Source organism: Bradyrhizobium sp. LLZ17 (genome assembly GCF_041200145.1).
Lineage (GTDB): Bacteria > Pseudomonadota > Alphaproteobacteria > Rhizobiales > Xanthobacteraceae > Bradyrhizobium.
In genome coordinates, this window is the sequence record NZ_CP165734.1 from 7,047,231 (window position 1) to 7,102,994 (window position 55,764).

Sequence of the window (55,764 nt, forward strand, 5' to 3'; positions counted from 1 at the left end):
CGAGCCGCGGGGCGTCCGGATCGACCTCGAGTTCAATTATCCGATGCTTCCCGATCAGACCGCGCTGATCGCAAAAAGCCTGAATGGCCTGGACAAAGTTGCGGCGCTCGATGCCGCATTGAGGCAGGGGACCAGCATCGGAACAACGGCGGTCCGAAGCGTCGCGGCTGAATATCTGTCGCAGGGTGCCTGGTCGCCCACCGCTGAACAACTCGTGTTCACCGGGAACGGGCGGCAGAGCATTGCCGCCGCACTTGCCGCAATCGTGCCTACCGGCGGCCGCTGCGGCGTGGAGGCCCTGACCTATCCCTTCATCAAGGGCATCGCGGCCCGGCTGGGTGTTTTGCTGGTGCCTCTAGCGATGGACGAAGGCGGCGTACGGCCTGACTCGGTGCAAAAGGCGCACCGTGAGGCCCATCTCTCGGCCATCTACATTCAGCCGGCGATCCACAATCCGTTGGGTATGACAATGACCTCGGCACGCCGGGCCGATCTCCTGCGCGTCGTCGAGAAGCTCAACCTTCCGATCATTGAGGACAACGTCTACGGCTTCCTGGACAATGAGCCGCCACTTGCCGCGCTGGCGCCGGAGGCCTGCATTGTCATCGACAGTCTCTCGAAGAGGGTCGCGCCGGGCCTGACCCTGGGCTTCATCGTGCCGCCGCCGCGGCTACGTGAAACCATGGCGGTCTCGGTGCGTTCGGGCGGGTGGACCGCATCGGGATTTGCGTTTGCGGCTGCGCAGCGAATGATGGGTGATGGCACCATTGCCGAGCTTACGAGATTGAAGCGCCTCGATGCGCGCGCGCGTCAGAAGCTTGCGGTTGATTGCCTTTCGGGCTTCGAAATCCAGACCAACGGAAAATGCTATCATCTGTGGTTGACTCTGCCGGCACACTGGCGCTCGCAGACCTTAGTCGCTGCCGCAGCCAGGCGCGACATTGCACTGACTCCGTCGACGACCTTTGCCGCCACGCCTGGCCATGCACCCAACGCCGTGAGGCTGGCTTTGGCGGCTCCGACCATGGACCAACTCGATACTGGCCTGCGTACATTGGCAGCGATGCTGAACGCGAAGGAGGAGGATTTCGATGCGACCGAATGAGCGTCGCTGTCGCAATGCTCGCTCCGTTCTAGAGCTGCGGGGCGCCGTTGACTGAGCGATGTAAGGTCCTGGTTTCTGGCGGACCTTCTCGCGAAAATACCCGCACTAAGAGCGCTTGTTCGAGCGGATTTTCAGCCTCGGCTGGGCTTTCCACAATTTGGAAGGGCTCCTTCCGCTATGCGCGCCTGTTGGCGCATCGTCCTCGCCCCATCTCCTGGACCAGACGCCGCCAGAGCGCGGCCCAACACACCAGGAGGCGGTTATGGGAGAAGTTGTCCGATTTGTGTCAAAGGCCGAGCGCGAGCGACTCCGCCTGATTCGAGAAGCCCGCGCCATTTACGACAGCGTTTTTCCGCCGTCTCAATCGATCAACGAGCAGCGAGACGAGCCGCCACTGATGCATGGTGCCAACGGAGCCAATGCTCAGCACCCCCACAACATTCTGTCGTGATCACCAAGATCGCTATGCTCTGCGACCACTGAACCCTTGTCGCAAACAACAGGAGAGCGCCATGTCAATCCAAAACATGCTTGCCGCAACCGTATTTGCTTTTACCTCTCTGACGACCGCTCATGCTGATCGCCTCCGTCCGATTGAAGCGACGAGCATCCACCTTGGCGATATCTCGGGCGTGGCCTACTACACCGCCGAGCCTGATGGGTTTCACGTCGTCACAACCATCGCGCAAGGCGAGGCAGGAACGCCGATCCGCGTCGTGTCTGTTCTTGCGCCGGGCCAGCGTGTGGTTCTTTCGACAGCGGATCGGGCGAGCAGGCTGGAAATCAGCCGGCAAGGCGACAGCGTCCTCGTCCGCAAGGCTAACGCAGCCGTGGACTGAGTCTTGGCCTCACATAATGTAGCTACGGAATAAGGAAGCCAAGCATGTCGACGATCCGACTCCATCGAACGACCACTTTGACACCCGAACAGTATATCGCCGGGCTCACCGACTTCGGGCCCGGCCGCGCGAAGCTCTTCGGCAATAGCGCCGACGAGTACCTCAAGGTGCATCACAAGGGACGTTCGCACGCCGACGTCACAGAAGGCTCATCCGGCATCTGGGAACGCCTGACCTACGACTGGTCCGATCCCCACCGCGTTGTACTCACGACCACCGATTCCAACGTATGGGGAGGCGCGTCAGGGCACACATACAGTTTCACGCGCCGTCCAGACGGCACGACCGACATTGACGCCGCTGTCGTACGCGAGGGCAAGGATTTCAAGGGATGGATCCTCGGTCTGGTGCTCAAGACCATCGGCAAGCGCGTTTTGAAAAGAGCGTTTGAAAAGTCCGTCGACGCCATTGAGATCGGAACGCCTCTTTGAAGAATCGCGAGGTTGTTGTCGGGCTGCGGCCAACCAAAGCTCCCTAGCGACCCCGCCGTTAACTGGCGAGCACTCGTTTCAACCGCGGCGCCGCGAAATCCAGGAAAGCGCGTATTTTGATCGGCAGGAATCGGTTGGCGGCGTATACAAGAGACACCGGCAGCGGTACCGGCTGGAAATCATCGAGCACGGTCGTCAAAGGTCCACCCTCGTTTAGGGGTTCCTGAAGCTGGTAGGAAAGAGCGGCCGCAATTCCGATCCGGGCACGAGCTGCGGCGAAGGCGGCCTCAGCATTTCCGACGACGAGCCGCGTCTGTACCGGGACTGCAGTCGTCGCCTTGTCTTTGACGAAGGTCCAGACATCGCCTGACGCAAAGCCGGCATAGGTTATGCAATCATGCCCTGCCAATTCTTCCGGCGTACGCGGCGTTCCGCGAACCGAAAGATAGGCGGGACTGGCGCAGGCCAGGCGACGCACTTCGCCGACCCGTATCGCCATCAGGCCGCTATCCGGCAGCGCGCCAATGCGCACCCCAACATCGATTTGCTCCTGAACCAGACTCAGCACGCGATCTGTGGGGATCATTCTGACCTTGATATCCGGATACGCCTTGAGGAAATCGGCCATGATCGGAATGAGGATGGTTCGCCCAAGACCGAGCGGCGTTGTCACAGATAGCTCGCCTGTCGGCGCGATATATTCACCCGACGCCGAACGCTCCGCTTCGATCACGTCCGCAAGAATGCGCTTGCATGCGGCCAGGTAGGAGCTGCCCGCATCGGTGAGCACCAGTTGGCGGCTCGACCGACTGAACAGCTTGGTCCGCAAATGTGACTCAAGCTCGGAGACCTTACGGCTGACCGTTGCGAGCGGCGTCTTCAATCGACGCGCCGCAGCCGACAGGCTGCCGGCCTCGACCACGGCGAGGAAGGTCGACATCGCTTCCAACCGATCCATTCGAATCCTCTTCCAAAATCCGGAAGGACAGCTCTCGACTTTGCCACGCCGCCGCAAATTTCGGAAGATACAGGGTGCTAGATACCTCGTTGAATTGGTCTGCCAAGGGCGCGGACGGCCGTTACGGGCGACGGGAGGCCGAAAGGCGACCTCTTTGATCCCGCGGATTTCGCTTGCCACACCGCCAGCCGTCGCGGTCACCTCAAGACGGTTTCTGTGGCTCTTGCGTTCACCCTCAAATCGCGCCACCGGAATCCGCTTCGCTGCGGGACGTGGCAATGACCGGCGTCGTCAGCACGATTGCGCGGCTCGGGCGACTGAAGAGCTTCATCTGTAGCGGTGCTTCCAGTTGGACATATTTCGGCTCGCAATTGCGAGTGTGTCTGCGCGGTGGCGGCAGGCTGCCATACGGTTCCTGTCTGCTTCCGTTTTTTGGAAGGATGCATCTCGGCTTTGTCTAATACCGAATAACTGAGCAGAGTTTATCTCCAGTCTCGACAACGTAGTCGCTTGGTGCGCACGGGAGACGGACATGAACACGACTGAAACAAAGGGCATTGCGCTCATTACCGGCGCATCGAGCGGTATCGGAGCGGTCTACGCTGACCGGCTGGCAAAGCGCGGCCACGATCTCATTCTGGTTGCTCGCAACGTGGATCGGCTTGCATCGTTGGCGCGTCGTCTCACGAGCGACACCGGCCGGAACGTGGAGACGGTCCAAGCCGATCTCACCTCTCCGGCAGACCTGCGACGCGTCGAGGACATCTTGCGGACCAACACCGGAATTTCCCTGCTGGTCAATAACGCCGGCTTTGGCGCCACCAAGCCGCTTCTTGCCTCCGATGTCGACCAAATGGAGGAGATGATCCGACTTAATGTTAACGCACCGACCCGCCTGACCTATGCCGTGGTCCCTGGATTCGTCAGCCGCGGCCGCGGCACGATCATCAACATTTCGTCGATCGTTGCGATCGCGCCGGAGCGATTGAACGGCGTCTACGGCGGCACCAAGGCATTCGTGTTGGCGCTCAATCATTCTCTCGTCCACGAACTCGCTGACAAGGGCATCCGCGCTCAAGCGGTCCTTCCCGGCGCCACAGCGACCGAATTTTGGGACATTGCCGGCAAGCCGGTTCACCAACTGCCCGCGGAGATCGTGATGTCGGCTGACGACATGGTCGACGCCGCATTGGCAGGCCTCGATCTCGGCGAGACCGTGACAATTCCTTCGCTGCCCGACCAGGCGGAATGGGATCGCTATGAGATGGCTCGCCGCACCATGAACGGCAAGCTTTCGAGTGCAATCCCGGCGCCTCGGTACGACGTGCGCCAACACAGCGGCCTGAGCATGTAACGGCACTTGCCGCGTAGTCGTACCAAATGCTGCAATTGAAATCAGGGAGAGCGTCATGAAGACCAACATCATTACCGAGGTTATCGATCAAGATCGACGCAAATTTCTGGGTGCGGCTGCCATGGGTATCGCGGTAGCCGGTGCCGCAAGCCTGCTTCCGTCGCCTTTGGCGGCTGCGCCCGCCAACGCTATCCGTCCCTTCCACGTCAATGTGCCGGAAGAGCAACTCTCCGATCTCCGCCGACGCGTCCTGGCGACGCGATGGCCGGATCGGGAGACGGTTGGTGATGCATCGCAAGGCGTTCAGCTTGTAACGACAGAAAAGCTCGCGCGCTATTGGTCCACGGAATACGACTGGCGCAAGGTGGAGGCGCGGCTCAACGCCCTGCCGCAATTCATCACCGAGATCGACGGCCTTGATATCCATTTCATACATGTTCGATCCAAGCATGAAGACGCGCTGCCGCTCATCGTCACGCATGGTTGGCCCGGCTCGATGATCGAGCAGTTGAAGATCATCGAACCACTGATCAATCCCACCGCTCACGGCGGTAGCGCCGCCGACGCCTTCCACGTCGTGATTCCGTCCTTGCCCGGCCATGGCTTCTCGGGCAAGCCGAAGGCGCCCGGCTGGACTCCCGTCACCATTGCCCGCGCTTGGGCGACGCTGATGCAGCGCCTCGGTTACGCGAAGTATGTCGCACAGGGCGGCGACTGGGGGAACGCTGTTTCGGAGGTGATGGCCCTGCAGCGGCCAGCAGGACTGCTTGGCATCCACACCAACATGGCAGCGACGGTTCCGCCTAACATCTCAAAGGCGCTTGCGTTCCACGAGACGCCGCCCGCCGATCTCACCACGGAGGAACGCAAGGCGTGGGACCAACTGGCCGATTTCTACGGAAAGGGGCTTGCATACGCCCTGGAGATGTCAAACCGCCCGCAAACCCTGTACGGCATCGCGGATTCGCCGGTTGGGCTCGCCGCGTGGATGATCGATCACGACATCCGCAGCTACAAGCTTATCGCGCGGGTTTTCGACGGAGCAACTGAGGGCCTGACGCGTGATGACATCCTCGACAACGTCACGCTTTACTGGCTGACGAACACTGCGGTCTCTTCTGCACGCCTCTATTGGGACACCACGCAGATCTCGACCGGGGGAGGCTTCTTTGATGTTCGGGGCGTCAGGATTCCGGTTGCGGTAAGCGCTTTTCCCGATGAGATTTACCAAGCTCCGCGGAGCTGGGCAGAGCGGGCTTACCCTAACCTGATCCACTACAACAAGCTTGAAAAGGGTGGCCACTTTGCGGCTTGGGAGCAACCGCAAATCTTCTCGGCTGAGCTGCGGACTGCATTCAGGTCCCTGCGGGAAACCCAATAAATAGGCCGTCCTAACCGAACAGCATAGGAGTTGCACATGAGCGTGAGTCAGGAGCAGAGCGGATCTGCGATCAAGCCTCCCCGAGCAGCTAAAATCCATTTGAAGCTCGAGGCTGTCGTTCTCCCGGTCTCGGACGTCGATCGCGCAAAATCCTTCTATGGCAAGCTGGGCTGGCGGCTGGACGCAGACTTTGTCGCTGGCGAGTCGTTCCGCGTGGTACAGTTCACGCCTCCAGGCTCACCGGCCTCAATCCATTTCGGCAAGGGATTGACGTCGGCCGCTCCCGGAGCAGCCCAGAACCTTTATCTGGTCGTCTCGGACATCGAGGCTGCACGCGCCGAACTGGTCGAACGCGGTGCCAAGGTAGGCGACGTGTTCCACCGCGCCGGTCCAGGACAGCCACCCATCAATGGACGAGATCCCGCGGGGCGCAGTTACGTCTCGTTCGCCTCATTCAGTGATCCAGACGGAAACACCTGGCTGCTCCAGGAGATCACCACGCGATTGGCTGGACGCGTTGACGCGGAAGAAACAGTGTTCTCCTCGCCGGCCGAACTTGCGGGTGCGCTTCGTCGCGCTGCGGCCGCGCACGGTGAGCACGAGAAAAGGATCGGTGCTCCGGATGCAAACTGGCCGGACTGGTACGCCGACTACATGGCGGCCGAATTGTCTGGCCGTGAGCTGCCGACATAGGCTGCGTCGCAGTCTTCCTGACCTGGGCGGCACTCGCCCGGCCTAGGGAATCTTGTTTTATTCAGGAAACCGAGGAAACGCGGGCGTGCGGCAGTGCCCTGCCTTGCTGTTGCAGGCAGCGAAGCAACGTACGACGTGCCTGCGAGCCGTTCCCGGCCACGTTTGGCTTGACCGGCCGTTTCACGATCGACTGATCGTTATCAGCCGGGTTGGTCCGGGAGCGGCCAGGCCGCGCCCGGAATGCATGTGTTAGAACGCGAACTGGGTGCGCATCGCGACTGCATTAAATTTCGAGCCGACGTCCGCCGTCGAGACCGGCGATGCCTGCTTCGATACGTTGCCATGTAGGTAGTCGAGCATGAAGCGGACATTGCCGTTGACATACCAGTTCAGGGCGAGCGTGTAGACCGTCTGCCGACCGCCTGCGATACCGTTGGCGCTCGCGAGCTGATCGTTGAGGTCGATGGTCGAGAAGCGCCCCGCGACCTCCCACGCGCCCAAGCCGCCGCCCTCAAGCGAGAACGGATGGGCCGGCTTGACGCCGCCATAGGAGGCCGACGCCGGATTGTAGGCATGGCTCTCGCCGGTCAGAACGTAACCCGCTTGCGCATACCCGCCCTGGAACTTCAAGCTCGGCGCACCGAAGGGCGGCAAACCTGTGTTAGCGGTGCGATCGACGTTGTACCAGAAATACTCGCCCTGAAGGATCAGCGGTCCATACGTCGCGGCGGCTTCAATGCTGTAGACCTGTGCGCCCGAAACGTTGGCAATCGCGCCTGTCGAAACCAGCGTCGTCGGGTCGAGACGCAACTCCGGTCGATCGCTGAGCGTAACGGTCTGCGTGTTGGCAATGAGATTGCGCGGGGGTTGAATCAGCCATTGCGCATCGGCACCGAGATGGACCGAATAGTCCTTGCCGTTAATGGGATTGCCCGCAATGCGCGCCACGGCGCCGTATTGCTCGGTCGTGCCCGCCGGTGCAACGCTCGAGGCGGAATGGATCGCGCCGGTCGCCGGTCCTGTGACGTAGCCGCCAACCCAGAGCTGGTCATTGTACCAGCGTGTTCCGACCGCGGAGCGGAAGTCGCCGGCGGCAATGTTGGTGGCGATGACGCCGGACGAGGCGCGCTCCATGAACAGGATATCGTTCGAGCTGGTGGCCTCGTCCAAGGTGTAGGGCAGGTCCATGATGCCGGCCTCGATCGCCATCCGACCGCCGAACGGCTTCAGCCCGGTGTAGCTGAGGAACGCGTTTTCCACGCCGGATACGCCGCCGCCTGGCAGGGATCCTGGCGCGGCGCCGCCGAATCCGTCGGAGGTGCCGCCGAAGTCGTAGACCAGGGCGAAATTCCAGTCGTTGAAGAACTTGCCGGCAAGGCCAATGCGTGCGCGCCGGAGATTTTCGCCGCTATCGAGTCTCTGCGGCAAGGTCGCCGCCGTGTTGGGCCTATAGTCGTAGCCGCCGACATCCCAATGCACGCGCCCGGTGATGGCGACGCAGTTCGCCTCGTCGGCGGTGCAGATCGTCGGCCGGTTGTTCGGCATCGTCACCACGACCGCCGCTGCCGCCGCCGGACCTTTGACCGGGATGGCGGCACTGGCGTTTGCGACCGCGGCCTTTGCCTCGGACCGTGCCTCGAGCTTCGCCTCCGCCTTCGCGCTTGCCGCAGCCACTGTGTTTGCCGCGGTCTGCTTCTGGAGCTTGTCGAGCTTCTGCTCCAGGAGCCTCAATTGCTGCTTTAACAGCGCAATTTCCTGATCACTGCTTGCCGACTGTGCATGAGCTTGCGATGCCGCGAGCGCACCGGCGAGGCCCAGCGCTGCGGTTGCGAATGTTTTCCTGAGCACGTCACATCCCCCTGTTTTGATGAAGTTTCCCTATGGCCCTGGAAGCCTTGCAAGGGCGATTGAGTTTGGCATTGCTGCTGCAGGTTCCAGTTGATGCATTTGTGCAACGTTCATTCGGTCTTAAGGCTCGTCCGAGAGCGTAGCCATGCGGCCGGCGCGAGACAGACTCGCCGCGGGGCCGACGGGAACACGATCGATCACCACCAACGTAAACGACCGGCTCCTCCCAGGAGTCGGCCTCGCGAACAATCCGTTTCGCCCGATGGACAGCAGTCACTCTTCAGATAATGCGCGGCTTGACTCAGCGGATCTAGAGGCCAAAGCTGTCGCATCCCGTCGATGGTCCGCGGTCGTGACGTTTCGTCCGACTTCACCGACTTGTTCGCGTTAATGAGCCGGAAACGGCGCGTATCGATCGGCTGGAATACAACAACATCGATCGCGCCGAATTTTACGCCAAAATGCTGGAATCTGTCCCGATCGGGAATCCGGCCTCGCAGTGGGGCAGCAGACTTGTCACGCAGCAGGCATAGGACTCATCAACCCGCGAAGGAGCCATTTATCATGCATGCAATCCGAAAACTTCGTGAGTCAGGCCACGCCACCACAGCTGACTACGAAACAATGCTCGCTGAGAATGTTGTTTTTCACAGTCCAGTGTTGATACGGACCATCGAAGGTCGTGCGGCGGTTGCACAGATCTTTGCGGCCTCGACCACTCTACGAGAAGGGGCCTATACAGGTGAGTGGAAGCTAGACGACCGCAGAACCTTACTCAGATGGAAGGGGAAGATTCAGGGTCACGAGCTAGAAAGTTTCGACCTTATCGAGGAAAACGATGAGGGACTCATCGTCGATCGGACAGTTGCGTTTCGTCCAATGCCCGCAGCGAAACTTTTTCGGGACGCCATGCGGGCTGCTCTCGGAAGCTCTGTTCCAGACGATTTCTGGGAATATTCAAATTAGATTTCAGCTGCTCGCGCTCATGGCGCGTGGCTTTCATGGCCCCGGCGGCTCGCAAGTAGATCGCCACCGGGTCGCCATCGTGAAGACATGAGGTATCCATGGACACGTTGCTCGCTCAGATCCTCGAAGCGCACGGCGGTCTAGACCGTTGGCGGCAACACAGCAAAGTTGAGGCCACCATCGTCACCGGTGGCGGCCTCTTTCCGCTGAAAGGCCTGATACAGGACCGCAACCCGCGGCGGATGACTGTGTGGCTGCACGAGGAGCGCTCTTCCATCACACCTTTCGGGGCTCCCGATCAACGCACGATGTTCACACCGGACCGGATCGCAATCGAGAAGCTCGACGGTACGCTGGTCGGCGAGCGGACGGTAAACCGGCAGTCACACGCAATTGGTGCGTAAGCGAAATTTGTGGATGCTCCGAGTGCGCGAACGCGTCGGCGCCGCCGCCGGGCATGGTTGCGGGTATAAGTCGCCGTGCGTGTGCTTGAAGGTGGCCCCGGTGAGGGCGCTGATTTTGCCGGCCGGTGCACCCGGCCGGAACTCAACGGCGTGGTGGCCCGCGCAAAGCGCGTCCCGCATTTGAGCGCAAAGGATGCCAGCACTCAGCGATGCCAACAATGCTACTAGCATCGTCCAGAACGAAGTGGTCTGATGAAAAGTCAGACGTACGAGTGACAATCCGGCCACGTACGGCATCAGGGGTGGCTTGCCCGTGGCTATCTTTCGGCCTGCTGGCGCAGAGCCGGTCCGAGCACTTCGACAGTCGCCGTGGCACCGGCGACGAGTTCGTTGCGCTCGGCGGGCCGGTCGAGCGCGATCCGGACCGGCACACGCTGAGCCAATCGCACCCAATTGAACGTCGGATTGACATTGGCGAGAAGGCTGGCGCCCGCGCTCCGATCCCGGTCTTCGATGCCGGCCGCGACGCTTTCGACCCGTCCACGCAGCGCATGGTCGCTGCCCATCAGCCGCACATTCACGGAATCGTCGATATGGATGCGCGGCAGCTTGGTCTCCTCGAAATAGCCCTGGACGTGCAGCGTGTCGGAGTCGAGCAGCGCCATCACACCCTTGCCGGGCGTGAGATAGGTGCCCGGACGCAACTCCATGTTGGTGACTACACCATTGACCGAGGCTCGCACCTCGCTGCGCTCCAGGTTGAGCCTAGCGAGAGAAAGGTCCGCGGCGGCTTGGTCATGGGCAGCCTGGGCCGAACCCTGGGTGGCGATGACCTGATCCATCTTCTGCTTGGAGACGACGACGCCGGGCGTCAGTGCGCTGTAGCGCGTCAGGTCGGCGTTGGCCTGCTCGAGCGTGGCGCCTCTGCCCAGCAACACCGCCTCGGCTTGCTTCAACGCTATCTCATACCGCGCGCGATCGATCCGGAACAACACGTCGCCGCGCTTCACCTGTTGGTTGTCCTTGACGAGGACTTCAGTGACGAAGCCGGAGACATCGGGAGCAATCGGAACCACATCGGCGCGAACGTGACCATCACGGGTCCAAGGCGCTTCAAAATAGTAGTCCCACAGCTTGTAGCTGGCCAAGACTGCGGCGAGCACCATGACGCCGGTCAGCGAGAAGCGGCTTAGGGAATTCAGAAGGGATTTCACGACACCAACTCCTTGGAGACGAGGTTCGGTAGAGGAGCGACACCATCGCGGATCTCTCGATCCCGGCGGCGCTTAGCAGCTTCGAAGTCGTGCATGCCGGTTTGCCATTGCAGGCCAACAATTGTCCCCTTCACAGGCTGCAGCAAGAAGAATGCCGCAACCCCGGTAACTGGTAGCCAGATCAGCAATTGAAGCCAAACGGGAGGCGAATAGGTTATCTCGACGGCAAGAAGCGCCGGCACGACAAGGTGGCCAACGATAGCGATCACAAGATAAGCCGGAAGGTCGTCTGCGCGCTGCGGCGTGTAATCCTCGCCGCAGATCTCGCACTTGTCGACTACCTTCAGAAAGTGATTGAACAGATGGCCCTGACCGCAGTTCGGGCACTTCATCGTGAACCCGCGCCACAAGGCTTTCGAGAACGAAACAGGGACTTTCATGACAAGAACTCCTTGGAAGCAAAGGCGAGGCTGGTGACGATGCAGACATAAAGCGCGAAATCGAACAGCGCGGGATGCCAGACATGGCGATAGAGGCCGTTTCTCCCCATCACCTTGCTCACTGCCCGGGCGAGGACATAGGCAAGCACGCTCCAGAACAGGAGGCTCGGAACGATGACGCCAAATAGATCAAGTTCGTATTTCATGCGGCAATTGTCCTGTGTTCGATTTCTCGTGGTTGATAGGCGGGCGATCCCGGGAAGAGGCCTGAGCGAACGCCGACGAGGCCCATGAGCACCTGATCGCGAGCTTCGCCGGAGGGCTCCTGCAATGTAGATGCGATCGTGTCGTCGAGTTGTCCCACCAAGTCTTCGGGAAGTGGGCCGGCCGTGTGGTTCCTACATATCGGGGCAAGACGGGCGAAGAATGCTTCGATTGCCGCCCTCATGCGTCGGGGCAGGCCAGCGCCGGCCTGCCTGACGTCGAGAATGTTTAGCGCCGTTCGAAGCTGGCGAAGGTTGGCGGCGTCGCTCCTTGCCTCGGCAGGAACGATCGTGATCCGCGCCGCAAGCAGCGCCAAGCGATGCTGCATGAGACTTGCAAGCGCAAAACGATCCTGATCCGACCTACGTTCGGCGACCGCAGCGAGCGTTGTCCAGTTGCTTTGGAGCAGTCGGCTTGCGATCCAGTCAGCCCCGAGGAGGCGAACGATGCCGCAGATGACGCCGGTAAGCGCGACCCCAAACATCAGTGCTACGCTGGAATTGGCATAAGACGAGAAATCGGCGGAGTAAGTCTCAGTCAACGCCAATTGCACCGAGAAATAGATAGCAAGCATTGAACCGACGCGCGCGGTCGCGGGTCGCGCGGCCATCCAGCCAAACAGCACGAAGACCGGCATCAGCGCGGCAATCAACATCTCAAAGGCCGTGATACGTGGCAGCACGCCAAACAGGTAGATTCCGTGCACCGCGATGACGATGAGGAATAGTCCGTAGAAATTGCGGAATGTCGGGAGGGGTCATCCACGCCGGCGAGCAGGCTGCCGACGACCGCGGCGAACAGCGGAGCGGCCACGCCGTCAGACCACCCGGCCGCGATCGCGAAGCCCCAGCAGCCCAGCACCGCAAGGGCGACGGACGCAGCCGCCAGGAGCGCGGATCCGTGGTCCCGATGCGGAACGAATATGATCGACGTGTCAGGTCTGAAGACGAGCGGAAGCTGCTCAGGATCGCGGCCATCGGCGATCGCCTCACGCAGAAGCCGGCAATCGTGCATGACGTCGACAAGATTGCGCAGCCGAATGACGAGGCCGGCGACCGTGATCTCGGTCCAACCGGCATACATGTTCAGCGCCGGCTGGACTTCATCAAGCGCTACGCGCAATGCACGGACTTCCTGTCCATCGCGACCGCCCTCTTCGAGCCACCGCGCTATCCGTACGCAAATTGCGCCAAGGCGTGCTGACGCTTCTCCGTCCGGGTTGAGTGCGAGCTTGCGGTCCTCTATCGATCCGAGCAGGGGAAGTAGCGACAGCATGTGTTGACGCAGACGCTGCAATCCTTGCGCGATATTCGTGGAAGCGGCCACCTCATAGCCGAGATGCCGTCCAAGCTGGTCGATTTCGGAAGCCGCGGCCGCAAGTCGAATGCGTTCGTTGTCACTATCCTGATCGCTACCATCGCCGGTGAGGACATCCACGCCAAGCCGGCGTGCGGCGGCGAGCCAGGCATCCGCTTGCGCAGTTACCGCAGAGGCGACGCTCCGTGGCAGGACGGCCTTAGCAACGACGCTGGCGCAGACAATTCCCAGCGTGATTTCCTCCAGGCGGGCGACCACGATGTCGAAGGCCGACTGAGGCACCGAGACGATCGGAAACCCGAGCAGCGCCACGGTGTAACCGGCCAACATGAAGACGTAGCTGCGCGGTGTTCCGTCGATCAGCGAGAGGTAGAGGCAAATGCCGACCCACAGCGCGATTGCGACGCCGAGCAATTCCGGCGCATTGACGAGGTTCGGGACCAGGACGATCGTCGCCGCCGCACCGATCACCGTACCCAGAATGCGATAGACGGCTTTCGAGTAGGTTGCCCCAGAGAGCAGGTTTGCGGTGATATAAACTGAAGCCATCGCCCAGTAAGGACGGGGCATATCCAGCAGAAGCGCAGTCGAAAATGCCAGCATGGCCGCGGCAAACGTCTTCAGCGAAAAGACGAGGGCAGCGTGTCGATTCCAGAATGAGGAAGAATGGGTCATGACGATTGTGGCATCCCCGGAATGTTTTTCACCAATGGGCTACTCTCGGACGTGCAATGCATGACTTGGCGCCGGCTTGCGGCGCTGCAAAGACGTTCACGTCGCATTCCTGCATTCCCGAACGCTCCATCCTGCGGTCGGCGGATATTGTTGACGTCCAGGCGGCGCCGATGCTGCCCTCGGGCTTAAGGATGGTCACAAACACCATGAGACACAGCACCTTGCCAACGAAGGCGGCGACGCAAAGAATATCTTTCATGTCAGCTCCTGATCAGTCGGGATGGACTGCGCTGGTCATACGAGGTCCGAGTGCACGCGGCTTTGCCCGGATTCCCGGTGCTTTGTCATTTGTTGCTGTCGACGTGGCTTGAGCCGTTTCCATCGCTGCGAACGCGTCGAGTCGAGTACAATGTAGTGGGCTTCGAGCAAATGTCCTCGAAGTTGGAGAGTCGAGATTGGCTGACACGATCTTGGCCGAAAGATCGACGGGCGATGCAGCGCGGCTGGCCTGCACTTACTGGCCCGCTGGATCCGGAATCATCCACATAGAGATCGTTTGCCACACGCCGTCGCCTGAATTGCGCTGATAGGTGACGAAGTCGGCGTCATCGCCATGCTGAATTTCGTAGCGATAGGGCTCGATATGTCTTGTCATTCAACTCTCCTTGTCAGTGTTTGAGGACAGGCCTCATGCCTTCCTTCCAAGGAGATCAATCGGGCGTCCGGCTTTAGAAAGGGGGCGTATGCGGAAAGGGTGCTTCCGAGCAGCGGAAGGCCGCGCCACACGGCGACCCCCCTGCGCGCAGACGATGCCGTCTTCCGAAATCTGAGGCGATATGGCAAAATCGAAAGATATTCTTCCGAACTGTGGAAAGGGGGATAGGATGGATCGGCTCGAAGCGATGTCAACCTTTCTGGCCGTGGTCGAGCAGGGGAGCTTATCCGCAGCGGCGCGACGATTGAAAACGCCGCTCACAACGATCAGCCGCAACGTATCCGAGCTTGAGTCTCACCTGCGGACGAAGCTCTTCAACCGATCGAGCCGGCAGCTGGTGCTAACGGATGCAGGAGCTTCCTACGTTGCGGCCTGCAGGCGCATTCTCACAGATGTGACCGAAGCGGAGCGTACGGCATCCGGTGAGTATATCACCCCGACTGGCGAGCTGGCTGTGACGACCCCGTTGGGTCTTGGGCGTGTCATCCTCATGCCGATCATCGCGGACTTCCTCAAGACCTATCCGGATATCAAGGTTAGAATGATCCCAACCGATCAAAAGCTGAGTCTGGCTCAGGAGCAAATCGATGTCGCGGTGCGGATCGGCGAATTACCGGATTCGAGCCTGGTCGCGCTACGGGTCGGCAGGACGCGCCGAGTCGTTTGCGCCAGTCCCGCCTATCTGGCGGCTCGCGGAACGCCACGCACGCCGGAAGATCTGGTCGGGCATGATTGCATCAGTTATCCCGGCTTCTCGCCACCCGATGCTTGGACATTCGTCAGAGACAAGGCGACCGTAGCGGCGCCGGTACATACGCGGCTCACGGTCGGCAGCGCTGAAGCAGCGTGTGCCGCAGCCCGTGCCGGCATGGGAATTTCAATCGCCTTTGCTTATCAAATCGAGGCTGGTCCGGAGGAAGGAGCATTGACAACCGTGCTGGATGAATTCCAGCCGCCGTCACTGCCGGTCAATCTGGTGTACACCGCCAACCGGTTTCTGCCGATCAAAGTACGCGCTTTCCTGGACTTTGCCGCGCCGCGGTTGAAGCGAGTCTTCGCGGAGTAGGCGGGCATCGGCGCGACGCTGAGAGCCCCGCCCGAAAGATGGGGGCGCCTTTGGGCTCCAAAGGCGGACCACGTCTGCACACGACCTCTGCCCCGGTTTGCTCGTGCGCACCTTCAGCCTGACTGAGATGGTCAGCACTCGGCCCTGACTTTCCAGAATTTGGAAGGATCTCTTCCGGTTTCTCCGGCTGTTGACCCGGGCTCTTCGCACCATCTGCCAACCAGGACCTGCCGGCACACGGCGTTACAGATGGAGGCGAGTATGGGTGAGATTGTCCAATTTATCTCGAAAGCCGAGCGTGAACGACTCCGCCTGATACGACAAGCCCGCGCGAACTACGACAGCGTTTTCCCGCCGGCGGATTCCGTCAACAAGCAGCCCGACAATGCACCAATGGTCCATCCGATCAGCGGAACCTGGATTCATCAGGGCGGCGACTTCTTGTCGTGATCAACGACCAAGCCGTGCCCGATCGTCGACCAACAGGGGAAATCGCCATGTCAATTCGCAGCATGCTTTTCGCCGCCGTATTCGGTATCGCCTCGCTGGCGGCCGCCCGTGCAGATGGTCTGCGCCCGATGGAGGGCCACAGCATCGATCTCGGCGGGATATCGGGGGTCGCCTATTACACCGTCGAACGTGATGAGTTTCACGTCGTGGCCACCCTCGCTCAGGGGCAGGCAGGAAAGCCGATCCGTATCGTATCTGTTCTTGCACCTGGCCAGCGCGTGGTTCCGTCAACACCGCAGCAAGCCGGCGCGATCGAGATCAGCCGGACGGGTGACAGCGTTCTCGTTCGCAGGGCGAACGCTGCCACGAACTGAACTTCGACCCAGCCCAGAGCAGACGTTTGGCGGAACTACAAGGAAACCGCACATGTCCACCATCCACCTTCATCGCACAACCACCGCGACGCCCGAGCAGTACGTCGCCGGACTTACCGATTTTGGGCCGGGCCGCTCGACGCTCTTTGGCAACAGTGCCGATGCATACCTCAAGGTGCACCACCACGGCGGCTGGCAGGCCGATGTCACGGAAGGCTCGGGTGGGATCTGGGAGCGCCTGCACTACAACTGGTCCGATCCCAACCGCCTCGTCCTCACGACGACCGACTCCAATGTGTGGGGCGGCGCGTCGGGCCACACCTACACCTTCACCCGTCAGCCAAACGGCACGACCGACATTGATGTGGTTGTCACACGCGACGGCAAAAATCTTTCGGGGGGGCTGCTCGGCTTCGTGCTCGGGACCATCGGCAGGCGGGTTTTGGAAAGGGCGTTTGAAAACTCAGTCAAGGCTATCGAGGCCCGGAACAAGACTGAGCGACTGGTCGCAGGAAATTCCAGCATCGCCGCCTGAGCAGTCGGGTAGCGCGCGAAGCCAGCCCGAAATGACCGTCACCAACGTCAGACCTGAGGAGACAGACATGAGCATGGTTCAAGTAAACAGCGAGGCTGCAACTACAGCCCGGTCGGGCCAATTGTATCTTAACGATCTTCATGTCGGTCAACGCTTTACCAGCGGATCGCATAGGCTTGACGAAGCGCAGATCAAGGCATTCGCGATTCAATTCGATCCGCAGCCCTTTCACACGGACAGAAAAAGCCGCCGAGCAAACGTATTTCAAGGGCTTGGCGGCGAGCGGTTGGCACACCGCCGCAATTACGATGCGTCTAAATGTCGAGACTGGTCCGCCGCTCGCCGGCGGCTTCGTCGGCGCCGGGGGAGAGCTGAGTTGGCCGGCGCCGACCCGTCCCGGAGACATCCTCCATGTGGAGAGCGAAGTCGTTGAAGTTACGCCATCGCGCTCTCGACCTGATCGCGGCACGATAGTTCTGCTAAGCCGGACAATAAACCAGCGCGGCGACGTTGTTATGATTCAAAAGGCCAAGCTTGTTCTTCTGCGCAAAATCGTTGCGTGAGCAACATTTGGTTTGCAAAACCGTTGAGGCCAATTCTGTAGGGGCGTGTCGTGGAAATCCATGATCAACCGACCACCGTGAGCCGATATGGCTTGGAGCAATATGGTTTCGAGGCGATACTGTCATCTTCGGCCGATCGCTTGGTCTGGCCTGTCGGCTCAGCTGTGTACCAGCGTTCGCAAAGCGGTGATCCCATGGAGGACCCCACCATCCGAAATCAGGATTTGCTTCGATATCCATGGCAATGAATCGCTGGTTACGCGGCGCGCCCCAGGCGTCGAAAGCCGGATACTCACAAGGCGAGGTACAGTTTGGCTCTCTCCTCCTGGTTTGCAGGAAGGTTCGGTTGATATCGCCGAAGACCTGACGAAGATTTTGCATATTTATCTTCCTGTCCGCCACTTCTCGCGGAGCAATGTCGAAGTCAACGTCGACCCATCCGCAATCACTGCGCTGAGCTACGAAAGGGCATTCGAAGATCTGCTTCTGGCCGAGATCGGATTTGCGATTGCATCGGAGCTACAGAGTGAAACCTCCGCCGGCGGTTTGCTCATTGGAGCCCTCGCATCCACTCTGGCGGCGAGGCTGGTTCAAAAGTATGTCACCGTATTTCCCGCTCAATCCTTTCCTCGCCACACACTTCGGGGGCTCGATCGGCGCAGACTTGTGCGTGTGCTGGACTACATAGAAGCGAACCTGGAAGGCGATCTCAGCATAGACCGCATGGCAGCGATTGCGTGCCTGAGCCGATACCATTTTTCACGGTCCTTCCGGCTGGCAGTGGGACAATCTCCTCATCGCTACGTCAGTGCCAAGCGCCTCGAGCGCGCGAAGGCCTTGTTGATGCACGGCGATCGGCCATTGGTGGATATCGCGCTGGCGCTTAGTTTTTCCAGCCAAGCCAATTTCACAACGGCATTCAGGCAAGCAACGGGTCAGGCGCCCGGTCAGTTTCGTCAGCGACTTGGATCGCGACTGCCGGAACCGGCACGGACAGATGGAAGGCGAGCTCTTTCTGTTTTGGTCTAAATCTGCAGATCGCAATCGCGTCGGCCTTCAAGACTGGTGGCTTCGTACGGCTGCTCTCAACAGCAACAAGTGGCAGAGCCTCGCTCCCGCAAGTCGGAGTGCGAAAGTCTTGCTTGCTCAGTCAAGCCGTCCTTTTAGGCGACATCTCGCTCGCCGCATAACCACCAGACCTTCTCCTTTGGGGCACCACGGGTGGTCCATGCACTAAGCCATCGCACGTATCCTTCCATCGTTTGGAAGGACAGCTCCCGACTTGTTCGTATTGCGGCAAAGCCGTCTAGCGTCGATATCGGACAGCAAGACGACTGAGGAGTTCAGTGATGAGAACCGTAGATGGAAGTACGTTGTCAGGTTTTGCTCGCAAGACGGCTGAGTCAGCATCGGACTTCGCCAGCCTCCTCCACAACCTGATCCTCGACGTGCGCGACAGCTACCGACCCGACCTGCATTACATGCGCGGCCCCGTCCCGAAATTGCGGACCAAACATCAAGCCTGGCAAAACTTCGGTTCTGAGACCGTACAGCGGGCAGGGCACCACCAGCTATCGCCGGTGTATGCGCGCCGTCGCGATGCGGCTAAGCCAACCCGATAGCCGGTCGAGGTTACGTCATCATGTTCGTGATACCAGTGTTCCTGCTTGCCGTTTCGCTCTCGATCGGTTTGGCGACAGTGTTGAGGACCAAATCCTCGGAGCGGGCCCGCATCTCCGATCGAGCTTCTAGTCGCGCTCGGTGGGCGGAAATCCGAGGTTGGATGCTGCTCGTTGGTGCCGGCCTCTACATCGCGTTGGTGGCTATGCTGAGCGGTCCAGTGCATGCCGGCGTCACCCTCGAAGCACGCAAACTGCCGATGAAATTCACCTGGATCGATTGCCAGCCGAATTGCCGGGGCTGGGTCAGCGCGGCCGGCATCGTGACTGCCGATAGTCCAACGGATTTCGATGAGTTTGCCCGCGGACGGCGGCTCGGCGGCGCGACCATCGTGCTGGACTCCAGCGGCGGTTCGGTCAACGCCTCGATCGCGCTTGGACGGCGATTCCGCCAGCTCGGGGCACTGACCACCGTCGGCACCAGCGTCCAGACCGGTACTACCCAGAGCGCGCCTGCCAACATGGCGCCGGTGGCGTATTGTGAGTCGATGTGCGTGTTCCTTCTCCTGTCGGGCACGACACGTTACGTGCCCGACACGGCCCATGTCCGGGTGCATCAGATCTGGCTCGGCGACCGCGCCAATGACGCCAAGGCCGCGACCTACAGCGCAGATGATCTAACGATCGTGGAACGCGATATCGGGCGTCTCGCCAAATACACCTTCGACATGGGCGGCGCGGGTGATTTGTTGGCCCTGGCTCTGAACGTACCGCCGTGGGAAGATCTGCACGAACTATCTCGGGAAGAATTGCGACTGACCAATCTCGTCACCACCGATATGGTTGTGCAAGCGGGCAGTCCCGATGCAGCGGTGGTCGCGCTGGCGCCCAAACCGGTGCAGGGTCGCTTCGTAAGCAGCGCGGGTGCGACCTCTCCGGGGCCGGCGAAACTTGTCAAGTCGGCTGAAGCCATGAGCCGCTCGGGCGACGCAAGGGCGGTGATGAACCCGCCTGGGCAACAGTAGCAGGTAACCCTATCTGAAGAACTACACAAAGCTTCGCATTCCGTTGCCATACGCGCATCGCCAGTGGCTTTGTCACCCGCTCCTGTCAAAATTACGCCGCGCACGTCCGGATCGTTCTGCCCCGCGATATCGCTGTCAGAGAGGTCATTTGGTTGCGGTCGGCTGACGCAACGCATTGCGCTCGTTCACGGTTGCGCTAACGGCTATTTGCCATGCCGCGCGCTTTCGAGGAGAGTCATGCAAGCATCGAGACAGGCTGCAGCGATCGTGCGGCCGAGCGGACTCGGCTTCTTGTTCAATAGCCGATGCATGACCACGCCATGCAGCATCATCATGACTGGATAGGCAACGTGCGCGGCCCTGCTTTCATCGACGCCAGCGCGCACCAGATCATTGGCCTTCTTACCTCGCGATGCATCTTTGTTAGGTCGGCACTCCGCTGCGGCCGCGATCAGAACGTAGGCAGATTAGTGAAACCGATCGACTAAAATCGCTGTTCAAACACTAAATCTGAATTCATAGTCCGGTCGGTGCGAATGCCATTGGCAGAGTGTAGCGGCCTTCTATGCTTCGGCTCCTGAGCTCATGTCACCTGCTCAAGATGCGGCGCATCGCCCGTTCGACGCGGCAAGCAGGGGCGGCGCTTTGCAACAGCCGCACCCCGCACGATGCCTTGCCTAGGTGTCGGGCGAGCGTTAGCGATGCCGAGGCCGCACATAAATGTTGCCTCCGGCGAACACGGGAGCCGCACCGCCGGCTCGCTCCAGGCCCATTCTGCCTGCAGATGTCAAGGCCCCGCCATTCAGCACATCCCGGTTGGGATACATCGATGCGAAGGCCGCAGGCTCTTGATCCGCGAAGGACCATGCTGCATAGGCAGATGGAATTGTCGCCATCGAGATCAGGGCCGCAGCGGTCAGAATCTTGAAAACAGTCATACTCGTCTCCGTTGTCTCACTCGTGCGGAGAGATCGCGGCTTGCGATGACGGCTGCTCTGTCAGTGCGTTTCCTTGGAAGTTTCTACGCGATTGATGTAGGCATTCCTCGCAAGAACCCGGCGTTGTTGCGGATCACTCTTCCGAGAAGATGAAATCAAGTCGGGGCTGCTACGCCATTTGTCGACTTATGTTTGCTGTGCGCAGATGCGGGAATCTGCATTTGTAGTCGTGATCCATTCACGCGGTCGTGCCCTGCCGCAGCGCATTTGGCGCCTAGATTCAAGAGCAGATCACCTCAGCACGTGGAGCACAAATCATGAGGCCGCTTCCGTTCTTTGCATCACAGCTCGTCTTCTCTGGAGCCTCGGCATTTGTCTGCGCGGCATGGGATCGCACATCTCGACTGCTAGCGCCCTCGATACGAGCGCCGGTTCGGCAGGAGCGAATTCCTTCACGGCACTCCCGGCATCCGGGACCGGTGGTCATGCCATGAAAGGTCCGCTGCTCGGCGGGAACAGCGATCGATGAGAACGCGCCCTAAGAAATGCTGCAAGGATTGATCGGTCGCCGGCTGATTAAAGATACGCACGCGCCGTTGAAGAGCGCGCAGCAGTTGCAGGAAGTTCGATGCGTTACGGCGTAGCTTTGGGTGTGCCGATGAGCCTGTTCAGTTCTCCGATCGCGTCGCAACATTGCGAAGGTCCAGCTGTCAGCGAACCTTTATCCGACGCGCCGGGCAATATGTCTTGTCTCGATCTGACGTAGTCATTCGCCCCACCATGGTCAGGCCTAAGAGCGCCGGCTGATAGATTCGACGGTCGCATGATGAGGGCCCAGCCTGAAACGCGCCGAGCTTTCCCGGTCGGTAGTCACGTTTCGGTCGGAGGCACTGTTAGAGGAGCAAGCGCCCGCAGCCGCGCGCAAAGCAGGAGCGCCTGCAGGCTCTGTGGATCATGCGAGCTACGACGTAGGCTGCCTGCGTCAATACGAGAAGGAGAATGGTCGTAAGCGGGGCTTGATGTAGTGGCGTGGCCGGTTTGCCGCCTGCGCAGGCGCCCTTCCGGCGACCGCCGTGGACTGCCAGGATGTCCGTCGCGACAACATGTTACGCTTCCGAACAAAAATCGGCTGGATTGCCCTGAATTGTCAACACCGATTGTTTGTCGTCTAGCACCGGGACGTCAAAGCCGTTTAAGGTGACCGAAACTAGGCAGTACAGGCCCACGAGGTAGATGAGTTCTGCGGCACCCTCCTCGCCGAAAACCCCACGGCTCGCCGGTGAACGATCTCTGCAAGAACGCCACCAGAGACGAGGGCGGAAGCAACTTCATATGCGACGGCCTCCTCATCCGTGAGATTTCCTGGGCGCTGCCCGGCCGCGATTGCCGCGATCTAGTCTTCTGATAGCCCGGCCGCTTCCGCGATAGAGCCATGGGCGTAAAGCTCGTACGCCGAACGAAAATGCGCGCCGGTGACAAGGATTGCCACTTCGCGCACCAAACCTGGCAGCGTCGGCGAGAAGGACAGAACTTTGACAAGCTCCCAAATTGGTCCGCCGAACTTTCAGTAACGCAGCCACTGATTCCACGGGCCGATCAATATGCCCTGACGATTGATGGCTTCAAATCCCTTGAATTTTGTTTCGATTCCGCTGCGCATGTCGCGATAGAGCGTTTTCTGTTCAGGAGTGAACTCTGAGGTTGAGAGAAGGGCTAGGCGCATGCGAATTTCCTTTCTTGTTAGCAGCGGGATAGTACGATCGCGATGACAGCGAGCACATTGTTCAATTTAGCCGTGTAGCAAGCGTGCCGCTCTGTCGGAACGGCTAGGCAATGCCTTCGGTACGCAGTGAGAGCTTCAATTGTGCGGGACATCGTTAGCATTTGGATCCAATGGGGAAGTCCTGCTCGGTAGGCGGATTTCGACGACGCCGTGGTTAAGAGCCTGATGGCACGAATTGCATGCGTCGGTCAGGCCGGCGTAGGTCTTGGCGAATGCCGTGCCATCCTTGGCTTGGATCGCACCGTTGAGCTCCCTGAACGGCTGTTCCATGACGGAGGCAATCATCTGCGGAAGAGAGGTCTGCTGGTCGGTTGGATGGGACCGCCCGAGCCGATCGAATGCGCCACGGAGCGCTCGAAGTTCGTAGGCCGCAAAATCCCAGTTTCCCTCCTGCTCGGCTCGCCAAAGTCGTTCGTGCCGCGGCTGGATCGTCTCGATCATCAGATCGCTGATGCTCGGCAGATATGGGATAGCAGCAGGCGAGGGCGCTCCAGGCCCGGCGGCGACGCTGCGCGAGCTCACAAGAGCGATCGCCAAGAAGGCGGCCAGGGCAATTGCGACCATGGCAACCAAGATCTGGCGGCGCCGGATGTGTGCTGCTCCTGGATCTATCATGAGCGCACCGGAAGTGTGGGCCAGGCCTCGTCAGGGAGGTTAATAACAACGGGCGTCGCGGTGCTGCGCACGAGGACCCATCGAAACGGTTCCTGCTTCGAAGGATTGATCTCCATGTGCAGCAGGAAGGCGGGCACATGAATGAAATCGCCGGCCCTCGCCTTCGCGAAAGTTTCGCCTCTCTCGCCCCAGCGGATCTCGCAGATGCCCGAAAGGACGTAGGCAATCGTCTCTTGCTCTCCGTGATGATGAACACCGGTTTGTGATCCCGGTCCCACTTCAAACAGTCCACCCCAGATGGCCGAAGCGATATTGAGCTCCGGTGCGATCGCGGCGCGACGCTCGCATCCTGGAGTCTGCGCCGTTCCCTGATCGAATTGAGAGGGGCTGACGATGTTGACTGTCGCAGAAGTACTCATGGCGTCCCGAATTGATTTTGATGCTCACTTGGTGAGTTAGGGCGCCTCGACTAGAGAACCACTAAATTCCAGTTTAATGATCTGGCTGGTAGTGGCATACGCAGCTGGTGTGCCAAGCTGGTCAACTCCCCAGTGCCGGTCGCCGCCGAACCCGCGCCGAGCTCTTTGAGCATGCCAACTCTCGCTTTAGTAATGCTCGGCTGTCGAACTGATCTTGCCGCGAAATACGAAGTAGTTGATCGCCGTGTAGAGCAGCATCAGCGGGAAGACGAACAGGCCAGCGCCCCAGAACATGAAGGCGAGGCTCGCGTGAGGCGCGGCGGCCTCATCGATGGTGATGGCGAACGGGATCATGTAGGGCCAGAACGAGATCGCAAGCGTGCCGAACGCGGACACGAAGATGAGTGCCACCATCGGAAACGGCAGTGTATCCTGACGAAGTCGGACACTTGTAGCGAGCATGATGGCAGCCAGTGCGCCGGCTATCGGGAAGACAAACAAGGAAGGTCGGTCGAGCCAGCGCGTCATTACCGGAAGGTCCTCCGCCAAGGCGTAGCCAAATACGATGGCCAGGAAGGCGAGCAGGGCGACCGACAAATAGGGAATGAAACGATAAGACGCGTCGCGAACGTCGGCCTCACATTTCCGTACCAGCCAGCAGGCGCCGAGCAGTGCGTACCCAAGACAGAGCCCAACGCCGCACAGCACCGAAAACGGACTTAGCCAGCCGGAGGCTCCACCGACATAGCGCGCGCCGACCATCGGAAGACCCTCAACCAGCGCGCCCACCATCAGGCCCTGCATGAATGCCGCGGCCAAGGAGCCGCCCGCGAATGCAGCGTTCCAGATCCACCGCGTCCGTGCTGCCTTACTACGAAACTCGAACGCGACGCCGCGCAGGATCAGTCCGGCCAGCATCAGCAAGACCGGCAAATAGAACGCCGAAATCAGTGTCGCATACGCAAGCGGGAACGCTCCCCACAACACGACGCCGGCGCTCACCAGCCAAGTCTCGTTGCCGTCCCAGATCGGCGCGACCGCGCTCACCATCGCGCGCCGTGGCGCCTCACCAGGGGTGATGCCGAACAGAATGCCGACGCCGAGATCAAAGCCGTCCAGCAATACGTAAAGCAGGATGCTGATCGCCAATACCGCGACCCAGAACATCACCATCGCTATTCTCCTGCGGTGAGCGGAAGGGCGGGGTTGCCTTGAAGGTCGGCGGCCGACATCGGGCGATTGGGAATGCCGGAGGTCGCCATCACGAGGCTGCCTGCAGGGCCTGTCCGCAGCAGGCGGTAGATGTAGAAAATCCCGAACACGAAGATGAAGGTATAAAGAGCGCAGTACACCACGAGCGAAATCGCCGCCGTACGAGTTGTCAAAAAGGGTGTCATTGCATCAGCGGTCCGAAGCAGCCCGTAGATGGTCCAGGGCTGGCGTCCGACCTCCGCCGTGAACCAGCCGCTCAGCGTCGCGATGAAAGGCAGTGGAAAGCTCAGAAATATCGACCAGAGCAGGAGCGGATTGCGGTGAATCCGGCGCTTCCAGCACCAGTAGGAGCCGAGCGCGGCGAGGGCCAACATCAAGAGGCCGCAGCCGACCATGATGCGGAAGGCGAAGAAGGGAATAAGCACCGGTGGCCGGTCCCGCGGCGGAAAGCTGGTCAGGCCGACTTCCCTGGCATCAAAGCTCATGCTGCCGATCACGCTGCCGAGAATCGGAATCTTGATTTCGTACCGATTGGTCTGCGAGGCCGCGTCAGGCACAGCGAACAGAACCTCGCCCGCGGGCTGCTCGTCGTGCCAACGGCCCTCGATCGCCGCGAACTTCGCCGGCTGGTCGTCATGCGCGTAATCGCCGACGAGATGGCCAAACAGCAGTTGAATGGGAAGCAGCACGGCAGCTAGATACAGGCCCATCCGAAGCATGATACGGGCTTCCGGGGTGTAGATCCGTCTCAGCACGTACCACGCTCCCGTGGCAGCCACGCAGAACGCGCCGGTGAGATAGGCGGCGAGCAACATGTGCGGGAAACGCACCCAAACAACCGGGCTGAAGATGATCTTGAACCAATCGACCGGAACAAAAGCGCCGTTTTGCATGGCGTAACCGACCGGCACCTGCATCCAGCTGTTGTTGACCATGATCCAGAAGGCTGAAAGCGTCGTGCCCAGAGCCACCATGGCGGTGGAGAAAAGATAAAACCACGGCGGAACGCGTTTGCGGCCGAACAGCAGAATTCCAAAGAAGCTCGCTTCCAATGCGAACGCGGTAAAACTCTCGTAGGAGAGTAGCGGCCCCTGAATCGGCCCCGAGATCCGGGATAGCTCGCTCCAGTTCGTGCCAAACTGAAACGCCATCACAATTCCGGAGACCACGCCGAGACCGAAGGCAACGCCAAAGATCTTGAGCCAGAACTCGAAGAGCGCGCGGTAGGCGGGGCGTCCTGTCGCGATGGACAATGCCTCCAGAATCGTGAGCCACGCTGCAAGGCCGATCGTGAACGATGGAAAGATGATGTGGAAGGAGATAGTGAAAGCGAACTGAAGGCGCGACAGAAGCAGCGCTGTGAATTCCATTGCTGCCTCCCTCAGCGCCAAAGATTGGAGCGGGCGAGGTCCACGACCTCGTCGCCGCGTCCGCTGATCACGGCCTTGATCATGTAAAGCGTAAAGCCCTTCGCCATCTCCAGCGTAATCGAGGGCGGCATCGCGAGCTCGGTTCGGTTCACAACCGCATCGATGAGAACTGGCCCGTCGTGGGCGAGCGCCGCAGCGATTCCATTATCGACCTCGGCCGGGTCTTCGAGGCGAATGCCGCGAATCCCCGCGGCTTCGGCCATCGCTGCGAAATTCGGATTCTTGAGCTCGGTTCCATAATCAAGTATTCCGGTCGACTTCTGCTCGAGCTCGATGAAGCCCAACGCACTGTTGTTGAACACGACGACCTTCACCGGAAGGCGCTGCTGAACGAGGGTAAGGAAATCTCCCATCAGCATCGTGAAGCCGCCGTCGCCAGAGAGCGAGATCACTTGCCGACCCGGACACGCGGCTTGCGCACCGAGGGCTTGCGCCATGGCGTTGGCCATGGAACCGTGCCAGAATGATCCGAGTAGCCGGCGCTTGCCGTTCATCTCGAGATAGCGGGCGGCCCACACTGTCGGCAGACCGACATCGCAGGTGAATACCGCATCTTCAGCTGCCTGCTCGCTGATCGCTTTCGCGACTTGCTGAGGGTGGATCAATCCGCCGCCCGGCCTGCCGACGGCAAGCTCGTCAAGCCCCTTGCGCGCCTTGGCGTAGTGTCGCTGGGCTTGCACGAGATGCGCAGCGTCGGTCTTCTGCGTGAGCAATGGCAGCAACGCCGCAAGCGTCTCGCTCACGCCGCCAACGACTCCGACATCGACCGAGGCCCGGCGGCCGATATTCTCGGGCCGCAAATCCACCTGCGCAATGCGCGCACCACCCGCCTCCGGATAGAACTGCCTGTAAGGAAAATCGGTCCCCAGCATCAACAGGACATCGCAGTCGCGCATGGCGTAATAACCGGAAGAAAAGCCGATCAGCCCTGTCATGCCAACGTCATACGGATTGCTCCACTCAACGTGTTCCTTGCCGCGCAAGGCGTGCACCATCGGTGCTTGGAGCAATTCACCGAGGGCGAGCAGCTCGTCATGGGCGCCCGCGCATCCTGAGCCGCACAAGATCGTCACGCGGCTTGCGTCGTTGAGCAATTTCGCCAGCCGATCGAGATCGGCGGGAGCGGGTGTGACGACCGGAACAGGTGGTAGCAACATTGCGCGCTTCGGCGGTGGCGCCACTGCTGCGACCTGCAAGGCGACGTCCCCCGGAATGACGAGGACTGACGCGCCGCGCTTGCCGACCGCCTCCCGGATCGCGGTCTCCAAGGCGCGCGGCATCTGGTGGGATCCGGACACGAGCTCGCAGTAGTGGCTGCATTCCCGAAACAGCTCTTGCGGGTGCGTCTCCTGAAAGTACCCGCTGCCGATTTCCGGTGAGGGAATGTGTGCAGCGATCGCAAGAACGGGCACGCGCGAACGGTGGCAATCGAACAGTCCATTGATGAGGTGAAGATTGCCGGGTCCGCAACTGCCCGCGCACACAGCGAGTTCGCCCGTCAGATGCGCGTCGGCGCCGGCGGCAAAGGCCGCCACTTCCTCGTGCCTGACGTGAATCCAATCGATCTTCCCATGGCGGCGAATAGCGTCGGTGAGGCCGTTGAGGCTATCGCCGACCACGCCATAGATGCGTTTGATTCCCGCAGCCGCGAGGCTTTCCACGAACTGGTCGGCGACTGTTTTGGTCGGCATTAACGCCTCCTCTGGAAAAGTGAGGACGAACCTGGAGGGCAGCCACCGCTGCTCGCAGAATCGCCCAAAGTTCTGTCCAAGAAGGTAGCGAGGCTGGCGCGCGGAGTTATTAAATTGGCTTTTAGGCCGACTAAATTCGAGTTTACAAGCTGTGCGGCGGCTTCAATTGGCTCGGCCACCACTGCCCAGAGGTTTGCGACTGTTGAGGCGTCGAGAGATTGCGCCGTTGTCCCCTGAGGCTTTGAACGCAGCGCGAAAGGCGTGGCGACGAGCTATGGCGCTATCCTGTGCAATGCGCGTTCGCAGCTGGCCACATTTTTGCAAGCCGACGCGCAGAACGTCGGCTGTGCAATGCTATCAGTGCTCGTTAAGCCTCTGCTCGCAGCATCGAGTCAGTTGGTTCGGAAAAACCAGTCGGAGCTTCGCCGGAGTCAACAGCCCCGACAGATGGAATTAATCATCTTGTCGACCTTCGCCTCTTCACGGTCGATGGCGGGATTGGTCCCCAGCAAAGGGCCATTCATGCGATGGCCGTTGCTCACGGCGTCCGACGACAGCGCTGTACCCAACGAGTTGGTCCCGGGTGTAGCTGCGCTGGAGCCGAAGACGCCGCCTGTCCTGAGCGTCTGATGCAAGCCCATTCCCCCACGGGCGAATGTCGGGTTGGTTATAAGACCGAGAAAGGGGGCGACTAGGAGAACACAGATCTTCTTCATGACGAAAGTCCTTTCATACAGAGAAGTAGGAAAGGCGCCGCAAGCGCAGAGTAACGATTCGTTGTGTGTAGATTGACTGTCAACCGGGAGCTTGCTTCCCTTGGGCAGTAACTCACAGCGCGTTGAACGTCCGTGAGCGAATATTGCATTTCGAATCCCGGCATCGACTCCGACCTGTGTGGGTGAAAGCCAAATGGTTTGGCTTCACCCTTCATAGGAGTAGTTCGATGACCAAAATCAAGCTGTTGTCGGCCGGACTGATCGCGACCGCCATGCTTGCGACGCCTGCCATGGCTCGCGAGCACTACGTAGCCCAACGGCATGTGGCGGCGGCTGCCTCCACTGCCGAGCGTGACGTTGACGGGCGTGTCTGCGTTCCGGCCCCCGCGTGGGCGCATTTGCGACGGCGCCGTGGACGGGCGACAATGTCCCTTGCGAGCCTCAGCCGTTTTGAGTCGATAAGCCGCGCGTGCCAACGTTGGCTTCCAAGCAGCATTGGGCTGATCCATCATTCGGTCAGCCCAATGCCGTCTCCCGACGAGAAATAGGACTGGCAGGAACATTCCAGATCGGTCGTTCGATCGATTGCGACACGTTGGAGCAGACTTGCGGCCCGTCAGGCTGCGGGACCTTCTGCACAGGGTCGAGTCACCCGCACCCGATTGCTCAAGCCTCTCTTGACTCCGGGCGACTGCGCGGATCCGGACAACCGCGTGGAAACGTCATCATGATCCCTCCGTGGATCTCCGGCACGCGGTCATATTCCCGTCTCCAGAATGACATCCAGAACGCCGGAGAAATGAAGCGTCAGGCGATTGCCCCGCTCTCCAGCGTGCGATTACGAACGTCGCATTATCGGCCTCACTCGTGTTGCGTCCAAGGCGCTCCGGCGAGCTTTACGGTCCCGCGCGAGCCCGAACCGGCGGTGATAGGCCCGCCGCCGTTGTCGAAGAAAGCTCTATGCCGCTTCCATCTGTTTATTGCGCTCCTCCGGCTCGGAATTCGATGCCGACCTGTCCGGCCTGAGGTTCCTCCTGGCGGCCCGCTTGACCTTTTCAAACGCGCAGGTTTCGATTTGCCGGACGCGCTCGCTAGAGATCGACAGTTCGCACGCCAGGACCTCGAGCGTGGCAGGGCGGTCGTTTAGCCGGCGCGCCTCAAACACGCGTCGTTCGCGTGACGTAAGAGTATCCACTGCGGCGCGCAGCGCGCGTGCTTGCTGCTCAGATTCGTCGTGTTCGGCCAGGAGCGCCTCCGCCGTCGGCGATGGGTCGACCAGCCTCGACTGCCAGTCCACCGTCTCGCTATCTTCGCTAACCAGCCTGTTCAGCGACAGGTCGCCATTCAGGCGGCTGTCCATCTCCAGAACGTCGCGAGGCGAAACCTCCAGCCGCTTAGCGATGGCATCGGCCACCTCCGGCGTGAGGCTGGACGTCTCGCTGGCAAGCTTCCTCATTTCGCGCCTGAGACTGAAGAACAGCTTCTTCTGGGCAGCCGTCGTTCCGATCTTGACCAGTGACCAGGATCGAAGAATGTAGTCGTGGATCGTAGCCTTGATCCACCACAGCGCGTAGGTCGAGAAGCGCGAGCCTCGAGCCGGCTCGTATCGAGATGCGGCCATGACCAGACCGAGATTGGCTTCGGAGATGATGTCAGCGAGCGGGAGGCCATATCCCCGATAGCGCTTCGCCACGCTCGCGGCGAGCCGAAGATGGCTGGTCACGAGGGCGTCAGCAGCTGTTTGATCGCCCAACTCTTGCCAGCGGCGCGCAAGCTGCTGCTCTTGCTCCTGTTCAAGCATCTCGAAACGGCGTATGGCGCCAGCGTACCGTCCAAACGGGGATGACTCCGTCCGATTGATCGCCGTGGTTTTCAAACTGGTTTGCGCGACGGCTACGTTGCAGTCCTGCATGATGCAGCTCCGATGATTGAGCCCAGCATCTATGGATTAGGGAACGAGCTGCCGATGCGCTATTAAAAGGCAATTCCGGCGTTTAAATTCCCTGTTAGCTGAACGGGGGGCGCGACCGAGTGCGCGCTCGAGGCAGGTTGGTGGCGGGGATCTCAAGCGGCGGTGGAGCTTGACGCAGCTTCCTGCGCCGGCGCGGGCCGGTCGCGGAACGTTTGCTGCAGACGATCAAGATAGAGGTAGACCACAGGCGTCGTGGACAGCGCCAGCAGCTACGCCAGCGTTTGCCGTTTCTCGCGAGATAGTGTGCGGCCCACCCGGTTGGCAGGGCGACATCGCAGGTGAAAGTCGATCCTCGGCCGCCTGGTCACTGGTCGTCTTGGCGATCTGCTGGACCTCTGCCGAGCCTACCCACGGCAGGCTCGTCAAGCCTCTCGCGCGCGGCGATTCTGCGACGAGCGTCGTCGCCGCATTGCGCTCGCTACGGGCCCAAATCTCGATCTAGATTGATGAGCATGGAACAAGCAACGCCCGCCGGCCCGAAGTGGAGTTGCACGTCGCCGTATTGGTCGAGAGCCTTCGTAATCAGGCGCGAACCAAAACCGCGGCGCTTGGGCTGCTGCACCTCCGGCCCGCCAGCCTCGTACCAGACAAGGGCGAGCTTACCGGCGGCTCCGAGTGTCTGCTGGACCTCCCAGGTTAGATTGACAGTCCCGCCTGTTGAACTCAGCGCCCCGTATTTCCTGGCGTTCGTGGCGAGCTCATGAACGACCAAGTGCAACCAAAGTGCCAGCTGCGATCCAAGTTCTACATCGGGTCCGCCCAAGACGACCTGACCGCTTCGTGCGCAACAGGAACGCATCGTCTGCTCCAGCAATTCAGCGAGCCGGATTCTCCCTGTGTCCGATCGGTACATCACTTCATAAAAGTCGCTCAAGCCGGAAATTCGGGCGATCACCTTTTGGCGGTAATCGTGCACGGTCCGAGATTCCGTCTGTCCAAGAACCGCTTCGATCATGGCCAGCAGATTCCGAATCCGATGATTGACCTCCTGCAGCAAAAGAGGGAGGCCTTCGCCGTTCATTCGAGCGCGTGGACCTCTGTCGCCGGCCGTTCGGGGGACGCTCAGGATTCCGGAGGTACCGTCATGCTGATATCGATCCATCTGATTTCCCATTGGCTTCTGAAGACAAGGGGACAATAGATCGTTGAAAAACTCAGGCCACTGAACTCGCGTTTCCTCAATTAAATTCGAATTTAGCGGCGGTTCGCTGATCGCTAGTCATCTATCGGAGAGACGGGATCGACTTTCCGCTGGTAGTCCAGCAGCCGGTCGCGGATGCCGGATACTTCGCGCTGGACCCTGACGAGTTCGCCCTCGGACATCCCGAGGGCTTCTTCGGCACACGCTCCTATATTCGCGGCTTCGGGACGCAGCGCGAGGCCCCGATCCGTCAGGCGCACGCGAACCTGCCGCTCGTCTTCGGGATCACGCGTGCGGACGATGTGGCCGATGCCTTCGAGCCGCTTCAGGAGCGGGGTCAAAGTGTTCGACTCAAGGAAAAGCGCCTCGCCCAATTCTTTGACCGTACGGTCATCCCGCGCCCATAGCACCACCATCACCAGGTATTGAGGATACGTGAGTCTTATTCTGCTCAGCAGCGGGCGGTAAAACTGATTGAATGCATGCCCCGCCGAATAGATCGAGAAGCACAGCAATTCGTTCAACGCAGGACCGCGCTTCGTTTGGGTCGTTTGTCGGATCTGACGCTTCTTTCGGATCGCCACTGGAACCTCCACAAAATATACCTCAGTATAGATCGCGCGCGATTGAATCGCCAGCGCTTGACAAGGAAAATCGAACAGGATAATCGAGCGTGCACGATCAAATCGTCCGCGCTTTACGTGCGGATTCCTCCGTGGAGGCTCAATGATGAGCTCGATGGTCTCAGGCGACTCTGCCAAGGGAGTCGCAGAAATCCTGTCAGAAATGCAGGCTGAAGTGGTGATGCCACGCGCGTCGCAGCTACGGACCAGCTAATGATGGCATCAATCGCGCGTGGGATTATGCCGCGGCCAGCGTATCGAAAGCTGCGCGTTGAGCCATGCCAATGAGCCCGCATAAGCAACGGGCGTCGACGAGCTTCCGCTGGGCCGGTATGTTTTCAGGCGTGTGCGCGATATGCTTGCTGCTGACATGGGGATTTTTGCATTGGTGGATCTCCAGCCAGGCGATCGCTGACATCGATCGGGCGATTGCCGATCTGGCCGATGCCTTTTCAACACTGCCAGCCCAGAGGTTGAATGAGGAGTTTCATCAGTTCCTCGAGCGGGATCTGCGCCGGGTGCAACTGATAGGGCTGTTCGCAGAGAATGGCAGCCGCCTCGCTGGCAATATCGAAACTCTGCCACTTGGGCTGGTCGCTAGCGAATTCGCTCGTGAATGTGTCATGATACGCGTTGACCCCTTGGGGCGCGAGGAAAAGGTAGCGCGCGCTGTTGTCCGTCGATTTGCCGATGGATCGAGGCTGGTCGTCGGTCGCAGCATCGACGAAGTAAGGCGGGCGGGAAGTGCGGTCGATGACGCTTTGGCCTTGAGTGTTGTCCCGGTCCTGTGCTTCGGATTGGCGGCCGGAGCCCTCATGAGCAGGAGGGCGCGCGCACGTATCGATGTGTTTGACCGATCGGTTCAGAAAATCCTGACAGGGGATTTGCGCGAGCGCGTGCCGCTGAGGGGCACGAACGATCCGTTGGATGAATTCGCGACATTGTTTAATGCGATGCTAGATGAGATCGAGGCTCTCATTCGCGGGCTTGCCGGCGTCGGAGATCAGATCGCACACGATCTGCGCACGCCACTGACGTTCGTCAGGATGGTTCTTGAGCGCGGCCGCGACGACGCAACGCGCCTCGACGAGGTACAAATGGTGTTTGAGCAGGCCATTGGAGGGCTCGATCGATCGCTTAACATCATCACGGCGTTGCTGCGTATCGCCGACATCGATCAGAACAAGCGCTTGGCGAGATTCTCCGATGTCTCACTAACGGAACTCGTGCGAGCAGCCGGAGAACTCTATGAGCCGCTCGCCGAGCAGAAAGGCGTCGCTCTGATCGTGGAGGCGAACGGCGAAATCATGGCCTGGGGCGACCGCGATCTGCTGCTCGAAGCTATTTCAAATCTGGTCGACAACGCCGTGAAATATACGCCGCAAGGCGGCCGGGTCGAACTGAAGCTATGCCGTACCGAAAACGAGGACTTCGTCCTTGTCACCGATAGTGGCCCTGGGATCCCTGAAGCGGAGCGAGATCTCGTCACCAGACGCTTTTACCGATCGGAGAGGACCCGTCGTGCGGCGCCCGGCCTTGGACTGGGGCTGAGCCTGGTTCACGCGATCATAAAGCTGCACGGTTTCCAATTTACGATCTTGCCCGGGCCGGGTTGCGTCGTGCAGATCTCGCTCGCTCGGGCTTCGTCGTGATGTTCAAGTTGGAAGCTGGCTTGATTGGTCGGCCCGCCAGTCGGCGACGCCTATGCGGCTTCTTTTTTGAAGTTCGAATTCTGACGAACCGAGCTCCGCATCCGGCCTCAAATGCCTACCTGCGGTCCACTTGACCTTCACCAAAGGAGCGAGAAGTCTCCTATGCTCGATGAACTGGCGCGCGAACTCTGGATTTCCAGCGAGCGCATGCGGCAGTTAGAGACTAGCGAACGGAATTCTGGCGCACCTTAACGCGGCACTGGATGCGCTGACAACACGGGAGCCGCGACGTTCGAAGCAAGTTGGCCGCTTCGTCGTCCTCGGCCACGATCATCTCGGCAATGGGCGATAGGTCCACCAGCGACTCTCAGTCCACTGTCTCGCTGTTTTCGTTGACGGGCCTGTTCAGCGACAGGTCGCCATTCAGGCCGGGTCCATCTTCAGAACGTCGCGAGGCGAAACCTCCAGCCGCTTAGCTTTGACATCGGCCACCTCCGGCGTGAGGCTGGACGCCTCGCTGGCAAGCTTGCGCATTTTCGCGCCTGCGGCGGATAAATTCTCTGTTAGCTGAATCGGGGGCGCAACCGAGCGCTCGGCGCAGTTTGGTGGCGGGAATCTCAAGCGGCGGTGGAGCTTGACGCAGCCTCCTGCGCCGGCGCGGGCTGGCCCCGGAACCTCTGCTGCAGGCGATCAAGATAGAGGTAGACCACAGGCGTGGTGAACAGCGTCAGCAGCTGCGAAAGTATCAGCCCACCGACGATCGTATACCCGAGCGGCTGTCGTATCTCGGATCCCGTGCCGGTGCCCAGCATCAGCGGCACCCCACCCAAAAGCGCTGCCATCGTCGTCATCAGAATAGGTCTGAAGCGGAGCACGCAGGCCTGATAGATCGATTGCTCGGATGTCAGCCCTTCATTGCGCTCCACCTCGAGGGCGAAGTCGACCAGCATGATGCCGTTCTTCTTGACGATGCCAATCAGCAGAATGATCCCAATGATCGCGATCACGCTAAGATCCATATGCACGACGATGAGGAGAAGCAACGCGCCGATGCCGGCGGAGGGCAGGGTGGAGAGGATGGTGATGGGATGAATGAAGCTTTCGTACAGCACGCCGAGGATGATGTAGATGACGATCAGCGCCGCGAGGACCAGCACTAGCTCGCCGGAAAGTGCCGCCTGGAATGCGTTCGCGTTGCCTTGGAAGGTGGTGGCGAGCGAGAGCGGCTTGCCGCTGCTGCGTTCGAACTGCTGGATCGCGGCAACCGCGGTGCCCAGTGCCGCCCCCGGTTTCAGGTTAAACGAAATCGTGGTCGAGGGGAACATTCCCTGATGGTTGATAACGATCGGCGCGGCGGTGACGGTGCTTTTGGTGAGTGTGCTCAGCGGGACTTGTTGTCCGTTGGAGGAGTTGAGATAGATCTGCTGCAGCACAGTTGGGCTGGTTTGGAAGCGCGGAAGGACTTCCAATACCACGTGATACTGGTTGAGCGACGTGAAGATGGTGGAGACGATGCGCTGGCCAAAGGCGTCGTCGAGCGTATTGTCGATGGCCGAAGGGAGAATCCCGAAGCTTGACGCGACCTCCCGGTTAACGGCAACATCAAGGCGCGGCCCGGCGTTCTCCTGGTCGGTCGTCACGTCGGCAATCTCTGGAATGCTCTTCAGCTTGTCCAGGAAGATGGCCGACCAGTGATTGAGCTCGTTCTGGTCGGAATCGGTCAGCGTATATTGAAACTGGGTCTTGGCCAGCCGCGCACCGACCGTGATGTCCTGGGCGGCTTGCATGTAAAGCGTGATGCCCTCCACCGAGGCGAGCCTGGTTCGGAGCCGGTTGATCACTCCGTCTGCACTGGCGTCGCGCTGCTCGCGCGGCTTGAGCGTAATGAAGACGCGTCCCTGATTGACCGTGGCCACCCCGCCACCGGCGCCGATCGCGGAGCCCACGGACAGGACCGCGGGATCCTCGACCAGCTTGGCGATGACGGCGTGCATGCGCTGGCTCATTGCGGGGTAGGAGATATCCTGTGCGGCTTCGGCGACCCCGACGATCAGGCCGGTGTCCTGCTGCGGAAAGAAGCCCTTTGGAATGACAACGTACAGATAGCCGGTTACGGCGATGGCCAGGAACATCGTCATCAGTGTGATGAGGCGGTGGCGTAGCGCCAGCTTCAGTCCACGTTCATAGAGCGCAAGCAGCCCGTCAAAGGCGCGTTCGGACTGCCGGTAGAGCCATCCATGATTGCCCGTGTCATGCTTGAGCAGGCGTGAGCACATCATCGGGGTCAGCGTCAGCGAGATCACGAGCGAGAGGATCAGCGACACGCTCACCGTGATCGCGAATTCCTGGAACAGCTTTCCAACGTAGCCGCCCATCAGGAACAGCGGGATAAAGACTGCGATCAGCGACAGCGTGATCGAGATGATCGTGAAACCGATTTCGCGCGAACCCCTCAGGGCCGCCTCCATCGGACTCAATCCTGCTTCAAGATGGCGGACGATGTTCTCGATCACCACGACGGCGTCGTCCACCACAAAGCCGATCGCGATCGATAGTGCCATCAGCGAGAGATTGTCCAGGCTGTATCCGAGCGCATAGAGGGCGGCGAAGGTGCCGATCAGCGATAGCGGTACGGTGATGGCGGGTATTACCGTGGCCCAGAAATTGCGCAGGAAGACGAAAATGACCATCACGACAAGTGCGACCGTCAAGAGCAGCGTGAACTGCACGTCGGAAACGGAGGCTCGAATCGTCTGGGTGCGGTCGGACAGAATATCGAGCTTGATGCCCGGCGGCAGCGCGGCCTGTAGCTGAGGCAGCTGGGACTTGATCAGGTCGACGGTCTGGATGACGTTGGCGCCGGGTTGGCGTTGAATGGCCAGGATGATCGCCGGTTGTTTGTTGACGAAAGCGCCGATCTGGTTGTTCTCGGATGCTTCGATGACACTGCCGATGTCGCTGACGTGCACCGGTGCGCCGTTGCGGTACGCGACGATCAGGTTCTTGTAGGCGTCCGGCTTGAGCAGCTGATCGTTGGTGCCCAGCGTAAAGGTCTGGTGCGGACTGTTCAGCGTGCCCTTCGGCTGATCAACATTGGCCTGCATCAGCACGTTGCGGACGTCTTCCAGGCCGATGCCGCGATTGGCAAGTGCCTGCGGATCGACCTGGACCCGGATCGCCGGCTTTTGCTGCCCGCCAATACCGATCAGGCCGACGCCCCCGATCTGCGAGAGTTTCGGCACCAGGATGTTTTCGGTAAAGGCGTCCACCGTCGTGAGCGGCAACGTGTCGGACGTCAAGCCGAGCACCAGGATCGGCGTGTCCGCAGGGTTTACCTTGCGGATGGTCGGAGGGTAGGGAATTCCTGTCGGCAAATATGGCGTCGCCGCATTGATCGCGGCGAGAACGTCGGTCGCCGCGCTGTCGATATCGCGGCTGAGATCAAATTGCACGGTAAGCTGGGTGTAGCCGAGTGCGTTCGCAGAGGTCAGCTGGGTCAAACCGGGGATCTGCGAAAATTGCTGCTCAAGGGGTGTCGCAACCGACGAGGCCATGGTCTGCGGATCGGCGCCAGGCAGCCGCGCGGTCACCGAGATCGTCGGGAAGTTGACGTTCGGCAGGGAGGCGACGGGAAGCAGGCGATAGCTGACCAGCCCGCCGAGCAACAGCCCGGCCATCAGCAGCACCGTGGCGATTGGCCGGTGAATGAACGTCGCGGATATGTTCATGGGATTTCCTGCTCGACGGAGTTCTGGAGATCTGCTTCCTGCGCTGCGCTGCCCTGGAGCTCCTGCACGCGGGTACCAGGCTGAAGCCTGTATTGCCCATCGACCACAATCTTCTCGTTGGCCTGAAGCCCTGAATCGATCAGCGCGCTGCCATCGCTGATCTCGGCAACCCTCACTGGCCGCGTCGTCACGGTTTCGTCTGCCCCAATCATCCAGACGAAGGGCCCGTGTGGTCCCTGCTGAATGGCTGAGGCGGCAATGGTCAACCCGTTGTGGCGGGTTTCGAGAAAGAGTCGCGCATTGATGAGTTCGCCCGGCCAAAGCATCCGTTTCGCATTGGGAAAGCTCGCCCGTAGCTTGATCGTGCCGGTGGTCTGGACGATCTGGTTGTCCACCAGATCAAGCTTGCCCTCGTCGAGCTGGGTCTTGTCATCCTGACTATAGGCGAGCACCTTCAGTGGTCCCTTGGCCATCTCCCGATTGATCTCCACAAAGTCGGTCTGGGGAAGCGAGAACAGCAATGAGATTGGCTGGATCTGGGTCACATCCACTAGGCCAGCTGTATCGGTCGGATGGATGATGTTGCCGATATCGACCTGGCGAAGGCCGGTCACGCCGTCGATTGGAGATGTCAGCTGCGTATAGCTCAAATTCGTCTTCGCTTGCTCGATGACGCCCTCATCGGACTTCACCATCGCCTGAAGCTGGGCCAATTGGGCCTTCGTGGTATCGACGAGCTGCGTGCTTGCCCAACCGTTCTTGGCCAGCGGCACGTACCGGTTCAGATTGGCCTGTGCATTGTCGACTTGCGCCTGATCGCGATCGCGATTGGCGATCGCCTGATCGAGCTGCGCTTGATAAGGGCGCGGATCGATCTCGGCGAGGAGATCGCCTTTTTTGACGGTCTGTCCCTGCGTGAAGGCGATCTTGATGAGCTGGCCGGTGATCTGGCTGCGCACGATGACGTTGTTATAGGCAATCACCGTGCCTACGCCACGCCGGTAGATCGGCACGTCGTGACGAACCACCGTTCCCGCCACGACCGGCACCGAATCCGGCGCAACGCCAACCATGTTCGGTTTGGGCGGGCGGATTTGCCGGGCGACCAATGCAGCTCCTCCGGCAACCACCACGCCAGCGAGAATAACGAGCCATAGCTTGCGCATGCAACGCTCCCTGAAGCAGTCAGCAGCCTGATGAGGATGAAAAATTGTTCGTGCCGGTAGCGCCGCTCATCGAGGAAGCGGAGGAGCCGGACGTGCATGGCGCCGTGGTGTACGCAGTGCCCGAAGTATTGGGTAGCGGTACCGCTGTCATCGGGCTTTCGCCGCTGGTATCGGCCTCCGTTGCACCCAGCGGGATCGTGCCGCCAACCACGCCCGCCGTCGAGGCCGCAGGCTGGCTTGAATAGGTTGTGCTGCTTGATGTCGTGGCGCAGCTTGAGCTCGGTGTCATGCCGCCGCCATCGAAGGTCGATGACGAGGATGAAGAGCTGCTCGTTGCACCCGTAGAAGAGGTCGACGACGTACCCATTGCGCCCGTCGAGCCAGTCGCATTGCAGGACGCGCTAACCGTCGGACCTAGACCGCCAGAATCGATTTCGGTTGCCCCAAGCGGGACGCCGGCGCCAGTAAAGCTGCTGCTCGTTCCGTTGGAGCCCAGTGTGCCCATCGGGGAAGTCGCACCCATTGCCGAGGGGCCGGCGGTTGTTTGCGCGTCGCTGGCTGCGCTGGCGCAAAGCAGCGCAAGCGCTGCCACGAACAATCGTCGCCGCATCGGCATCTCCTGATCATCGATTTGCAAATCGCCCTCTGAACCAACGAGAGTTCCGTTGAACCGATAGGAGCGGTTCGACGCGTCGGCTTCGAGGCGTTAGCTAGGAGTAGAGATACGCGGCCGGCGGATTGGGGCCACTAAATTCTCACCGGCAAAGTTAAACTCGAATTTAGGGTCATCCTGCTTGTCTATCGCCGGGCGCCTGGGCAGATCTGCTCGTACAGACGCGTTGCGATGCTCTCAACTGACTTGCGGTGGACCGCGTTCGAACACGATCTCCGCAACGCAACCCCGTCCGGTTGGCGCTGGCGACAGCCCGAACTGAACTCCGTGCAATTTTGCGATCGCAACCACCAGGCTCAGACCCAATCCAAGCCCAGGCTCTCCGCGGCTTTTGTCGGATCGATAGAAGCGTCTCGTGACGAGGTCACGCTCGCTCGGCGCGATTCCGCGCCCGGTGTCGCTGACGTGCACGATGCTCTTTTCTCCGATGCGACAGAGCTTGAGCTCGATATGCCCGCATTCCGGCGTGAATTTCACGGCGTTGTCGACGAGATTTGCAATGGCCTCGAACAGCAGGTCGCGATCGCCCTGAACCACCATCTTCTCTTTGGCTTCTACGACTAGGGTTACGCCTTTGTCTTTGGCCATAGGCTCGTAGAGCTCTCCAACGTCGCGTACCAACTCCGCCAGGTCGACCTCACGGAACCCCTCCAAACGCCGACTATGCTCGATTTCGGTGATGCGGAGCAGGGCAGTGACCATCGTTAATGATTGGTCGAGCCCCCCGATGGCGCGATCGACAGCCTCCTTCAGCTCGTCAAGAGTCTTCGCTTTGTGCCGTCCGCTCTCCAGGGTCATCCGCACATTCGTGAGCGGCGTTCGCAGGTCGTGAGCGATGTCGTCGCCCACTCCGGCAACACTACGCAGAAGCTCCTCCATTTCATCCAGCATTGCATTGATAAGCCGCGCCAGCTCGGTGAAGGGAGCCCCACCTTGTTCCGGCAAGCGTTCGCGCAATTCGCCCGCCACGATGCGTTGGATCTGCCGGTTGTATTGGTCGAGCCGTTGTTGCGTCCTGATGCTCAGGAATGCTCCAAACAGCGAACCAAGGCACAGCGCCGGAATGAGCCCCCATGCGACTGCTCGCTCTATCGTGCTGCCGATTTCAGACAGCTCGTCGGTGTTCCGGCCGATGAGGAGGATCGCTCCATCATCAAGCTTGCGTGCGACGGCGCGTGCCAACTGTTGCTCGCGGCCGGCGGCATCGATCCGCACCACTGAAAGCTGCTGTGGTGGGGTGTCTGGCTGTAGGTTGCGCGGCAGACTTTCAATGTTTCCGATCACACGGTTTCCGTGCGCGTCGAAGAGGCCGCCGAGCTTCACCCGCCGCGGATCCCCGTCGAGGTGTTGCTGGAGGGCTTGGAGCCGCTGCTGTGGAGGAAGGCTGGAGAACGTATTGGCGCGATCGATAATCAGTCGATCGACACTCGCGGTCACGTATCTGGAAGTCGGCCAGTAGATGAAGGCGATGATCAGGAAGACGCAGATCGCGAACGCGCCGATTGCGACCACGGTCCCGCGAAGAATGGTCGATCGGAAGGCTCTCGTTCGAATAATCTTAGGAAGGGGCACGCAACATAAATCCTTCTCCCCGGATATTGAGGATCATCGGCGGCTGGCCGGCCGGATCGACCTTGCGGCGGAGCCGACCCATATGCACATCGACGAGATTGCTCTGGGGCACGAACTTGTAGTTCCAGACTTCTTCAAACAGCATCGCTCGCGTGAGCAGTTGGTCGACGCGGCGCATCATGTATTCGAGTAGCCGAAACTCGCGCGGCAAAAAGATCAAGCGGGCGACCCTCGCGCATAGCGGTGCGCTCCAGCAAATCGACTTCAAGTGGTCCGACCCGCAGCACGGTGTCCCGGCTTTCACCAGGCCTTCGCAGCAGGGCCTCAATCCTCGCAATCAGCTCCAGGATCGCAAATGGTTTGGTCAGATAGTCGTCACCGCCGGCCCGCAACCCACGAATTCTGTCATCCACCGCTCCGAGGGCGCTCAAGACCAGAACGGGGGTGCGCACCTGCTCCTGCCTGGCAACCTCGATGATGGTCAGGCCGTCGATCCGGGAAGCAGACGGTCGACGATCATGACATCGGCCCCGCCTGCGCGAGCTTTGTCGAGTCCCTCAATGCCCGTCGCCGCCCGGTCGACCTCGTATCCACGACCCGCGAGTTCAGCCGCGATCTGTTGGGCGGTCTCGTCGTGATCCTCGATCAGCAGCACCTTCGGCATTGCGACTTCCTTGGCACCACGGCCGCTCGCAGATGGCAGGAGCCTGCCCAATTGCCACCGACAAGGCTGACTGTCTGTTGCGAAATTGTACAATAACCACATAGCCCTAGCACGAAGCCGAGCTTCATTAAATCCAGTTTAGTTTTGTAAATTCGACTTTATGGCGCGCGCCTGCATGGACGAGGCCGCTCGCGTCTCGCAGAGGGTTTCAGGTGAGGCTCGCCGCTCTGGTCAGGGCAGACGTTGGCGAACTCACAAGCGCGCAGTGGCCTGTTCAGCTGGCGCGAAGTGCCGCCAACACTTTTCGCGGCGTGAACGGCACCGAGCGCAGGCGTACGCCAGTAGCTTCGAACACGGCCCCGGCAATGGCCGAAGGGACGACGGCGCAGGTAGGCTCCCCGCCGCCCCAGGGGACCTCTTGCGGGCGATCGATCAGATCGATAACGATCTCTGGGATCTCAGGGAAGCTTAGAATGGGATAGCTCGCCCAATCAAGGCTCGTGACCATGGAGCGATCGAAGGTCACTTCCTCCTTCAGGATTCGGCTCACGGTTTGGACAACGCAGCCCTCGATCTGATTGCGCAGTCCGTCAGGGTTGATGATCTGGCCGCAATCATGCGCCACGTAGAAGCGTTTCACCGCAAGGGCGCCAGTCTTGCGGTTGATTTCCACATCGGCGATGGCGCCGACATAGGTGCGCACCAGCTCGTATTTCACATAGGCAAGCCCGCGTCCCGTGACGACCTCGGCATTGCGATCCGGTTTTCGCCGCTCACGCCATTTGCTGAGCTTAGCCAGTCGCTCCAGCAGTTCCTTGCCGCGCGCGTCCTCGAGATGTTGAAGCCGGATGTCAAGCGGATCCGCGCCAACGCTCGCCGCAATCTCGTCAAGGAAGGATTCGTTGGCAAAGGTATTTTGCAGGCGCCCGGGCGAGCGGATCCAGGCAGGTCGCAAGGGTGTCGACTGCAATCGGTGGGCGGTGGTCGTGACGTTTGGGATATCATACGGAATCGAGAGATCGTTGAGCACACCGCCAGGGCTGAGCTTGCCAAGACTGTTAAGCCCGGCAAGGTCAGCGCCGGTGAGCGGCACAAAAGTCGCCGATCCGTCAGGCACGAACAGTTCGGATTCCCACGCCGCCAGATTTCCCTGCGGATCGACCCCGGCTTGCATGTCGAGTAGTGTCGGCGGTCCCTTGGGATCCCAGCCGTGCTCATCGGCGCGCATCCATTGCACCCGAACCGGCCTGCCCACCGCACGCGCCAGCAGCGCCGCATCGGCCGCGGCGTCTTCGTGCCCATTGCGGCCGTAGCAGCCCGCGCCCTCGACATAGACGCAGCGAACGTCCGCGTGGGATAGTGCCAGCATCGCAGCCAGTTGCTTGCGCAAATCGTGTGTCGCCTGCGAGGCGGTCCAGCAGGTGAGCTTGCCATCGATAAAGGTCGCCACGGCACAGGACGGGCCGATCGAGCCGTGGGTGTGGATCGCGAAATCATAGGTTGCCCGAAGCTTGCGTGGCGCGGCACCAAGGACCGCGCGCGAGCTGCCGAGACGGCTGGTGACATCGTCATGCACGACGGGCGTATTGCGTACGTGCTCCCAGATTTTGCTCTGGTCCGGGAGGTCATTCCAGCTTGACCAGGTTACCTTCATCTGTTGGGCGGCCTTGATTGCGCTCCATTCGCTTTTGGCGACGACGCCAAGAAAGTTGCTGATGCGGACGATCTTCACTATTCCAGGTATGTCGGCGATTGAAGACTCGTCATAGGAGACGAGCGTCGCACCGAACCCCGATGGACGCACCACTCGGCCATGCAGCATGTCGGGAAGCTTGAAATCCTGCATGAAAGTGAAGCGGCCATCCACCTTGGCCGGAATGTCCAGGCGGCGCACCGGCTTGCCGACGACGGTGTAATCGCCAGGCGCCTTCTGCGGCGCGTCCGTTTCGATGTCGAGAGCAAGGCTCGTTGGTTCAACGAGACTCCCAATCGGCAGCCGCTCGCCGCCTGCGGCAGTGACGACACCGTTTCGGATCGAAAGCGTGGAAATGTCGCGATCCATCTGCGCGGCCGCGCGGCGCAGAAGGGCTCGACGCGCCGTGGCCGCAGCGCGGCGCAGCTGCATGCCGCCGCTCTGAATCGAAAAGCTTCCGCTGGTCGTGCCCTGGTCTGGCGTGAGCGCGGTGTCGCCTTCGATGATCGTGATCTGGTTCATGGAGACGTCAAGCTCGTCCGCGACGATCTGGGTTAATGCGGTCCGCACCCCGGTGCCGAGATCGACCTTTCCGGAATAGACCGTCACCCTTCCATCCTGTGCGACAGCAAGGAAGCCGTCGACCCGATCAGGCGACAGGGTTTTTTCGGCGGCGGCCGTCTCGGCGCGTGCCATCGGCAGGCTAAAGGCCACAATGAGCGCGCCACCTGCCTGCAACACCTTGCGCCGATTCATCATCTCGTCCATGGCGCGTCTCCTTACGAGCTTGCCGCAGCGCGCATGACCGCACGCAGAATCCGCAGATGCGTTCCGCAACGGCAAAGATTGTTCGCCAGTTCTGTCTTAATGTCTTGCTCGCTCGGCTTCGGATTGCGCGCCAAAAGGTCCGCCGACTGCATGATCATGCCGTTGATGCAGTAGCCGCACTGGACTGCCTGCTCTTCGATGAACGCGCTTTGCAGCGGATGGGGATTGCTGGTCGTGCCGAGGCCTTCGAGCGTCACGACGCGGCCGGACACTGCGGATAGCGGTGTAACGCAGGACCGAACTGCCGTTCCATCGACGTGGACGGTGCAGGCGCCGCATTGGCCGAGACCGCAACCGAAACGCGGTCCATGCAGACCAAGCTCATTTCTCAGCACGTAAAGCAGGGGAGTATCAGGATCATCGACGGTTACTGAAGCGGCTTTACCGTTCACGTTCAAGGAAGTCGTTGCCATCGTATAATTCCTGCCTTGCGCTCCGGTCGCCAAGCTCTTGCCAGGTTGGAGCGCGATGACGCCGCGATGAAAGAGCCGTAAGTGCCGCACATCGAGCGGGTTAATGACAGGAGCGAAGTAGGGAGGTGGCGCGCTCGCCCCAAACAAAAAATCTTGAGTATCAATTTGAATTGAGCGCTCGGTAGCTTTGCGTCCGACTGGAGTCCCGCTCATCAAGCCTAAATCCAAATTTAATTGAGCGCGCCATCTGGTGCGCCGACTTCGAGAAATCGACAGCCTGGACATTTCGTCAATCCGGCTGGGCAACGGCTCATCCTTTGGAGGTCAACATGGCTTTTTCCTCGCGCACAATCGTGTTGTCCACGATGCTGCTAACGGCTGCAGCTTCACCGTCGTGGGCACAGAATTCAACGAGCGCGAACCCTGGTACAGGCAGCGCCGGCCGCAGCGAGCAGCAATTCATCGTCGACAATGATCTGGCGATGAGTGACATGACGAGAGCGATGCTCGTCAAACCAACCGGTGACGTGGACCATGACTTTGCTGCCATGATGATTCCTCACCATCGAGGCGCGATTGATATGGCGCGCGCCGAGCTGAAATACGGTCACAACGAAGACCTTCGGCGGCTGGCGCAGAACATCATCGCGCAACAGCAGCAGGAGATATCAATCATGCGCCGCGCCACCGGGGAGGATTCTCAGGCAAGCGACAAGTCGTTGCCGCCATCGAGGCCAAAGCCGGATGCTGCGAATCGTCCAAGCGCAATGAACGCGACGCACATGAAGTGAATTCGGGCAAATCCCTCTGTGTAACAAAGGCGAGCAGCCCGCACGAACGCGCCACAAGGCGGTCGCCGGATCGGTAAACAACAGACATGACGGCTGAGCTAAAGGAGCTTTGCAATGAGCGAAAATCCTCGCGATGAATTCCAACCCAACGGCAATGGTGTGCGACGGCGCACGGTGCTGGTCGGCGCGGGGCTCGCAGCAACCGGGTTGGCGCTATCAGGCGGCGTTGCAGCAGCTGAGCCAGTAAAGCATGCATCGGTAGCCGAGCCGGTCAGCGGGCCCTATCCGAAACCTCCTGCCGGAAGAACCGCCGGGCCGATCCTGCCAGGGCGCGGCTCGGCGCTGGTCGGCAAGATCGCGGTGGTGACCGGTGCGGCCCGCGGAATTGGCCGTGCGATTGCCGTCGAATTCGCTGCCAACGGTGCTGATATCATTGCCCTCGACATTGCAGGACCGGTCAGCCCGACTGCCGATGCAATTCCGGCCACGGAGGCTGAACTCGCCGGGACAGTATCGGAGATCGAGAAATATGGCCGGCGCGCCACCGCAGTCAAAGCGGACATTCGTGACATGAAGGCTTTGCGAGCAGTTGCCGAGAAAGTGGAGCGTGAACACGGAAAGATCGACATCGTTGTCGCCAATGCCGCCATTCAGGGGTGGAAACCGCTGATGGAAATGGACGACATGGACTGGCGCGACCAGATCGAGAATAATCTCAATGGGACTGCGAATACCGTTCGCGCCTTTGGACCCAAGCTGGTCGCCCGCAATCAGGGTCGCATCATTCTGCTCTCTTCGATGCAAGGCAGAATGGGCACGATGGATGGGGCAAGCTATTCCGCGTCAAAATGGGGCATTTTGGGGCTGATGAAATCGGCGGCCCTGGAGCTCGGTCGGCACAACGTCACCGTCAATGCAATCTTGCCGGGACTGGTCGGCACGCCTTTGACCTACAATGAGCAGCGGTTCCGGGCGGCAATCGCACAGTCTAATCGCCAACCCCCGGCGCACCCGACCGCGCAGGAAACCTGGGACGCTCGTGCTCCGACTGTGCCGCTTCAGGTGGGATGGCTGCAGCCCGAAGACATCTCGCCGGTGGCGGTTTTCCTGGCATCCGACGCCGCTGCGCTGGTAACCGGCAGCGAATTTGCAGTCACCGGTGGAGACGCGGCCAAGGTCAGCTGATCGACACGCGCGAATACGCGTGCTGCTCGTGTGGTCGGGTGGCACGCGCCGAAGCGCTCCACAGTCTTCTGCACATCACCCGAATTTGTAACGCGGTCGCGGTGGCGCGAAACTACTGCCAACGTGCACGTGCGCATCGGCGCGTTTTCATTCGCCACCGAAAGCGGGGAAGCGCATCGAGCGCAGCAAATGCCGTTTCAACGCGTCCCAAGCTATGAAGGAAAGTTTAGTCACCTTAAGGTCTATTTAATGGTGCCGCCACGCGGTCTGCTTACCTCCGTTGCATCAATGATCGAGTGAAGTCTCCCCGCGGGAGAGTTGCTCATCCTGGCGACGAAAGGCGGACGATAATGGCGAACATCGATGAAGTGAATTCCGGCTCCCGCATCGAAATACAGTCGGGGAATGGCGCCCGCCGGCCGACTGTTTCGCTCCGCAGCCGCCTTCGTGCATGCCGAAGTTTCCTGCTCACGCCAGGCTCCAGGCCCGAGCGTTTTGCCAGCACCCCGGCGTTCGGCGGCGATGCTATCATCGTCGATCTCGAGTCGACCGTCGCTCCTGACGACAAGCGCCACGCGCGAGACGCGGCGCTGGCCTTCTTTCGTGAACCGCCTGCAGCCGATTTCATGCGCATCCTTCGCGTCAACAGTCCGCGCTCTGCGAGCGGGCTGCGTGACCTGCTGGCCCTGCTCGAAGCCGGCAGCCAGCCCGATGCAGTCATACTTCCCAAGTGTCAATCGGCGGACGAAATCCGTGTCGTGGTCGATATCCTGGATGGCTCCAGGATCGGCATCATCCCCATGGTCGAACTCGCCCGGGCGGTGTTCGTTGCCGAGCTTATGGCCGATGCCCATGAGCGTGTTTGCGGCCTGTTCCTGGGTGGCGGCGATCTCGCTGCCGACCTCGGCGTGGAAGGCACATGGGAAAACCTGCTGTATGCGCGATCCAAGTTCGTGGCGGCGGCGGCCAGCACCGGTCTTGCTGCTATCGACGTGCCCTACTTCAAAGCGGACGAGGCCGGGCTCAGACAGGAAGCGATGGCGAGCCGCAAACTCGGCATGACAGGAAAGGCAGCACTTCACGCCGAGCAACTCGCCGTCATTAACACCGTCTTCACGCCCTCGCCGGACGCCGTGAGCCACGCACGTTCTGTCGTCGCTGCCTGCAACACCGCCGGCCGTAGCGCGCCGGTTCTAGCCGGCCAGGTCTTGGAGCCGGCAATGTTACGCGAAGCCGAGCGCGTCCTGGCGATCGCGAGGAAGTCGCATGGCGTCTTGCAGAAACCTCACTGAGATAGTTCGCGAGATCACGCCGAGAATACGCCGCGCAAGACGAATTCGATTTCAATCCGACTGGCGACATGAACCCATGCTCAACACCATCGCAACGACTCTCGTGCCGGTCGCGTTCGTCATTTATCTCGGCTATCGCGCCGGAAGCCATGACGCCTTTGCGCGGACGGACCGAGCCCTGCTGACCCGGCTGGTTCTCACTTGGCTTTTGCCCCCATTGCTGCTTGCCGGAATTCTGCAGGCGCCGCGCACGGATCTGACCAACTACAGAATACCGCTGCTCTTCGTGGTGGGGCTTATGGTCCCATATCTCACGGTGCTACTCGGCTGCCGTTTCGTGCTGCGCTACGACCTGCGAACCTCCACGCTGAGGGCGAGCCTGCTCGCCTTCCCAGACATGGTGTTCATGGGAATTCCGATCCTCGGACAGTTGTTTGGACCCTCGAGCCTGTATCCTATTCTCATTGCCAATCTTGTCCCGTCCCTCCTCATTCTTCCCCTTACGACTGTGTTGCTCGAGGTTGGCTCGGAAAGGCAACAACGCGCCGGACCGCGAGCGTTCTTCAAAACGGTCGCCAAGGCATTACGCGAACCACGGGTCTGGGTGCCATTCATCGGCATTGTCCTCGTGCTTCTCGATCTGCGTATACCCGAATTCGTCATCAGCTCGCTGAATCTCGTCGGCAGCGCGACCACCGGGATTTCCCTGTTCGTCGCCGGTCTCATCATTGCCGAGGAAAGGGTTGAGCTGACGAGGGCGGTGGCCGTCGACGTTCTTATCAAGAATCTGGTGCATCCCGCCGCGATGCTGGCCGCCGTATTGGCCTTCGGAGTGAATGGCGTGCTCGCGCGGGAGGCTATCCTCCTGGCGGCGCTTCCTTCCGCCGTTATCACGACCATGTTTGCGGAAGAGCACGGTATTCTAGAGTCCGAGTCCTCCACCACAATCCTCGCGACGCGAGTGCTCGCCTTCGCCACTATCCCGATCATGATTGCGGCAACGCATCATTTGGCGGACGTGTGAAAACAGGTGCGTCATGATTGTAGTTGATGAGTTCGCCACGATCCGTCCGGATGACGCTTCCGACGAAATGGTCAAAGTCAGAAGCTTACTGGCTGCCAATCATCTCGGGCTGGATAGTCAGGTCGAGGCATTCGTTGTGTGCCGCCGTGACGGAAGGATCGTCGCGTGCGCCGGCCTAGATCACAACGTCATCAAGTGCGTCGCCGTGGCAGATGAGTTTCGCGGTGAGTCGCTCAGCCTGCGCCTCGGCAGCGAGGCGGTCAAACTGGCGGCCGAGTGCGGCCAGTTTCATCTGTTCTTGTACTCGCCCCCGCATAACCTGCCGTTTTTTCGCGGTTGGGGTTTCTATCCGTTGGTTGAGGTTCCCCAACTCGTGGTTCTGATGGAGAACAGCCCGATCGCGATCCAGGCCTACTGCGACAGGCTGCGTCAACAGCGGCGGCCGGGACGCAAGATCGGCGGCATTGTCCTGAATGCGAATCCTTTTACGCTCGGCCACCAATACTTGGTGGAGCGGGCCGCTCGCGTTTGCGATTGGCTCCATGTATTCGTGGTCAGGGAAGACGCGTCGTTGTTCTCGTACGCCGATCGCTTTCGGCTCGTGGAGGCAGGCGTAAAGCATCTCGAAAGAGTCAGCCTGCATCCAGGCTCCGAGTACATCATTTCGCGCGCGACATTTCCTGGCTATTTTCTGAAAGACCGGGCGCTTGTCGATCATAGCTGGGCCGCAATCGATCTGCTGCTGTTTCGCGAATACATCGCGCCGGCGCTGGGCATCAGCCATCGCTACGTGGGTACAGAGCCGCTCGACACCGTTACCGAGACATACAACGCCGACATGAAGCATTGGCTGCAGTATGCAGCCTCCTCGGCCGCTTCAGTCACGGTGATCGAAATACCCCGGGCCTCCGTCCGCGATGTCCCCATTTCCGCATCCCAGGTCAGGCGATTGTTGGCGCGGGGGAGTTCCCCGCCATGCAGGACCTGGTCCCCGCACCGACTTTGCAATTTCTTGAGCGGACATTTTCCGCATCCCGCAACGTCACTAAGGAGACCGAAAGACAATGAAAATCGTCAAGGAAGCTATTTCCGGCACTCTGGAATCCGGCGACGTGCTGGTCAGGGTTGCTCCAAGCGAAAACGGCACGCGCGATATCGTGCTCAGGAGCGAGGTAATCAAGCAATTCGGCAAGCAGATCAGGCTTGTCGTCGCCGACACGCTTGACAAACTTTCCGTCAGCGCTGGCTCTATCGTCATCGAGGACAAGGGCGCACTTGACTGCGTGATCCGGGCGCGTGTCCAGGCGGCGGCGTTGCGCGGCTGCAGCGTGGAAGAGCTGGACTGGCGGAGGCTCGCATGAAGCTGCGCCGCAGTATGCTCTTCGTCCCCGGTGACAACGCCGCAATGCTGAGCACATCCTTTGTCTACAGGCCGGATTCGATCATGTTCGACTTGGAGGACGCCGTGTCGCCACGCGAGAAGGACTCGGCGCGGCTTTTGGTGTTTCAGGCGCTGCAGCATCCAGCTTATCGCGACATCGAGACTGTCGTGCGGGTCAATTCGCTCGAGACCGGGTTCGGACTGAAGGATCTGGAGGTCGCCGTTAGGGGCGGGGCCGACGTGGTGCGTCTCCCCAAGACGGAGAATGCTCAGGCGATTGGTGAACTCGAAGCGCACGTGGTGCGGATTGAGCAGGCGTGCGGCCGCGCGGTCGGCGATACCAAGATCATGGCCGCAATCGAGTCGGCGAGCGGTGTAGTCAATGCTGTGTCGATCGCGACGGCATCGCCTCGCATGATCGCAATCGCACTGGCGGGCTTCGATTACCTCGTCGACATGCACACCAAGCGCAGCAACGGGTGGCAGCCTGAGTTGTTCTACGCCCGAGCCGCGGTGCTCCATGCCGCCCGCGCTGCGCGGATCGATGCCTTCGATGTGGTCTACGGCAACGTCAGCGATGACGATGGCTTCCTCCGCGAGGTCAGGATCGCGAAGCGGCTCGGGTTCAACGGCAAGTCGCTGATCCACCCTAAGCAGGTCGACCTTCTGCACAAGGCCTATGCGCCGACTACAGACGAAGTGAGCCGTGCGAAACGCGTCATCGCGGCGGCGGACGAGGCCCGCCGAAAAGGGCTTGGGGTCGTTTCGCTGGACGGCAAGATGATCGATCCGCCCGTCATCGAAGAGGCCGAGATGACCTTGCAGCTTGCCGATGCATCCTGAAGGAAACCACGATCATGAAAGACGATGCTATGACGACCGCCATCGCGTGCCTGGCAGCGCAGGAGTCCGCGTTACCCAAGCTGCAGCCGTTCACGAGCGCGAACGCCCAGACGCCGTTTCTCGCAACCACGGATACCAAGTGGCACCGAAAGATCTGCGGATCGCTCGAGGAGGCTATCCAGCGGTCAGGACTGAAGGATGGGATGACCATTTCGTTTCACCATGCGTTCCGCGAAGGCGACAAGGTGGTCAACACGGTTATCGATACGCTCGCCCGGCTCGGCTTCAAGAACCTGACGCTCGCCTCGAGTTCGCTTCTGAACTGCCACGATCCGCTGGTGGAGCACATCAAGACCGGAGTCATCACGCAGATCTATACCTCCGGCATGCGCGGCAAACTGGCCGAGGCCGTCTCGAACGGGTTGATGAGGAATCCAGTTCAGATCCATTCGCATGGTGGCAGGGTTCACCTCCTGCAAACCGGGGAGCTGAAGATTGACGTCGCATTCCTCGGCGTCGCCTGCTGTGACGAGTTCGGCAACGCCAATGGATCGCATGGCAAGTTGAGTTGCGGCGCGCTCGGCTATGCCAAGGTCGACGCCGACTACGCGCGGCAGGTCGTGCTGCTGACCGAAGAGCTGGTCGGTTTTCCGAACCGTCCCGTCAGCATCTCGCAGGATCGCGTCGACCTGATCGTCAAGCTCGACCATGTCGGTGACCCCTCGCTGATCAGCGTCGGTGCTGCCCGCGTCACAAACAATCCGCGGGAGCTGCTGATCGCGCGTCGGGCAACGGATGTCATCGAGCATTCCGGGTATTTCATTGACGGTTTTTCGCTGCAGACCGGCTCCGGGGCGGCATCGACGGCCGCCACCCGCTTTCTCGAGGAGCGTATGAATTGCAAAGCCATCAAGGCGAGCTTCGCGCTCGGCGGCATCACGGGAGGCATCGCCGATCTTCATAAGAAGGGCCTGATCAAGGCTGTCGTCGACGTGCAGTCGTTCGACAAAGATGCGGCGGAATCGCTTCGTACCTCCAGCGCGCATCTTGAGATCTCGGCCAATGAATACGCCAATCCGACCTCCAAGGGGGCCTATGTGGATCGCGTCAATGTGGTGATCCTGAGCGCGTTGGAGATCGATGTCGACTTCAATGTCAACGTGATCACCGGCTCCGATGGCGTCATGCGCGGCGCTTCCGGCGGCCATTGCGACGTCGCTGCTGCCGCGGATTTGACCATCGTGGTGGCCCCCCTGGTGCGTAGCCGCATTCCAACGGTGGTCCGCCGTGTGACGACACGGCTCACACCCGGCGAGTCGATCGATGTCTTGGTCACGGATCATGGGATTGCGGTGAACCCGACGCGTCCGGAAGTCGAGAAGCGGCTACGGGATGCTCGCCTGCCGATCATGACGATCGATGAGTTGCGCGAGAAGGCTGTCGCACTGACCGGCGAGCCGGAGCCGCTTGAATTCACTGAGCGCATTGTCGGCATCGTCCGTTACCGGGACGGCAGCGTGATCGATGTGGTTCGGCAGGTGAAAGGCTGACCATGCGCGCGCAGGTCCGGACGGTCAACGCGGCCGAGGTTGGTCTCGAGGAGATGCTGGCGGCCAGAGAGCAGCGGGCAACTCGCCAGGCCGCCGCCCTGGCGCGGTTTGGCAAGCCACTGGTATCCATGACCATGGTGATGCCAGGGCCGGTCAAGGACGGCCCCTTGCCGCGGCGAGTGCTCGACCTCGCCGTTCAGGAGATGGAGGCGGCGTGTCGCGCGAGGGGCTGGCGCATCTTGTCCCGAAAGGCCTTGTGGCGAAAGACCGGCCCCGAGGCGCTCTCCGTCATCGATGCGGACGCGCTGTCCCTAAAATTGGCGATGATCGAGCTGGAAGACCATCACCCGCTGGGCCGGCTCTGGGATCTCGACGTGATCGCGCCCGGACAAGCGCAGCTGTCGCGTCAAAGTTTGGGGGAGTCGCCGCGCCGGTGCCTGGCATGCGGCCGGCCGGCCCGCGTGTGCGGCCGCTCGCGCCGGCATCCGCTCGGGCAGCTCCTAACCACGATAGGTAGGATCGTTCATGAATATGATCTCCGCGCAGTCACTTAGTGCACCCTCCTATTCGGGCCGGCGCGGACGTGAGGCGTGCATCGGCGATGCCATTGCCGAATATGCCGATCAGGCGCTGCTCACGGAGCTTATGCTCACGCCAAAGCCCGGTTTGGTTGATCGCCGCAATTCCGGTGCTCACCGTGACATGAATATCGACACATTCCTGGCCAGCGCACGGGCCATTGCTCCCTGGTGGTCGCGGTTCGTGGCGATAGGTTATTCGAGCGCGCATGTCAGCGCGGGCGCCGCGTTGCCTCTGGTGCGTCCCACGGGCGTGCTGTGCGAGCAAGCGATGTTTCGGGCAACGAGCGGAGTCAACACGCATAAGGGGGCGATCTTTTCGCTCGGCCTGCTCTGCTTTTCGGCCGGCCGTCTCCAAGCCCGCGGTACAGAAGTGACCAGAGAGCGCTTGTGCGGCGAGGTTGCGTATATCTGCGTCGGTTTGGTCGATCGAGAGCTCAACCGCACCGCTCCGACGCTGACGGCAGGCGAGCGTGTCTTCCGACGTTTTGGATTCGCAGGCGCCAGGGGTGAAGCGGCCTCCGGCTTTGACACGGTGCGCACGGCCGCACTGCCGGTCTATGACCGCGTGCGGGAGGACGGTGTCGACGAAGGCACCGCGCTTTTGCATGTGCTGCTGCATCTGCTCGCGGTCAACAATGACACCAATCTTATATCACGCGGAGGTCTCGCCGGCCTTGACTATGTCCAGGCTTACGCCAGACGGCTTCTGCGAGACGAAGGCGTTCTAGCGCCCGGCGGGGTGGAGAAGATGGCGCTATTTGATGATGCACTGATCGCGCGTCACCTCAGCCCGGGCGGGACCGCAGATCTGCTGGCTCTGACCTGGTTCCTGGCTCAATTCCCGAAATGAAGTAAATTATTGCGCGAGGCGCCAGCGCTCTCGCTCTCCACGGCCGCTCTCGACTGCGTGGGCCATATGAACGAGGCGGTTCCGTTGACGTGCAGCTAGGCGAGGGGCGTTGGATCGAGCGCGACGTCCCCCTTTGTCGGTTAGGCCGCCCTATTGCGGGCCGGCGGTGACATGAATTCGGGCCCGACTGGATCGCGGATGGTGGCTTCGAGGATGCGATTGATCTCCGCTTTCGCCGCGGCATCGATACGCCATCCGCTTATCTGGTTAACCGGTTGCAACTGGTCTGGATGGCGGGCGCCCCATAGTGAGCTCGTAATTCCCTCGTCAAGCATCCAGCGGATCGCCAGGTGGATGACACGCTTGCCGAACCGTTTTTGAGCGAGGTCGTCAAATTGTCCGACGGCGGCAAGATATTGTGCAAAACGAGGCTGCACGAATTTTGGATCGCTGCCGCGAAGGTCATCGCCTGTAAACGCTACTTCAGCGCGCATGCGGCCGGACAGGAGGCCACGGCACAGCGCGCCATAACCGAAGGTCGCAATGTTGTTTTCGCGACAGTAGGGCAAGATTTCTGCCTCGATGCCGCGCTCGAAGAGATTGTAGGGTGGCTGCACGACATGCAGTGGCGCAACCCGACGGAAGCGCTCCATCTGCATCACCGAAAAATTGCTGACGCCGATTGCGCGGATCTTGCCCTGCCGCAGCAAACTGTCCATCGCCTCGGCAGTCTCTTCGATCTCCACAAGGGGATCCGGCCAGTGCACCTGGTAGACGTCGATATAATCGGTCCGAAGCCGTCGCAAGGAGTCGGCGACCTCCTTCAGGATGCGTGCTCGGGAGGCGTTGCGGAACACGCGACCCTGGCTCCACTCAAGACCGACCTTGGTTGCAATGACCACGCGCGTGCGCAGATTGCCTTCTGCGAGCGCCTGGCCGACGAGCTCCTCGGAGTGCCCAAATCCGTAGGCGGGAGCGGTGTCGATCAGGTTGATGCCGCGTTTGATGGCGGTCCGGATCGTTGCGATCGATTCGGTCTCGT

General features: G+C 60.5%; 52 protein-coding genes and 5 pseudogenes (2 of these 57 running past the window's edge). 31 read left to right on the forward strand and 26 right to left on the reverse strand.

Annotation, left to right across the window (positions count from 1 at the left end; translation table 11 throughout):
* The 4 genes from AB8Z38_RS33730 to AB8Z38_RS33745 all read left to right on the forward strand — a co-directional run.
* A protein-coding gene (locus AB8Z38_RS33730; protein ID WP_369721875.1) for a PLP-dependent aminotransferase family protein crosses the window boundary here: on the forward strand, positions 1-1,105 show its 3' portion. 239 nt of this gene lie to the left of the window's left edge; only the last 1,105 of its 1,344 coding nucleotides appear in the window; the start codon falls outside the window, past its left edge; its stop codon occupies positions 1,103-1,105.
* 262 nt (positions 1,106-1,367) lie between these two features.
* Positions 1,368-1,556, forward strand: a complete 189-nt coding sequence (locus tag AB8Z38_RS33735) for a hypothetical protein (RefSeq protein ID WP_369721876.1) — start codon at positions 1,368-1,370, stop codon at positions 1,554-1,556.
* 61 nt (positions 1,557-1,617) lie between these two features.
* Complete coding sequence (locus tag AB8Z38_RS33740) at positions 1,618-1,944, forward strand: hypothetical protein (protein WP_369721877.1); 327 nt, start codon at positions 1,618-1,620, stop codon at positions 1,942-1,944.
* Positions 1,945-1,988: 44 nt separating this feature from the next.
* Positions 1,989-2,435, forward strand: a complete 447-nt coding sequence (locus AB8Z38_RS33745) for a hypothetical protein (protein WP_369721878.1) — start codon at positions 1,989-1,991, stop codon at positions 2,433-2,435.
* A 58-nt stretch (positions 2,436-2,493) separates the two neighbouring features.
* Here the strand turns inward: AB8Z38_RS33745 and AB8Z38_RS33750 are convergent, their stop codons facing one another.
* On the reverse strand, positions 2,494-3,393 hold the full coding sequence (locus AB8Z38_RS33750; protein WP_369721879.1) for a LysR family transcriptional regulator: 900 nt from the start codon (positions 3,391-3,393) through the stop codon (positions 2,494-2,496).
* 532 nt (positions 3,394-3,925) lie between these two features.
* On the opposite strand from AB8Z38_RS33750, the gene AB8Z38_RS33755 reads away from it, so the two are divergent.
* Genes AB8Z38_RS33755 through AB8Z38_RS33765 form a run of 3 tightly spaced genes read left to right on the forward strand, consistent with a single transcriptional unit; the run spans position 3,926 to position 6,821 of the window.
* Complete coding sequence (locus AB8Z38_RS33755) at positions 3,926-4,747, forward strand: SDR family NAD(P)-dependent oxidoreductase (protein WP_369721880.1); 822 nt, start codon at positions 3,926-3,928, stop codon at positions 4,745-4,747.
* Positions 4,748-4,802: 55 nt separating this feature from the next.
* Positions 4,803-6,128 (forward strand): epoxide hydrolase family protein, encoded by a 1,326-nt coding sequence (locus AB8Z38_RS33760; RefSeq protein WP_369721881.1) that lies wholly within the window; start codon positions 4,803-4,805, stop codon positions 6,126-6,128.
* A 36-nt stretch (positions 6,129-6,164) separates the two neighbouring features.
* Positions 6,165-6,821, forward strand: a complete 657-nt coding sequence (locus AB8Z38_RS33765; RefSeq protein WP_369721882.1) for a VOC family protein — start codon at positions 6,165-6,167, stop codon at positions 6,819-6,821.
* Between the two features lie 249 nt (positions 6,822-7,070).
* Here AB8Z38_RS33765 and AB8Z38_RS33770 read toward each other — a convergent pair whose 3' ends face one another.
* Positions 7,071-8,669 (reverse strand): OprO/OprP family phosphate-selective porin, encoded by a 1,599-nt coding sequence (locus tag AB8Z38_RS33770; RefSeq protein ID WP_369721883.1) that lies wholly within the window; start codon positions 8,667-8,669, stop codon positions 7,071-7,073.
* A 564-nt stretch (positions 8,670-9,233) separates the two neighbouring features.
* On the opposite strand from AB8Z38_RS33770, the gene AB8Z38_RS33775 reads away from it, so the two are divergent.
* On the forward strand, positions 9,234-9,635 hold the full coding sequence (locus tag AB8Z38_RS33775; protein WP_369721884.1) for a hypothetical protein: 402 nt from the start codon (positions 9,234-9,236) through the stop codon (positions 9,633-9,635).
* A gap of 98 nt (positions 9,636-9,733) precedes the next feature.
* On the forward strand, positions 9,734-10,039 hold the full coding sequence (locus AB8Z38_RS33780) for a hypothetical protein (RefSeq protein ID WP_369721885.1): 306 nt from the start codon (positions 9,734-9,736) through the stop codon (positions 10,037-10,039).
* Positions 10,040-10,356: 317 nt separating this feature from the next.
* Here the strand turns inward: AB8Z38_RS33780 and AB8Z38_RS33785 are convergent, their stop codons facing one another.
* From AB8Z38_RS33785 to AB8Z38_RS33810, 6 genes and pseudogenes are all read right to left on the reverse strand, one after another.
* Positions 10,357-11,253: an efflux RND transporter periplasmic adaptor subunit gene (locus AB8Z38_RS33785; RefSeq protein WP_369721886.1), complete on the reverse strand. Its 897-nt coding sequence runs from the start codon at positions 11,251-11,253 to the stop codon at positions 10,357-10,359.
* Positions 11,250-11,693 carry a DUF983 domain-containing protein gene (locus AB8Z38_RS33790; RefSeq protein ID WP_369721887.1) on the reverse strand — a complete coding sequence of 148 codons (444 nt, stop codon included), beginning with the start codon at positions 11,691-11,693 and terminating at the stop codon, positions 11,250-11,252. The genes AB8Z38_RS33785 and AB8Z38_RS33790 overlap by 4 nt, the downstream gene beginning before the upstream one ends.
* Entirely contained in the window at positions 11,690-11,899 is a 210-nt protein-coding gene (locus AB8Z38_RS33795; protein WP_369721888.1) for a DUF1656 domain-containing protein, read from the reverse strand. Before AB8Z38_RS33795 ends, AB8Z38_RS33790 begins: the two co-directional genes overlap by 4 nt.
* Positions 11,896-13,949: pseudogene (locus AB8Z38_RS33800) on the reverse strand (FUSC family protein). Before AB8Z38_RS33800 ends, AB8Z38_RS33795 begins: the two are co-directional and overlap by 4 nt.
* A 28-nt stretch (positions 13,950-13,977) precedes the next feature.
* On the reverse strand, positions 13,978-14,208 hold the full coding sequence (locus AB8Z38_RS33805) for a hypothetical protein (protein ID WP_369721889.1): 231 nt from the start codon (positions 14,206-14,208) through the stop codon (positions 13,978-13,980).
* A gap of 255 nt (positions 14,209-14,463) precedes the next feature.
* Positions 14,464-14,604, reverse strand: a complete 141-nt coding sequence (locus AB8Z38_RS33810; protein WP_369721890.1) for a hypothetical protein — start codon at positions 14,602-14,604, stop codon at positions 14,464-14,466.
* A 229-nt stretch (positions 14,605-14,833) separates the two neighbouring features.
* On the opposite strand from AB8Z38_RS33810, the gene AB8Z38_RS33815 reads away from it, so the two are divergent.
* The 8 genes from AB8Z38_RS33815 (at position 14,834) to AB8Z38_RS33850 (ending at position 20,296) form a co-directional block, all read left to right on the forward strand.
* The gene (locus tag AB8Z38_RS33815; RefSeq protein ID WP_369721891.1) at positions 14,834-15,730 is read left to right on the forward strand and encodes a LysR family transcriptional regulator; all 897 of its coding nucleotides are present in this window, start codon (positions 14,834-14,836) and stop codon (positions 15,728-15,730) included.
* Positions 15,731-15,991: 261 nt separating this feature from the next.
* Positions 15,992-16,180, forward strand: a complete 189-nt coding sequence (locus AB8Z38_RS33820; RefSeq protein WP_369721892.1) for a hypothetical protein — start codon at positions 15,992-15,994, stop codon at positions 16,178-16,180.
* On the forward strand, positions 16,177-16,554 hold the full coding sequence (locus AB8Z38_RS33825; RefSeq protein ID WP_369721893.1) for a hypothetical protein: 378 nt from the start codon (positions 16,177-16,179) through the stop codon (positions 16,552-16,554). The genes AB8Z38_RS33820 and AB8Z38_RS33825 overlap by 4 nt, the downstream gene beginning before the upstream one ends.
* 52 nt (positions 16,555-16,606) lie before the next feature.
* Positions 16,607-17,089 carry a hypothetical protein gene (locus AB8Z38_RS33830; RefSeq protein ID WP_369721894.1) on the forward strand — a complete coding sequence of 161 codons (483 nt, stop codon included), beginning with the start codon at positions 16,607-16,609 and terminating at the stop codon, positions 17,087-17,089.
* Between the two features lie 176 nt (positions 17,090-17,265).
* Positions 17,266-17,652 carry a dehydratase gene (locus AB8Z38_RS33835; RefSeq protein ID WP_369721895.1) on the forward strand — a complete coding sequence of 129 codons (387 nt, stop codon included), beginning with the start codon at positions 17,266-17,268 and terminating at the stop codon, positions 17,650-17,652.
* 330 nt (positions 17,653-17,982) lie between these two features.
* Positions 17,983-18,681 carry a helix-turn-helix domain-containing protein gene (locus tag AB8Z38_RS33840; RefSeq protein ID WP_369721896.1) on the forward strand — a complete coding sequence of 233 codons (699 nt, stop codon included), beginning with the start codon at positions 17,983-17,985 and terminating at the stop codon, positions 18,679-18,681.
* A 320-nt stretch (positions 18,682-19,001) separates the two neighbouring features.
* Positions 19,002-19,274 (forward strand): hypothetical protein, encoded by a 273-nt coding sequence (locus AB8Z38_RS33845; protein ID WP_369721897.1) that lies wholly within the window; start codon positions 19,002-19,004, stop codon positions 19,272-19,274.
* Positions 19,275-19,435: 161 nt separating this feature from the next.
* Entirely contained in the window at positions 19,436-20,296 is an 861-nt protein-coding gene (locus AB8Z38_RS33850) for a hypothetical protein (RefSeq protein ID WP_369721898.1), read from the forward strand.
* Positions 20,297-20,991: 695 nt separating this feature from the next.
* Here the strand turns inward: AB8Z38_RS33850 and AB8Z38_RS33855 are convergent.
* The 8 genes and pseudogenes from AB8Z38_RS33855 to AB8Z38_RS33890 form a co-directional block, all read right to left on the reverse strand.
* A complete protein-coding gene (locus tag AB8Z38_RS33855; RefSeq protein ID WP_369721899.1) occupies positions 20,992-21,234 on the reverse strand; it encodes a hypothetical protein in 243 nt (80 codons plus the stop codon).
* A gap of 1,106 nt (positions 21,235-22,340) precedes the next feature.
* A pseudogene (locus tag AB8Z38_RS33860) lies at positions 22,341-22,957 on the reverse strand (carboxymuconolactone decarboxylase family protein).
* A 135-nt stretch (positions 22,958-23,092) separates the two neighbouring features.
* Positions 23,093-23,581 carry a cytochrome family protein gene (locus AB8Z38_RS33865; RefSeq protein WP_369721900.1) on the reverse strand — a complete coding sequence of 163 codons (489 nt, stop codon included), beginning with the start codon at positions 23,579-23,581 and terminating at the stop codon, positions 23,093-23,095.
* A gap of 47 nt (positions 23,582-23,628) precedes the next feature.
* Positions 23,629-24,051 (reverse strand): cupin domain-containing protein, encoded by a 423-nt coding sequence (locus AB8Z38_RS33870; protein WP_369721901.1) that lies wholly within the window; start codon positions 24,049-24,051, stop codon positions 23,629-23,631.
* A 186-nt stretch (positions 24,052-24,237) separates the two neighbouring features.
* The gene (gene cydB / locus AB8Z38_RS33875) at positions 24,238-25,224 is read right to left on the reverse strand and encodes a cytochrome d ubiquinol oxidase subunit II (protein WP_369721902.1); all 987 of its coding nucleotides are present in this window, start codon (positions 25,222-25,224) and stop codon (positions 24,238-24,240) included.
* Positions 25,225-25,226: 2 nt separating this feature from the next.
* A complete protein-coding gene (locus AB8Z38_RS33880) occupies positions 25,227-26,633 on the reverse strand; it encodes a cytochrome ubiquinol oxidase subunit I (protein ID WP_369726672.1) in 1,407 nt (468 codons plus the stop codon).
* An 11-nt stretch (positions 26,634-26,644) separates the two neighbouring features.
* Positions 26,645-28,384: a ubiquinone-dependent pyruvate dehydrogenase gene (gene poxB, locus AB8Z38_RS33885; protein WP_369721903.1), complete on the reverse strand. Its 1,740-nt coding sequence runs from the start codon at positions 28,382-28,384 to the stop codon at positions 26,645-26,647.
* Between the two features lie 431 nt (positions 28,385-28,815).
* Entirely contained in the window at positions 28,816-29,100 is a 285-nt protein-coding gene (locus AB8Z38_RS33890; protein WP_369721904.1) for a hypothetical protein, read from the reverse strand.
* Between the two features lie 227 nt (positions 29,101-29,327).
* On the opposite strand from AB8Z38_RS33890, the pseudogene AB8Z38_RS33895 reads away from it, so the two are divergent.
* Positions 29,328-29,554, forward strand: a pseudogene (locus tag AB8Z38_RS33895) (hypothetical protein).
* Between the two features lie 504 nt (positions 29,555-30,058).
* Here the strand turns inward: AB8Z38_RS33895 and rpoH are convergent.
* The 3 genes from rpoH to AB8Z38_RS33910 all read right to left on the reverse strand — a co-directional run bounded on the left by rpoH (position 30,059) and on the right by AB8Z38_RS33910 (position 32,773).
* Entirely contained in the window at positions 30,059-31,012 is a 954-nt protein-coding gene (rpoH, locus tag AB8Z38_RS33900) for an RNA polymerase sigma factor RpoH (protein ID WP_369721905.1), read from the reverse strand.
* Positions 31,013-31,490: 478 nt separating this feature from the next.
* Positions 31,491-32,093 (reverse strand): sensor histidine kinase, encoded by a 603-nt coding sequence (locus AB8Z38_RS33905; protein WP_369721906.1) that lies wholly within the window; start codon positions 32,091-32,093, stop codon positions 31,491-31,493.
* Positions 32,094-32,287: 194 nt separating this feature from the next.
* Positions 32,288-32,773 carry a MarR family winged helix-turn-helix transcriptional regulator gene (locus AB8Z38_RS33910; protein ID WP_369726673.1) on the reverse strand — a complete coding sequence of 162 codons (486 nt, stop codon included), beginning with the start codon at positions 32,771-32,773 and terminating at the stop codon, positions 32,288-32,290.
* Positions 32,774-33,120: 347 nt separating this feature from the next.
* On the opposite strand from AB8Z38_RS33910, the gene AB8Z38_RS33915 reads away from it, so the two are divergent.
* The gene (locus AB8Z38_RS33915; protein WP_369721907.1) at positions 33,121-34,488 is read left to right on the forward strand and encodes an ATP-binding protein; all 1,368 of its coding nucleotides are present in this window, start codon (positions 33,121-33,123) and stop codon (positions 34,486-34,488) included.
* A 617-nt stretch (positions 34,489-35,105) separates the two neighbouring features.
* Here the strand turns inward: AB8Z38_RS33915 and AB8Z38_RS33920 are convergent.
* Positions 35,106-38,216: a multidrug efflux RND transporter permease subunit gene (locus AB8Z38_RS33920; RefSeq protein WP_369721908.1), complete on the reverse strand. Its 3,111-nt coding sequence runs from the start codon at positions 38,214-38,216 to the stop codon at positions 35,106-35,108.
* Entirely contained in the window at positions 38,213-39,382 is a 1,170-nt protein-coding gene (locus AB8Z38_RS33925) for an efflux RND transporter periplasmic adaptor subunit (RefSeq protein ID WP_369721909.1), read from the reverse strand. The genes AB8Z38_RS33920 and AB8Z38_RS33925 overlap by 4 nt, the downstream gene beginning before the upstream one ends.
* A 44-nt stretch (positions 39,383-39,426) precedes the next feature.
* Here AB8Z38_RS33925 and AB8Z38_RS33930 point away from each other — a divergent pair, with 44 nt between their 5' ends.
* The gene (locus AB8Z38_RS33930; RefSeq protein ID WP_369721910.1) at positions 39,427-39,627 is read left to right on the forward strand and encodes a hypothetical protein; all 201 of its coding nucleotides are present in this window, start codon (positions 39,427-39,429) and stop codon (positions 39,625-39,627) included.
* 3 nt (positions 39,628-39,630) lie between these two features.
* Entirely contained in the window at positions 39,631-40,005 is a 375-nt protein-coding gene (locus AB8Z38_RS33935) for a hypothetical protein (protein WP_369721911.1), read from the forward strand.
* Positions 40,006-40,232: 227 nt separating this feature from the next.
* Here AB8Z38_RS33935 and AB8Z38_RS33940 read toward each other — a convergent pair whose 3' ends face one another.
* The 4 genes and pseudogenes from AB8Z38_RS33940 to AB8Z38_RS33955 form a co-directional block, all read right to left on the reverse strand.
* Positions 40,233-41,567 carry a sensor histidine kinase gene (locus tag AB8Z38_RS33940; RefSeq protein ID WP_369721912.1) on the reverse strand — a complete coding sequence of 445 codons (1,335 nt, stop codon included), beginning with the start codon at positions 41,565-41,567 and terminating at the stop codon, positions 40,233-40,235.
* 46 nt (positions 41,568-41,613) lie between these two features.
* A pseudogene (locus AB8Z38_RS33945) lies at positions 41,614-42,291 on the reverse strand (response regulator transcription factor).
* A 274-nt stretch (positions 42,292-42,565) separates the two neighbouring features.
* Positions 42,566-44,752, reverse strand: coding sequence for a molybdopterin cofactor-binding domain-containing protein (locus AB8Z38_RS33950; RefSeq protein WP_369721913.1), 2,187 nt, complete (start codon positions 44,750-44,752; stop codon positions 42,566-42,568).
* An 11-nt stretch (positions 44,753-44,763) separates the two neighbouring features.
* Positions 44,764-45,225, reverse strand: coding sequence for a (2Fe-2S)-binding protein (locus tag AB8Z38_RS33955; RefSeq protein ID WP_369726674.1), 462 nt, complete (start codon positions 45,223-45,225; stop codon positions 44,764-44,766).
* 329 nt (positions 45,226-45,554) lie between these two features.
* Between AB8Z38_RS33955 and AB8Z38_RS33960 the strand changes: the two genes are divergently transcribed.
* The 10 genes and pseudogenes from AB8Z38_RS33960 to citG all read left to right on the forward strand — a co-directional run bounded on the left by AB8Z38_RS33960 (position 45,555) and on the right by citG (position 54,722).
* A complete protein-coding gene (locus tag AB8Z38_RS33960) occupies positions 45,555-46,016 on the forward strand; it encodes a DUF305 domain-containing protein (protein ID WP_369721914.1) in 462 nt (153 codons plus the stop codon).
* 114 nt (positions 46,017-46,130) lie between these two features.
* Positions 46,131-47,201, forward strand: a complete 1,071-nt coding sequence (locus AB8Z38_RS33965) for an SDR family NAD(P)-dependent oxidoreductase (protein ID WP_369721915.1) — start codon at positions 46,131-46,133, stop codon at positions 47,199-47,201.
* A gap of 350 nt (positions 47,202-47,551) precedes the next feature.
* Positions 47,552-48,493, forward strand: a complete 942-nt coding sequence (locus tag AB8Z38_RS33970) for a CoA ester lyase (protein WP_369721916.1) — start codon at positions 47,552-47,554, stop codon at positions 48,491-48,493.
* A gap of 76 nt (positions 48,494-48,569) precedes the next feature.
* The gene (locus AB8Z38_RS33975) at positions 48,570-49,517 is read left to right on the forward strand and encodes an AEC family transporter (protein ID WP_369721917.1); all 948 of its coding nucleotides are present in this window, start codon (positions 48,570-48,572) and stop codon (positions 49,515-49,517) included.
* Positions 49,518-49,584: 67 nt separating this feature from the next.
* Positions 49,585-50,472, forward strand: a pseudogene (citC, locus tag AB8Z38_RS33980) ([citrate (pro-3S)-lyase] ligase); the annotation flags it as partial.
* A 109-nt stretch (positions 50,473-50,581) separates the two neighbouring features.
* Positions 50,582-50,878: a citrate lyase acyl carrier protein gene (gene citD / locus AB8Z38_RS33985; RefSeq protein ID WP_085351470.1), complete on the forward strand. Its 297-nt coding sequence runs from the start codon at positions 50,582-50,584 to the stop codon at positions 50,876-50,878.
* Entirely contained in the window at positions 50,875-51,741 is an 867-nt protein-coding gene (locus AB8Z38_RS33990; RefSeq protein ID WP_369721918.1) for an aldolase/citrate lyase family protein, read from the forward strand. The genes citD and AB8Z38_RS33990 overlap by 4 nt, the downstream gene beginning before the upstream one ends.
* 14 nt (positions 51,742-51,755) lie before the next feature.
* The gene (gene citF, locus AB8Z38_RS33995; protein WP_369721919.1) at positions 51,756-53,291 is read left to right on the forward strand and encodes a citrate lyase subunit alpha; all 1,536 of its coding nucleotides are present in this window, start codon (positions 51,756-51,758) and stop codon (positions 53,289-53,291) included.
* A gap of 2 nt (positions 53,292-53,293) precedes the next feature.
* Positions 53,294-53,845: a citrate lyase holo-[acyl-carrier protein] synthase gene (gene citX, locus AB8Z38_RS34000; protein WP_369721920.1), complete on the forward strand. Its 552-nt coding sequence runs from the start codon at positions 53,294-53,296 to the stop codon at positions 53,843-53,845.
* Positions 53,823-54,722, forward strand: a complete 900-nt coding sequence (gene citG / locus AB8Z38_RS34005) for a triphosphoribosyl-dephospho-CoA synthase CitG (protein ID WP_085351466.1) — start codon at positions 53,823-53,825, stop codon at positions 54,720-54,722. The genes citX and citG overlap by 23 nt, the downstream gene beginning before the upstream one ends.
* A gap of 140 nt (positions 54,723-54,862) precedes the next feature.
* Here the strand turns inward: citG and AB8Z38_RS34010 are convergent, their stop codons facing one another.
* Positions 54,863-55,764 carry the 3' portion of an aldo/keto reductase gene (locus AB8Z38_RS34010; protein WP_369721921.1) on the reverse strand. 127 nt of this gene lie beyond the right edge of the window, so the window shows 902 of its 1,029 coding nt (coding positions 128-1,029); its start codon lies off the right edge, out of view; the stop codon is at positions 54,863-54,865.

What these genes read in the sequence shown, in the direction of transcription:
- AB8Z38_RS33735 (WP_369721876.1), top strand. Translation starts at nt 1,368, where the DNA reads ATGGGAGAAGTTGTCCGATTTGTGTCAAAGGCCGAGCGCGAGCGACTC.
- AB8Z38_RS33740 (WP_369721877.1), top strand. Translation starts at nt 1,618, where the DNA reads ATGTCAATCCAAAACATGCTTGCCGCAACCGTATTTGCTTTTACCTCT.
- AB8Z38_RS33745 (WP_369721878.1), top strand. Translation starts at nt 1,989, where the DNA reads ATGTCGACGATCCGACTCCATCGAACGACCACTTTGACACCCGAACAG.
- AB8Z38_RS33750 (WP_369721879.1), bottom strand. Translation starts at nt 3,393, where the DNA reads ATGGATCGGTTGGAAGCGATGTCGACCTTCCTCGCCGTGGTCGAGGCC.
- AB8Z38_RS33755 (WP_369721880.1), top strand. Translation starts at nt 3,926, where the DNA reads ATGAACACGACTGAAACAAAGGGCATTGCGCTCATTACCGGCGCATCG.
- AB8Z38_RS33760 (WP_369721881.1), top strand. Translation starts at nt 4,803, where the DNA reads ATGAAGACCAACATCATTACCGAGGTTATCGATCAAGATCGACGCAAA.
- AB8Z38_RS33765 (WP_369721882.1), top strand. Translation starts at nt 6,165, where the DNA reads ATGAGCGTGAGTCAGGAGCAGAGCGGATCTGCGATCAAGCCTCCCCGA.
- AB8Z38_RS33775 (WP_369721884.1), top strand. Translation starts at nt 9,234, where the DNA reads ATGCATGCAATCCGAAAACTTCGTGAGTCAGGCCACGCCACCACAGCT.
- AB8Z38_RS33780 (WP_369721885.1), top strand. Translation starts at nt 9,734, where the DNA reads ATGGACACGTTGCTCGCTCAGATCCTCGAAGCGCACGGCGGTCTAGAC.
- AB8Z38_RS33790 (WP_369721887.1), bottom strand. Translation starts at nt 11,693, where the DNA reads ATGAAAGTCCCTGTTTCGTTCTCGAAAGCCTTGTGGCGCGGGTTCACG.
- AB8Z38_RS33795 (WP_369721888.1), bottom strand. Translation starts at nt 11,899, where the DNA reads ATGAAATACGAACTTGATCTATTTGGCGTCATCGTTCCGAGCCTCCTG.
- AB8Z38_RS33805 (WP_369721889.1), bottom strand. Translation starts at nt 14,208, where the DNA reads ATGAAAGATATTCTTTGCGTCGCCGCCTTCGTTGGCAAGGTGCTGTGT.
- AB8Z38_RS33810 (WP_369721890.1), bottom strand. Translation starts at nt 14,604, where the DNA reads ATGACAAGACATATCGAGCCCTATCGCTACGAAATTCAGCATGGCGAT.
- AB8Z38_RS33815 (WP_369721891.1), top strand. Translation starts at nt 14,834, where the DNA reads ATGGATCGGCTCGAAGCGATGTCAACCTTTCTGGCCGTGGTCGAGCAG.
- AB8Z38_RS33820 (WP_369721892.1), top strand. Translation starts at nt 15,992, where the DNA reads ATGGGTGAGATTGTCCAATTTATCTCGAAAGCCGAGCGTGAACGACTC.
- AB8Z38_RS33830 (WP_369721894.1), top strand. Translation starts at nt 16,607, where the DNA reads ATGTCCACCATCCACCTTCATCGCACAACCACCGCGACGCCCGAGCAG.
- AB8Z38_RS33845 (WP_369721897.1), top strand. Translation starts at nt 19,002, where the DNA reads ATGAGAACCGTAGATGGAAGTACGTTGTCAGGTTTTGCTCGCAAGACG.
- AB8Z38_RS33850 (WP_369721898.1), top strand. Translation starts at nt 19,436, where the DNA reads ATGCTGCTCGTTGGTGCCGGCCTCTACATCGCGTTGGTGGCTATGCTG.
- AB8Z38_RS33855 (WP_369721899.1), bottom strand. Translation starts at nt 21,234, where the DNA reads ATGACTGTTTTCAAGATTCTGACCGCTGCGGCCCTGATCTCGATGGCG.
- AB8Z38_RS33865 (WP_369721900.1), bottom strand. Translation starts at nt 23,581, where the DNA reads ATGGTCGCAATTGCCCTGGCCGCCTTCTTGGCGATCGCTCTTGTGAGC.
- AB8Z38_RS33870 (WP_369721901.1), bottom strand. Translation starts at nt 24,051, where the DNA reads ATGAGTACTTCTGCGACAGTCAACATCGTCAGCCCCTCTCAATTCGAT.
- cydB (WP_369721902.1), bottom strand. Translation starts at nt 25,224, where the DNA reads ATGGTGATGTTCTGGGTCGCGGTATTGGCGATCAGCATCCTGCTTTAC.
- AB8Z38_RS33880 (WP_369726672.1), bottom strand. Translation starts at nt 26,633, where the DNA reads ATGGAATTCACAGCGCTGCTTCTGTCGCGCCTTCAGTTCGCTTTCACT.
- poxB (WP_369721903.1), bottom strand. Translation starts at nt 28,384, where the DNA reads ATGCCGACCAAAACAGTCGCCGACCAGTTCGTGGAAAGCCTCGCGGCT.
- AB8Z38_RS33890 (WP_369721904.1), bottom strand. Translation starts at nt 29,100, where the DNA reads ATGAAGAAGATCTGTGTTCTCCTAGTCGCCCCCTTTCTCGGTCTTATA.
- rpoH (WP_369721905.1), bottom strand. Translation starts at nt 31,012, where the DNA reads ATGCAGGACTGCAACGTAGCCGTCGCGCAAACCAGTTTGAAAACCACG.
- AB8Z38_RS33905 (WP_369721906.1), bottom strand. Translation starts at nt 32,093, where the DNA reads ATGAACGGCGAAGGCCTCCCTCTTTTGCTGCAGGAGGTCAATCATCGG.
- AB8Z38_RS33915 (WP_369721907.1), top strand. Translation starts at nt 33,121, where the DNA reads ATGAGCCCGCATAAGCAACGGGCGTCGACGAGCTTCCGCTGGGCCGGT.
- AB8Z38_RS33920 (WP_369721908.1), bottom strand. Translation starts at nt 38,216, where the DNA reads ATGAACATATCCGCGACGTTCATTCACCGGCCAATCGCCACGGTGCTG.
- AB8Z38_RS33925 (WP_369721909.1), bottom strand. Translation starts at nt 39,382, where the DNA reads ATGCGCAAGCTATGGCTCGTTATTCTCGCTGGCGTGGTGGTTGCCGGA.
- AB8Z38_RS33950 (WP_369721913.1), bottom strand. Translation starts at nt 44,752, where the DNA reads ATGGACGAGATGATGAATCGGCGCAAGGTGTTGCAGGCAGGTGGCGCG.
- AB8Z38_RS33955 (WP_369726674.1), bottom strand. Translation starts at nt 45,225, where the DNA reads ATGGCAACGACTTCCTTGAACGTGAACGGTAAAGCCGCTTCAGTAACC.
- AB8Z38_RS33960 (WP_369721914.1), top strand. Translation starts at nt 45,555, where the DNA reads ATGGCTTTTTCCTCGCGCACAATCGTGTTGTCCACGATGCTGCTAACG.
- AB8Z38_RS33965 (WP_369721915.1), top strand. Translation starts at nt 46,131, where the DNA reads ATGAGCGAAAATCCTCGCGATGAATTCCAACCCAACGGCAATGGTGTG.
- AB8Z38_RS33970 (WP_369721916.1), top strand. Translation starts at nt 47,552, where the DNA reads ATGGCGAACATCGATGAAGTGAATTCCGGCTCCCGCATCGAAATACAG.
- AB8Z38_RS33975 (WP_369721917.1), top strand. Translation starts at nt 48,570, where the DNA reads ATGCTCAACACCATCGCAACGACTCTCGTGCCGGTCGCGTTCGTCATT.
- citD (WP_085351470.1), top strand. Translation starts at nt 50,582, where the DNA reads ATGAAAATCGTCAAGGAAGCTATTTCCGGCACTCTGGAATCCGGCGAC.
- AB8Z38_RS33990 (WP_369721918.1), top strand. Translation starts at nt 50,875, where the DNA reads ATGAAGCTGCGCCGCAGTATGCTCTTCGTCCCCGGTGACAACGCCGCA.
- citF (WP_369721919.1), top strand. Translation starts at nt 51,756, where the DNA reads ATGAAAGACGATGCTATGACGACCGCCATCGCGTGCCTGGCAGCGCAG.
- citX (WP_369721920.1), top strand. Translation starts at nt 53,294, where the DNA reads ATGCGCGCGCAGGTCCGGACGGTCAACGCGGCCGAGGTTGGTCTCGAG.
- citG (WP_085351466.1), top strand. Translation starts at nt 53,823, where the DNA reads ATGATCTCCGCGCAGTCACTTAGTGCACCCTCCTATTCGGGCCGGCGC.